We start from the raw sequence: 57,671 nt of genomic DNA on the forward strand, positions 1-57,671 counted from the left end.
GCACTCGCTATAACTGCGGGATTTGGTGACGCTCTGCGCATTGGGACGCAGGCCCGGCCAGAGATTTTTGCACGCCACATCATCCTGCCCGAACAGTTGCCAGAGACGGTCATTGAGATCGACGAGCGGGTAGATATCAACGGCAAGGTTCTGAAATCACTGGATGAAAGAGCCGTCACGCAGGCGTTTTCCAATGCCCGTGCAAAGGGCATTGAGGCAATCGCCATCATCCTGATGCATGGGTGGCAACATACTGCGCATGAGAGACGTCTGGCAAAGCTCGCTGAGCAAGCAGGGTTTACCCAGATCAGCGTCAGTCATGAAGTCGCCCCTCTGATCCGCCTCATCCCGCGAGGCGACACGAGCGTTGTGGATTCCTATCTCTCGCCGGTGCTGCGACGCTATGTCGATGGTTTGGAGGCTGAGCTACCACCGGTAGATCAACTGCGCTTCATGCAATCCAATGGCGGGCTCGCCGATGGGCATAATTTTCGAGGAAAAGATGCGATTTTGTCTGGCCCCGCTGGCGGTGTTGTTGGCATGGTCGCGGCGAGTAAACCGATTGGTTACAGCCACTTAATCGGATTTGATATGGGTGGCACCAGCACCGATGTCGCCCACTACGCTGGCGAATTTGAACTGACGGGCGACAGCAGTATCGCCGGTGTTCGCATTGCTGCCCCGATGATGCAGATACACACTGTTGCGGTACGGTGGCGGGTCGATTTGCAGTTTCGACGGCAGCCGGTTTCGCGTTGGACCGGAAAGCGCAGGAGCCAACCCTGGCCCCGCCTGTTATCGCAAGGGTGGTCCCCTGACCGTAACCGACTGTAATCTCGTGCTTGGGCGAATTGATCCGGCGTTCTTCCCACATGTCTTCGGCCCCGATGGCAACGCGCCATTATGTCGGGAAAGCGCGGTTCGCCGTGTTGTCGATGTTGTCCGCATGATTGAACATGTTAACCCCGTGAGCGACCCTCAAGCTTCTATAAGCGAGGTCGCGGAGGGCTTTCTCAACATCGCGGTCGACAACATGGCAAATGCAATCCGGAAAATCAGCGTGGCGCGCGGCCATGACGTGACCCGATATGCCCTTGCCTGTTTTGGCGGAGCTGGGGGCCAGCATGCTTGCCGCGTGGCCGATGCGCTGGGGATGGAGACGGTGCTGATACATCCGCTGGCCGGAATGCTGTCAGCCTATGGAATTGGGATCGCACCTGTCAAAACGATCCGCGAGAAAAGTCTGGTCCAGCCGCTGGGTCAGGATTTCTCCAGCGTGCTGGCGGACCTTGAAAATCAGGCACAGCAAGACCTGCTGGATCAGGAAATAGAACCGTCTGCGATCTCCCTATCGCCAAGAGCAAAGTTGCGTTTCGATGGCAGCGATAGCGTCATCACCCTGCCCTGCGACACGCCGGATGCGATGGCGCAAGATTTTCGTGAGCAGCATCGGCGGCAATTTGGATATTCGGATGACAGTGCCCCAATTATCGTTGAGACGCTGAGTGTTGAGGCAAGCGGCAGCAGCGGTTCTCTTAATGCAAAAACACTCAGCACCGACGGAGCATCACCAGAACCGAGCGGTCATTGGCCCGTAGTAATGCGTAGCGCACTTTTGCCGGACCAGTTCGTCAAAGGTCCGATGCTGATCATCGACACCGGCTCTACGACTGTGGTTGAGCCTGGGTGGCAGGCCAGTCTTGCTGCGGAAGGCAGTTTGATTCTCACACGGCACCAGGCCTTGGAACGCGCCGTCGCCGCGGGCACTGAGGTTGATCCCGTCCGCCTGGAAATTTTCAACAATCTGTTCATGGCAATTGCCGAGGAAATGGGCGTTGTACTGCAGTCCACCGCGACATCAGTGAATATCAAAGAGCGGCTCGACTTTTCCTGCGCGCTGTTCGACGGGGATGGCGCGCTGATTGCCAATGCGCCCCATATTCCAGTGCATTTGGGGTCTATGGGCGACAGCATTCGCCGGATTATTGAGGCGCGCGGGACTGACGCAAATGGCACACCGCGCGACGGTCGTGGCATCCTGCGCGGCGATGCCTATGTGCTGAACGATCCCTATCGCGGGGGCACACACCTGCCCGATGTGACCGTGATTGTGCCAGTATTCTATTCCGACGCATCCACTATGTCCGACGCCTCACCCGATGCATTCGTCGCGGCGCGCGGGCACCATTCCGACATCGGTGGTATCGCGCCCGGTTCGATGCCGCCCGACAGCCGCACGATTGAAGAAGAAGGCGTGCTGATCGATAACGCACTATTGGTCGATCAGGGCGAGTTTCAGGACAGCGCGATCCGCGATCTGCTCGCATCGGGCCCCTATCCCGGTCGCAATCCGGATCGCAACCTGTCTGACCTGCGCGCGCAATTGGCCGCATGCACGCGCGGCGCGGAATTGTTGACGGCTGCGACACGCGACAACGGCGCAGAGATCGTCAAAGCCTTTATGAATCACGTCCTTGCGAATGCAGAAGAGCAAGTGCGCCGCCTGCTTGATCGGCTGGATGATGGTGAATTCACATATGCAATGGACAGCGGGGCGCGGGTCTCGGTGGCCCTCACGATCGACCGGCAAAACCGATCCGCCACAATTGATTTCACCGGCACGAGCGACCAGCAGCCGGACAATTTCAACGCGCCGCGGTCAATCACCCGCGCCGCCACGCTGTATGTCCTGCGCACCTTGATCGACGACCTAATCCCGATGAATGACGGATGCCTGCGCCCGGTGGAGCTGATCGTTCCCCCCGGCTCCATGCTCGATCCGGAGCCGGGTGCCGCCGTGGTTGCTGGCAATGTAGAGACGAGCCAGGTCATCACCGATGCTCTGTTCGCAGCAACGGGCAGGCTTGCCCCTTCACAAGGGACGATGAACAACTTCACGTTCGGCAATGCGCATCATCAATATTACGAAACAATAGCAGGCGGTTCTGGCGCAGGGCCTGACCATGACGGGACCAGCGCAGTCCAGACTCATATGACCAATAGCCGCCTGACTGATCCGGAAATTCTTGAAACGCGTCTTCCCGTGCGGCTCGATCGGTTTGCAATCCGGCGCGGCTCGGGCGGCTCGGGCGCTCATCATGGCGGGGATGGTGTGGTCCGCGAAGTCACATTTCTCGAAAACATGCGAGCCAATATGCTTGCCAATAGGCGGGCCATTGCGCCAAGCGGCATAATGGGTGGCGGCGATGCGCAGCCGGGTAAAAACTGGGTCGAGCGCAGCGATGGAAGAACCGAGAATTTACCAGCAAGCGCCTCGGCAGATGTCGCCGTTGGGGACCGTTTGATAATCCACACGCCGGGTGGCGGCGGTTTCGGGGCGCCTGAACAGAGGCGGTCATAGGGGGAAGATAGATGAGTTACTGGCCATTGATTGGCATAGGTGTGGTGGTCGTAGGTTTTGCCCTGCGATTTAACCCCTTGATGGTTGTCGTTGTCGCGGCGATCACAACTGGGCTGTTGGGTGGTCTCGACTTTGTTGCGGTGATTGAGGCGCTTGGCAAAGCGTTCAATGACAACCGCTATATCAGCGTAACGTGGATCATCCTGCCCGTCATCGGCCTGCTCGAACGGCATGGGTTGCAACAACGCGCCAAGGCCTTGATCGAGGGTGTGCGCGGCGCAACGATGGGCCGCCTGCTGGTGCTGTATCTGGGTTTCCGCCAGGTGACTGCGGCGCTGGGCATGAAGGATATTGGCGGGCACCCACAGACCGTCCGCCCGCTGGTCGCTCCGATGGCAGAGGCGGCTGCGGAAAGCACACATGGCAAGCTCCCCGAAGAAGAGACCGAGAAGGTCAAGGCCATGTCCGCAGCGACGGATAATGTCGGTTTGTTCTTCGGCGAAGATATCTTTTTCGCCATTGCCTCTATCCTGTTGATCCAGGGTGTTTTCGAAAGCTCAGGCTATCCCTTAACGCCGCTGGAACTTTCGCTCTGGGCGATCCCAACCGCAATCTGCGCCTTCTTCATTCACGGTGGTCGTTTGATGGCATTTGAACGGCGATTGGGACGTTTAAAAACGAGCGGAGCATCTGAGGCAGGAGAGCGCGCATGATCACGCTTGAATGGCTTTATTTCCTCGCCGGGATCGTCTTCGCAATCTGGGCCGTGATGAGCGCGCGGGATGCGACTAACGGCAAACGCTGGGGCAACGCTGCGTTCTGGGGTTTGCTCGCGGTCAGCTTCTTCTTCGGCGGTCAGCTCAGCGATCTGTTAAATGGCGTGCTTGTGCTGGCACTGGTCGCGATTGCCGGGTTTGGCGGGATCGGGCGGAGCGATCCGCCCACCACCACGCTGGCTGAGCGACTGGAATTGTCAGAGCGGCTGGGCAACAAGCTGTTCCTGCCCGCACTGATTATCCCGATCACTGCCGTGGTCGGCACGCTGCTCTACAACTTCACACCCTTGAATGAGACAGGACTGTTCGAGGCGCGGCGCGAGACGCTGATCCTGTTTGGTGTCGGCGTTTTGCTCGCCCTCGCCTTCATCATGGCATGGTTAAAACCTCCGTTGCTCGCCCCGGTTGAGGAAGGACGCCGGTTGATGGATTCCATCGGTTGGGCTGCTGTTCTGCCGCAAATGCTCGCTGCGTTGGGTGGTGTCTTCGCGCTGGCCGGGGTCGGCGATATCATTGGCTCGCTAGCCGGTGAAGTCATACCCGATGGCAGCATCTTCCTGGCCGTGCTGATTTTCTGCCTCGGCATGGCGTTCTTCACAATCATCATGGGCAACGCCTTTGCTGCCTTTCCAGTTATGGCGGCAGCGATCGGCATTCCGGTTTTGGTTGAGCAATTTGACGGCAATCCGGCGGTAATTGGCGCGGTCGGTATGCTCGCCGGTTTCTGCGGCACGCTCTGCACACCGATGGCCGCGAATTTCAACATTGTTCCCGCCGCATTGCTTGAGCTGAAGGATCAGTATGGCGTCATCCGGCAACAGATCGGCACGGCCATCCCGCTATGGGTGTGTAACGTTCTGATCATCTATATCGCGGGGTTCTATCTATGGAGCTGACATCCGAAATCGCGGCGCATTTTGCGCGCACTGCATTGGGCCATGTGGAGCGGGAGTATCCGCATAAGCTTGATCATGTGATGGCCGGCGATCAGGACGTGTTGCCCCCGCGCGTGCTTCACCCAGTGTTTTTCGGCAGTTTCGACTGGCATAGCTGCGTGCATGGCTGGTGGACGCTGCTGACAATCCGGCGGTTGTATCCCGACATGCCGGAAGCGCAGGACATCACCGCCTTGGCGCAGCAGACGTTTACGCCGCACAAACTGGCGACCGAACTCGCCTATCTCGAACGGCCCGATAGTGGCGGGTTTGAGCGCCCATATGGCTGGGGATGGCTGCTTTATCTGCATTTGGAGGCGACACGGCATCCGGGCCAGAATTGGGGTGAAGGGCTGGAGCCGCTTGCGCGCGCTTTTGCCGCGCGGTTCAAGCATTATCTGCCGCTGCTGACCTATCCGATCCGCACCGGCACACATTACAACACGTCCTTCGCGCTAACCCTTGCGCTGGAATGGGCGGAGGCATTTGATGAAGAACTGGCCGCGCTGATCCGAGTACGCGCGATGGATTGGTTTGGCACGGATCAAAACTGTCAGGCGTGGGAGCCATGCGGCGATGAATTTCTGTCATCAGCGCTCTCAGAAGCTTTGCTGATGCGCGCCTGTTTACCCAATGAAGCGTTTCAGCCTTGGTTCGCGAACTTTCTGCCCGGCGCGGGCAGCGGCGAACCGGCCGCGCTGTTCAAGCCAGCAATCGTCAGCGACCGCAGCGACGGTAAAATCGCTCATCTGGACGGGCTGAACCTGTCACGCGCCTGGGCTTGGCGAAGACTTGGTCGGATCGATGCGGTACGCCAATCACCTCGATGCCTCACTGCCGCATATTGCAGGTGACTATGCCGGCGCGCACTGGCTGGCGAGCTTTGCGCTTCTGGCATTTCTGGCGGGCTAGTCTTCCTTGGTGGATTGACCCAAGACCGTTCCATTATGTTCACCCAGATGCGGTGCGCAGGAGCGCTGTGCCTGATATTTAGCGCCAAAGCGAACCGGTTGACGCATCTGGCGCAGCGCCCCTTCGGTGGGGTGTTCGACCTTCTCGAAAAAGCCAGTTGCAGCCAGGTGAGGATCGTCAAGGATATCATCGATGTCGCGCACCGCCTGCGCCGGGATTTGCGCATCGTGACATTTGCCTAACAGCTCTTGAGTGGCATAATTGCGCGTGCGCTCGGCCATCCTTCGATACAATTGTGCGGTATTTGACCACAGACCAACAGAGCCTGTGAACTTCTCATCGGAAAGATAATCCTCGTCATCCAATATCGCAAAGATGCGGTGCCACGCATCATCGGTGTATGCGACAATACTGATATAGCCATCTTTAGTAGGGAAAGGCTGTCGATCAGGCTCAAGCTGTCGCCGATATCCTGCCTTGCCAACGGGTGGATCAAACACAAGCCCGCCAAGATGCTCAGTCATCATGAAATGCGTGAATGCCTCAAACATCGGCACCTCAACGAACTGTCCATCGCCAGTCCGCAAGCGATGGGTAATCGCCGCCAATGCCGCATAGGCAGCGTGCAATCCGGCGACCTTGTCTGCAATCAGCGAAGGCAGATAACGCGCTCGTTCATTACGGTCGACCCGGGGTAACAAGCTGGCCGTACCCGATGCCGCCTGAATCACATCATCATATGCTTGCAGATCTGCATAGGGACCATCCTGACCAAACCCAACGCAATGAACATAGACGATCTCAGGGGCGATCTTCTGCACTGTGTCGTAATCGAGGCCCAAACGCCTTAACGCTTTGCCGCGGACATTGACGACAAACATGTCCGCCTGTGTCAGCAATTCTCGCATGGCAGCAAGATCATCTGCATTCTTCAGGTCAAGCTGGACTGATTTCTTGCGGGAGTTGAAATTGATGAAACCAGGTGAAAGGCTCGGCGTTTTGGCCGCCTTCGCTGACCAGCGAAAAGCATCCCCCAACCCCTTAGGTTCGATTTTGACCACTTCCGCACCCAAATCCGCAAGAATTTGCGTACAGTATGGGCCAAAAACAACGCTGGTCAGGTCTACAACCTTGACACCTTCCAGCATTGCCCGACCATCGCCGCTTTCAATCATTCCCCACGCTCCCAGATCGCCTTTCACGCTCTCCAGGGTACGCCTAGCATGAGGAATTGGTGCTGTTCCAGCGTTGGTTTACGCGTGTACGACCTTAACCATGCGCGCCAAAGATATTGGCAATCGCGGTCGAGACCCGCAGCGATAATTGATACGCGGAATCAATCGGTTCGATGTAATTCTCGTGGATCGAGCGATACCCTTGCGCACCCTGATCAGGGTAATCGCTTGGTTCCGCAACATGAAAATCACCAATAGATGGATAGCTTGTCGGGAAGGCTCGGCGCAGCTGAGCAAGCGCATCATCAATCCGCAATGTAAAAACCATCTCCAGCACGTCTTGGCGGCTAATGTCATTTGCTCGGCTGAACGGCGGAACAGACACAACCTTGATAAACATGTGCTGCAACAGGGCGAGACGCAGAGCCTGCAAGACCCCGATCGCGCGGCGCGTATGCTCGCGGTCATCCAGTGGTGCCTCATCGGGCAGATGCGCGAGCAAGCGGTGAAGTTTCATCGCATCAACGCGCAGACGCGATGCGAGACGCCTGAACACACCAGCACGATCATCCTTGGTCAAATACTCTGCCAGCGCGAGGCATGGGTCCTCAAGATGCTCTTCGGTCCCGCGATAGGGTCGGCTGGCCCAATAGGCCGAGTTAAATAGCTCACCATACGCAGCCACGGTCTTAATGCTGGCAAGCGCATTGGAGGCGCGCACAAGGCGGAAAATCTGTCGGCCACGCGGGCTCTCGGCGAGCAGTTCGGGCAGCTCTTCACTCGCCCCCTCTGCCGCTGTGCCAATGCCAGCGATGATGTTCACCGGATAGCCAAGCTGCTGCAACACCGCATTGTGCGGGATCGCGCGAATTTGCCTTAACGACATATCGCGATCTGCCGACAGATCAGACTGACGCCGCGAAACCCGACTGCCCGTTTGATTGAGCATACCAAGCCCAAATGCGGTTACCGCGCGGGAGTATGTCTTTGACCGCAAATGCCGCAACTGGTCACGGCGAATATCGCGATAGAAATCTAGCGTCAGATCAGTGCGGCGATAGAATTCATCAGTCGGCGCGTCCGGGTTTGTGCGATCCGGCCCCGCCTCTATCAGGCGCGTCAAAGTCGCCTGAGCAAGCGCATCGGTGCCAAAGAACAGGTAACCATCCCCGCCTTGAAACGTCATTTCCGGTTCGAGCCGGATGCCCGCGCGCACAAACCGCCGCCGCGCCCATGGCGACAACGCCCAATCCACACGGTCAGTAATGCTACTGGGGTGAGCGCCCCGCCCCATGCTTTCGCCATGTGTGTTGAAGATCAGCGCTGCAACGTCAGTGATGTCATTGGCGACCATCGCTTCGGCCAAACGCCCCTGCAAGCGCTCAATCGCCAGCGATGCCGGAACCTGTCCGACGAACCGCCCCGCGTCAGAGAAGCCGGTCTGGATGCACACCCGCCCTCGACGCCGTGCGTAGTCGCGATATATCTCTTCAGACAACAGCGCATCGAGGAACCGCCCGCCGTGCTCCAATGCCGCCTGCGTCTCGAACAGGGGCGAAACATCAACCAAGTCCTCAACACCAAACAGCTTAGCAAAATACAGCGCTGCGAGCACCGTTGATGGCTGCTCGCATTCCGCGATCAGCATGCGGATCGGACTGTCCGCATCGATATGCTCAACGATCTGCGCCATGGCCAAAAACTGGCGGATTGCTGTGCTGCTTTCGATAGCGAGCGCAGCAAAATTGGATCGCAGCGGTTTCGCCTCGGCAATGGCTTCGCGCAGTTGACCAATCGCAGCCTGGCTGGCGATATCGAGCCGACGTTCCGCGCCCAGGCGCTGACGGATTGCGTTGTGCAACTGGCTGGAGTTGACCCGGAAATGCACCCAGCCCATGCCCAGCCCGTCGGCACGCATGGCTCCGCTTGCCACAAGAAGTTCCGTCGCAGTTTCGTCGTCTGCATCCGCAGCCAGCGCTTCCAGCTCTGCGATCATCGGCTTAAGGCTAGTCAGCTTATGCGGATGATCCGCTGTTAGAGTATCCGCAGCATCAGACAGTGCATCTGGCTCGCTCAAATCCGCTGCGAAGATGGCGCTCATGCGCTCGGCCTGCTCCGCTGCCGCGGTAAGCTGCGTAGCATGATCGGGCGATGTCTTTTCGAGCATTGCCGCATAGCTTGCCAGACGCTGCGCTTTCTCGCTCAGACGGAACTGGATAGACGTCGACCATGAGATATCGGTGCGACCATCCATGTCATAGCCGACCCACGTCGCAAAGCGCGCAGGCAATGGGCGGAAATCGCGCCATTCGCCGGGCCATTTCTTGCGCGCCTCCGCAAACAGCGTGCCGTTCATCCGATCTCGCGCTACTTGTCCGCGCGCAATCGCTGACATCGCCTGCGTGTGTTCGCCTTGAAGGGTTACTGGCGCGCGCTCTAAAGCTGGGGCGTCAAAGTCACTTGCCTCAGTTTTTCCTTGCTCCACCGCATGCGCAACGGCGCGTGACTGCTGGTCAGTCAGCAGGAATGTCGGGTGCGCGGTAAAGACGATATGCGCGCTGGGCGTGGACCAGCGGTTTGCGAATTCCTCGAACGTGTCTTCCTCGACCAGACCACCAATCGCCGCATCGTTTTTGTCCGCCTGAACGGGCGTGAGAAGACGCGAGAGACGCGCTGACCGCGCCGCCAAGCCATCGCTTTCCAGTTCAGCCACCAGGCTTTCCAGATCAGCCAGCGACATTGACCCATTTTCCAGTTCGCGAGAAACCTCAAGGCCCAACTGAAACACCGGATTGAACAGCGGTGTCTCCGAGGTGCGTTGGTGTAGCTCGCGCAGGCGATCGATCAGGCTAGCGACTGTGTTCATTGTCCGTCTCATTTGTTGTGACCCTGCGGGACAAGGTCGAAGTCGTTTTGCGTTAACCGCGCGCTTTCGCAGCTATAGCTACGGCTTCCTCAGCAAGGCGGGTTATCGCGTCATAATCACCCTGTGCAATCGCATCTTTTGGGGTGAGCCAGCTGCCACCGCATGCGATCACGCTGTCCACGGACAAGAATTCGCCCAAATTCGCGGTACCGATACGCCGCCCGTTGGCATAAACTGCATCTCTCGGAACACAGAACCAAGCGCCTTGAGCATCGGGACGCCGCCAGCAAGGCTGGCCGGGAAGAACTTTACCGTGCGCAGGCCCAAGGCATAAGCACGCTGAACCTCACCCGCCGTCATTGTGCCGGGGTAAATTGGCAGACCTTCGCCCACGCAATATTCGGCGATCTCATCCACCAATCCGGGGCAGACGATAAACTGGGCGCCAGCCTTGTGAACCGCCTTTGCCTGATCGAGCGTAAGAACCGTGCCTGCACCGACCAGAGCGCCTTCAGTTTCGGCGAGGATTGCCTCCATCCCGGCCTGGGCATTGTCGCTGCGCAGAACCACCTCAATGACGCTCAAGCCGCCTTTGACCAGCGCATTGGCTGTCTTGACCGCCACGCCCGGATCATCGGTGCCCACAAGCGGCACGACCGGCGCATTCTTTAATCGCTTGGTCAGCTCATTACTCATGAGCCGCACATCCCATCCACTGTAATCATACTCAGCTCCCCAAAGCCGCGCTGCAATGCAGCAACCATTGGGCCGCAATGGCATGATTGGCCGTCAGCACAAACCTGTTTTGGCTACTGGCGCCCGAAATCGAACTATTGGTACCGCGCCGCGCGCCTCACCAGAGGATGACGTACAGACCAACGAGGATCGCGATCACGAGCGCCGACAGCGTATTGAACAGCGCACTGGTGGCGAAACCAATATCGCCGAGCTTCACCGCCTGCTCTTCGTCTGGCGGGCTGGTGAGGCGCGACACAATCGCGGCAACGACCAGTGACAGTACAAACACAATCCAGATACGGATGATGAACGGAACGTCCGGTGCGATAAATTTGAGCGCGACATTCACAACCACAGAACCGATCAGCGCGGTGAAAGCACCTGCGGTATTTGACCGCTTGTCAAAAAAGCCGAGCAGGAACACGACCACGACGCCCGGCGCGATAAAGCCGGTATATTCTTGCACAGTCTGGAACCCGCTTTCAAACCCGCCGATAAATGGCCGCGCCAGCACCAACGCAACGCCCATCGCGACGAACGCCGTGATCCGGCCCACAGTCACATAGTGCTGCTCAGGACGGTCGGGCTTCATGCTGCGATACAGATCCATCGTGAAGATGGTCGAGATCGAGTTCATCATTGATGCAAGAGAGCTGACTACTGCAGCGATCAAGGCCGCGAACACTAGGCCGCGCAGACCTGCGGGCGCCATGCCCATCAGCTCGCCATAGGTGCGGTCAGACCGCTCTGCCAATGCGCCGCCATCGACCAGCCCCTGCTGGGCCAGCATCACCGCCGCAATGCCCGGGATCACAACGATGAAGGGAACGAGCAGCTTCAGGAACGCCGCGAAGGCCAGTCCCTTCTGCGCTTCGCCCAAGCTCTCTGCACCCAGCGCACGCTGAATAATGTACTGGTTGAACCCCCAATAGCTGAAGTGGAGCACCCACAGCCCGCCAAGCAAGGTCCAGATACCCGGCAGATCTCCGTAGCTCGGGTGGCTGTCATCAAGGATCATCTCGAAATGGCCGGGCATCTCCTGCACCAACAATGATAGCCCACCCAGCGCGCCATCCGCAGGGAGCGCGTCCAGCGCGATCCAGGTGATGGCGAGGCCACCCAGAATCAGTATAACCACCTGAATGATGTCGGTGAGCGCGACTGCCTTCAGACCACCATAGAGAGAATAAAGCGCCGCAAATCCTGCGAGTGCGGCCATGGATCCCATCACACCCCAACCTGTGAGCGAGTCCACCGCAAGCCCGCCAAGCCACAGGACCGTGGTCAGGTTCACCGCTGTATACAACGCCACCCAGAACACGCTCATCAGCGTCTTCACACCCTCGCCATAACGCTGGGCGAGGAATTGCGGCATGGTGTAAATCTTGCGCTTCAGAAAGATCGGCAGGAAGTATTTCGCGACGATAATCAGGACCAGCGCGGCCTGCCATTCATAGGCCGCAATCGCCATGCCCACGACAAACCCCTGACCTGACTGGCCAATAATCTGTTCGGCGGAAATGTTTGACGCGATCAGCGATGCACCAATCGCCCACCAGGAAGCGCGCGCCCGGCGAGGAAGTAATCCTCTGTATTCTTGGAATGACCTGCCGGTTCGCGAGAGACCGCAAGAGCTATGCCCAGCAGCGCCAGCGCATAACCAATGATGATGACAATATCGATCGTCTCAAGCGTCATTTACGTACCCTCCCGAACGGGTTCAGTCTTAAGTCGCTTAGTCAGCTGGAACAATGGGGCCGCGTCAGCAATCCGCATCTTGCACCGCTGGAAAAGAGACACCCGGATGGCGCAATGGCCATCCGGGTGGGGAGAAGTGGGAGAGAGACACCCTCCCACGTAAGGATTTGCATCAGTAAGAAGCGCGAACGATGAAGCTGACGCGCCGGTCATTGCGGAAGAAGTTCCGCGGTGCGCGAAGTCCATCCTCATTGATTGTCTGCTCTGTGACCGTGATGTCATCGAGCAGGTTCACGCCCTGAACACCAATCTTCCAATTATCATTGATGTCGAGGAAGAACGACGCATCAAGCTGCCCCGTGCCGCGCTGATAAATCGAGGCAAACGGGAAGATCACATCACGCGGTGTCAGCTGGAAATCGCTGCGCCAGTTATAGGCGACACGAGCCTCAATAATGCCTTTCTCATAAAGGCCGGCGATGTTGAAATTGTGCTTGGAAATCCGCGGGAACACATCCGCATCGATATCAAATCGGGCAGTTGGCGGGTCATCGCTTGGAATACTGGGATCAAGCTGGTTAGCTACGCCCTCGGAGTCGATGTAGGTATATGTCGCCTGCAAACCCAAGCCACTCAAAGCACCCGGCAGGAAGTCGTAAAATTGCTGATAGGCAACCTCGAATCCTTTGACGCTTGCTGACTCGTCGGAATTTACTTCAGCGTTACGCAACAACGGGTTGAGCAGTGGGTTTGCCAAAAAGTCAGCAGGAACCTCCTCGGTTGGGATGGCGACCTGAACCGGAGCGAACGCGATAAAGTCATCGATCTCCTTGTAGAAAGCAGCGACGGTGATTGAACCGACCTCATCAAAGTACCATTCCCAAGAGACGTCAAAGTTGAGCGATGTTTGTGGGCCCAACTCTCCATTGCCCGTAGCGCTCCCAACAAAGCCGGCAAATGGCCGGAATGTGTTCGGGTTTCCATCAGCATCTAGAGTTCCGTCAGGTATTGGATCCCCGGTAATGGATTCGAGAACTACTCGCTCATTCAATTGATTAACGCCCGGGCGGGTCATCGTACGCGACGCGGCAGCACGTAGAACATGGCCACCCGGAAACTCAAGCTTGATATTCGCACTTGGTAGAAATTCGTCATACGAACGTTCAAGATTTCGCTGAACACCAAATCCTTCGTCGATCACACTTTCTAGGGCCGCGAGGTCAAGGTCACAGTAGGCCGGTCTCTGAAAACCACTACCTGGAGCTGGCACAAAACCAGCGTCACAGTAACTTAGCTGGAGTGGCGTGATATACCTGCTGAAATTTCGAGCGGTGAAAGATGTTTCGTTAGTGCGCTCCGTCCGCACATAGCGAAGGCCAACGTTACCAGTCAGGCGAACGCTATCTGAAAGATCGGAGTCGAAATCGAGGCGCAAATAGGCAGCAAGAGTGTCGCGCTCAATCTGGCCAATTTCGCTGGGCAGGAAGGGCGTTCCCTCTATTACGCCACCACGCTCAGTCAATGGTGTCCAGCCGCTGGCGCTCCCACCAATAACATTCACCACATTACTCAACGCGGCCTGCCATCCATCGAAGTCGTCGGCACCGGGGCCATTGAAGAACAGCAGCGGGCTTCCCAATCCGGTCCCCAACCCACGCTGGTAGTTGCCGAAGGCGTATGTGCCGAAGAGTGGCGCCACAGCAGCCTCGACCGCCGGGTCCGGGTTTCCGGTTAGCTGGACAAGCGGCATGTCCGGAACGCCATTCGGTGTTCGACCAGTCCAAACCTCCGAAATGTTACCCCAGTTAAAGTCTGATTCCCGGATAGTGCTTTCCTGCATCGAGTATCGCGCACCGGCGCGCACCGATTTGAGCCAGCCGCTATCAGAAAAGTCGTATTCCAAATCACCGCGGAAGGAGAGCGCATCCGCCTCATTCTGCGTGGTGTGATCCATCGCCGAACGCCAGAATTGGTTTGTCGCTTCAAATCCAACGAACGGCACGGAGCCAACGGAGGAGTCGATAGTCACTGGCGAGAAGAAGCTCGAATGCACGGTCAAATCGAAAACATTCGAGGTTGAATCGATGTATTGTGCATCAAAATTGAGACGCAGGCGATCAGTCGGTGAAAACTTCAGATTGAAGCCGAAGTCATTCGTGACATCGTCTTCCATACGCTCGCGGTACAGGGCAATTTGCTGCCCACCGGTCGATGGCAAGAATGCAGTAGAGCCGCTTGGACCGCGCCACTGGCTGTTATCAGTGATCGTACCGCCTGTGAATACACCATCATCATCGAACTCAAAACCGGTACGGTCCAAGCCTCCGCGCCCACCAGCAGCGTCCGCGCCAGTTTCAATGACATGTTCACCCCAAAGAAGTTGGGAGTCAGAGCGGAGAAACTGCGCAGTTGCCAACCAACGCCCATCGTTGCTCTCATATTGCGCAGCTGCCGCAACGGAAAACCGCTCACGATCAAATTCTTGGGTGCGGATGCTGCCACCCGACGGTATGTAAACGTCCTGACCATTGAGCTGAATGGAGTTGCCACCCCCATCCAGTGGAATGATGAAATCGGCTAGCCCCGTACCATCGCCGCGCGTTTTCAGACGGTTGTAAGACACGTTCGCAAGCAAGCCGAACCGGCCCGCGTCCGTGTCCCAATTGTTGGAATAGAGGAACGATGCGCCCGGAGTCACCTCGTCAGCGAAATCAGTGAGCTGTGCCTCAACGCTAGCAGCAATAACCTGACCGGTTTGGTCAAATGGCAAGCGGGTGCGCAGGTCAATCGTACCAGCGGCACCACCCTCGATTAGGTCAGCAGTAGAGTTCTTGAAGACAACGACGCTGCCGAGAAGTTCTGGCGAAACGTCTTCAAAGCCAAGCACGCCACCTGAGTTTGCGGCAAAAACATCACGGCCGTTCAATTCCGACCGCACAAAAGGCAGACCGCGAATAACAACGCCCGAACCTTCGACCGCAAAGTGGTCTGGGTCATTCGGACCCGCAAAACGAAGGACTGACACGCCCGGCACGCGCTGCAGCGCCTCAGACACCGAACGATCAGGCAAAGCCCCGATGTCCGACGCGGTAATAACATCGACAACCGTGTCCGCTTCCCGCTTCACATCTTGCGCGGTCGCAAGCGATTGACGGATCCCGCTAACAATGATCACATTTTCATCGTCCGGTTCCTCAGCACCAGCATCAGCATCCTGCGCAAATGCAGGAGCAGTGGCTAACAGCCCGAGTGTAGACGCGCTGACGAGCAGCGACTTGGCGATCTCGACGTGACGAAAATTCAGATCGCATGGCGATACTTCCCTCCCAGTTTGCGACTCTTCGTGGAGACGCATAATGTTTCCCAGAATTGGTTTGGCCAAATTTGGCAACGTTGTCAACATTGTCAGTCAACAGCCTTCCAGTTGATGCACAATTGTCACATTTGCCGGTTCAGGCAGGCGGTATCATGGCGCAGTTCTGCGCAATGAACTCCTCGTGTGTGGGCATATCATCAGCTGCATATTCAATGGTTTGTCCAACGCGCTGAACCAGCGAATCGACTTTTTCCATTGGCACCTTGGCAAGTAGTGGATTTGTCGATTTAGGTTCGACCCCCTGGCCATACATCACCGCAAGCCAGCTGGCAGTCCCAAAGATATCGCCAGTCTCCTCGAAAAGACGGCCAGACGCCTCAAATTGCGCAAGTCTGCGTTGCAAATCGTCGGATTGCGTGATCGTCTGGCAATGTCGCCAGAACGGCGTGTCATCCCGCTTCGTCGCGGTGTAGTGGAGCACGAGGAAGTCCCGCACTTTCTCATATTCGCGTAGCGTCCGCGCGTTGAACGCATCGATATCGCTCGGGTTCAGGCGTTTATCGGGAAAGTGCGTAAGCAGCCGCGCAAGGCTGGTCTGGACCAAGTGAATACTTGTCGATTCGAGCGGCTCCATGAACCCCGCCGCAAGCCCCAGGGCAAGCACATTACCACTCCAGAATTTCTTGCGATGGCCGGTCACAAACCGCAGCAGCTTCGGGTCTGCCAGCGGCTCCCCATCCAGGTTACTCAACAATGCATCCCGCGCAGCATCCTCGTCCAGAAATTCGCTGCAAAACACATAACCGTTTCCGGTGCGATGTTGCAGAGGAATGCGCCACTGCCACCCTGCATCACGGGCCGTTGCACGAGTGTAGGGGATTGGGAATTTGTCTCTCGTTGTCGGAACCGCCCAGGCGCGATCGCATGGTAGCCAGCTGCGCCAATCATCATAGCCCGTCTCGAGTGCTTGCTCGATCAGCAGACCGCGAAAGCCGGAACAGTCGACAAAGAAGTCGCCCGATAGCTCGCGCCCGTCTTCCAACCTGACCGCAGTGACATTCCCGCTTTCGGTATCCTGGACAACATCGGCGATCTTGCCTTCGACGCGTTTGACACTTTTACCCTCAGCATATTTACGGAGGAATTTGGCATAAAGCGCAGCATCGAACTGAAAGGCGTAATTGATCCCGGCAAGCGCGGATTTTGGCTGATTATGCAAGGGGCGCATGAACTTCTCTCGCCGACATGCCTGAACCATCAGCGAATAGGCGAACAGATCGTCCTTCTTGCCTGCAAGCGCGCGGTGGAACCAATATTGATAAAATGGGATCGCATCAAAGTCATGACCGAAATCGCCAAACGGGTGGATATAGCTGTGTCCTAGCTCCAGCCAGTCGACAAATTCGATGCCCAGCTTGAATGTCGCATTGGTCGCCCGAACGAACTCGTTCTCATCAATGCCGAGCATCTTGTTGAACGCGATAATCGGCGGGATCGTCGCTTCGCCCACTCCCACGGTGCCAATTTCTTCGGATTCGATCAGCGTAACTTTGGTTTGGGAACCCTCAAGCACAAAGCCGAGCGTTGCCGCTGCCATCCAACCGGCTGTGCCGCCGCCGACGATCACGATCTCTTCAAGCAGATGCTCATTCATGCGGTCTGTTTTTCCCAGCTAACGGGTTTCGCTTTGCCATAGCGGTCAATAAATGCCTGATGCGTTGGCATCGCATCGGCTGCCTTCGCCAAAACCTTGCGCATATTGGCGAGGCTCTGGATCAGGTCCTTTTCGGTCAACGCATCGGTACGCCGGGTTGTGGCCCGTTGGCCCCCAGCCCTGCCCCTCTGCCACGGCGAGCCAGCTAGTAAGATCGAACAGCTCAGCATCATATTTAAAGAACCGCCCGCTGCCGCGCAGCAAATCCATCTTGCGTTGCAGGCTATCGGGGATCGGCATTTCCCGCACATAGTCCCAGAACGGTTGGCCCTCACGCTTGGTCGCCTTGTAATGGAGGATCAGGAAATCGCGAATATGTGTAAAATCATCCTGCATCAGCCGGTTGTATTCGTCGCGCTCAACCGGACTTTCCCGTTCTTGTGGGAACAGCGAAATTAGCTTCGAAATGCCCGACTGAATTAGGTGAATGCTGGTCGACTCCAATGGCTCTAAAAAGCCCGATGACAGACCAATCGCAACGCAGTTTCCTTGCCAAAACTTGCGCCGATGTCCGGTCTGAAAGCGGAGATGGTTCGGCGATGTCAGCGCCTCCCCCTCGAGACTAGACAAGAGCTGCTCTTCCGCCTGATCAGCGCTCATATACGCATCGCAATAGACGTGCCCATTGCCAGTGCGATGCTGCAACGGAATGCGCCACTGCCACCCTGCCTCGCGCGCGGAGGAGCGGGTGTATGGCTCAGGCTCACCCTTTCTGCGGCATGCCACTGCAACAGCGCGATTGACCGGCAGCCAGTGGCTCCAATCCTCAAAACCTGCCGCGTAAACACCCTCAATCAATAGCCCGCGAAAGCCAGTGCAATCCACAAACAGATCGCCTTCGACAGTGCGCTCACCATCGAGCGAAAGCGCTGTGATCAGCCCACTCTCACCATCCTGCTGAACATTTTCAATCCGCCCTTCTACGCGCGTGACACCCCGGCTCTCAGCCAGTCTACGCAAGAATGCGGCGTAGAGGCTTGCATCGAAATGAAACGCATAGGCCAGCTTGTTGATGACGGGCCCATGATCCGGCTCTGGCCGCAGGAACTTGCCGCGATAGGCGCACAATGCGTTGAGCGAATAGTCGTCGAGCGATTTGCGATCGCCGATGGTCGCCGCACGCGCCCAATATTGGTGGAAATCGAGCCCCTCCAGATCGAACCCATAGGTGCCGAAAGGATGAAAATAGCGCTCGCCTTCCGCGCCCCATCCGACGAACTCGATACCAAGCTTATAGGTCGCTTGCGTTTCGCGAACAAAGTCATCTTCTTTGATGCCAAGGTGATCGTTGAACTTGCCGATGGGCGGAATTGTCGCCTCACCCACACCGACGGTGCCAATGGCCTCGGATTCGACCAGCGTGACACTAATCCCCGCACGACCACAGAATTTGGATAAGGCCGCTGCGGTCATCCATCCCGCCGTTCCGCCACCCGCGATAACAACGCGCTTGATTGGCTGGTCGCTCATGCTGCAACCCCTTGCCTGGCAAGACCTTGTATCTGAGCGTGCAACTGCTTCATCCATGCTAGCAATTGGTCCTGTGGCATACGCTCAGCCAGCCGTTCGTGACGCATCGGGCGTATTCCGCGCGACCAAAGCGCGGCGAGCCATTCATAAAGTGTGAAAACTTCATAGTCCTCGGTCGGAATTCGACCGCACGCCTCGAACACCTCGATCTTACGACGCAAGGCGGGTCGGTCGGTCTCGCGGGGGTCATCGGCTAGCAACAACTCGCGAAAATCACTAAAGCGCTCCGCCTCCGCAGCGCAAAGCCGGTTGAATTCGCGGCGTTCGGCATCGGCATTGTCTGGCGGAGCAAGCATCGCGACAAGCCGTTTCGCCACGTTGTAGAGTGCCTGCCATTCTTCGCCGGAAACCGCCGTGTGGCATCCAATGCTTACTTGGTCATTCTGCCAAATAGTCGCGCCCGGATCTTTAGCCGCACAGTTGATGGTCAGGTCAACTTCACCCATCTCCACAGGCTGTAAGATGGCAGCGCGGAGCGTTTTTGCATGCGCCAGCAACACCTCGGCATAGTCCTTGCGTGCGCACCATAGCCCTTGCGGCACATCAACGTTCGACGCAGGTGCAGAACTCGCGCGGTGGAGCGTGATCGCAGGGTTGAATTCCTCAAGCGGCGGCTGCTTCTGCAGTGCATTTGCACGCAACCAGTGCTGGTGAAACTCCGACCCGGCTGCTGCTGCCCCGAATGGCGCAAAGGGAATGCACATTTCTTTCCCGCCCACCTCATAAGCAGAAGCCGAACGAGCCGTGCTGGAAGAGCCCGTAAAACCAGGATCAAGCCGCATTTCCGCATGAAATCGCTGATGATCTGGGCGGAGCAAGATTTGTTCATCGGCTGCGGTACCAGACGGCGCAATCACGCAATTCTCTCCGCCGCAAAAGCGCGCAAGATATGCGCCCAGCATGGCCGCCTGCATTGGCTCGCCGACAATCGCGATGCGCATCGTCACGCCGCGCTCTCCATCATCCCATTGCTGGCGAGATAGTCCGCATGGTCCGCCATCGTCGCGGTGGCGCGCTGCATATGCTGCCGCAACCCGCCAAGGTGCTGCCGCATGTCCCGCTCATTCACACGGTCGGCGCGCCAATCGTACGCGCCGGGAACACGCCTCTGCCCGACCAATACCGCAATCCAGCTTGGCACCAGGAATAGCCCGTGATCGTACTTGGCAACGTGGCCGTGTGCCGCGAACAGCTCCATCTTCTCCTTAAGCGAGTCCGGCACATCCATTGTGCGCATGTGGTTCCAGAAATCGGAATCGTCGCGTTCGGTCGCGTGATAATGGAGGATCAGGAAATCACGGATCCGCTCAAACTCCAGATCCATTCGGCGGTTATACTCCGCGCGTTCAACGCCGCTTTGCGTTTCGGCAGGAAAGAGCTCGAGCAGCTTGGTGATACCTTCCTGAATCAGATAGATGCTCGTGGACTCCAGCGGCTCCAAAAACCCACCTGACAGGCCGATAGCCACGCAATTCTTGTTCCACAGCTTGCGTCGCTTTCCCGTGACAAAGCGCAGCATGCGTGGCTCAGCCAAAGCAGGTCCTTCGAGATTGTCGATCAGACTCTCGCACGCCTCATCATCGCCTATGAAACCGCTGGAATAGACATGCCCATTGCCCGTGCGATGCTGCAACGGAATGCGCCAGCGCCAGCCTGCCTTGTCCGCCGTCGCCCGCGTATACGGCAGCAACGGTCCAGCACTTTCACAGGGTGCAGCGACAGCGCGATCGCAGGGTAGCCATTCGCGCCAATCGTCATATCCAGTTTCCAGCGTTTTCTCGGTCAAAAGCCCAAAGAAACCCGTGCAATCGACAAACAGATCGCCAGCGATTTCCCGACCATCATCCAACTTTAGCGATGCGATATTACCTGTTTCAGCGTCCTGCCCAACCTCAACCACCTTGCCCTCTAACCGCTCAACACCGCGCGCCTCGGCATGGCGGCGCATGAAGGGGCCGTATTTGAGCGCGTCGAATTGATACGCATAGCGATAGGTCGAAAGGACTGATCGCGGATCGTCCGACGGTGGCTGAAATTTGCCCGCGCGGCAGGCGAGAACCGGTAGCGAATAATCCTCCAGCGCCCCGGCATCTCCACTCTCAGACAGCTTGCGCCAATAATGGTGGAATGCCACCCCTTCATTGGCGAGGCCGAACTCGCCGAACGGATGAATGTAGCTATCGCCCTTGCGCGCCCAATCAACGAATTCAATCCCGAGTTTAAAGGTGGCCGATGTGGCCGCCATAAACTCAGCCTCGTCAACGCCAATCGTTTCGTTGAACAAACGGATATGGGGCAGCGTTGCTTCGCCCACGCCGACCACGCCAATCGCCTCAGATTCGATAAGGGTAATCTTTAGCCCTGTTGACCCCAACATGCTGATCAGGCCAGCCGCCGTCATCCAGCCCGCCGTGCCGCCGCCAACAACAACCACATGATTCACAGATGTATGACCCGCCTGCTCAGGCACCCACTCTCTCCCTAAGCCTGCAGACTTTCCTCAGACTGACACGTTGTCAACTCAATCCGCAGTCTTACACGCTCTTTTTATTTTGGCAGCGCGCTTGACGGCTGCATCGCTAAGTAATACCCAATTGACAACGTAAGACAAGAAATGTCTTCGGTGGAGGGGAAATTGGCGAACTCAGGACCGGTCAGGTTCGGAATGATAGGCGGCGGGCCAGGCGCGTTCATAGGCGCTGTCCACCGTATTGCCGCGCGCCTTGATGGAGAAATGGAACTGGTTTGCGGCGCCTTCAGCCGCGATCTTGAAAAGTCTCGGGAAACTGGGGCGACGTTAGGGCTTGGCGCTGATCTTTGCCACGCAGACGTGTCGGAAATGCTCACCGATGAGCAAGGCTTTGATGCCGATGATTCGATGGAGTGCGTCTCCATCGTCACCCCCAATGACAGCCATGTACCAATTGCGACCGCCGCGCTTTCTGCCGGGCGTCATGTCATTTGCGACAAGCCAGCAGGCGTCAGCCTGGCCGAGGTAGAGCAATTGGCGCAGGTGCTCGAAAACAGCAAAGCACTCTATGCGCTGACGCACACCTATCTTGGGTATCCGATGGTGTGGCAGGCCCGGCACATAGCGGCGCAAAAGAGTTTTGGCCCCATCCGCCGGGTCATAGTTAAATATACACAAGGCTGGTTGGCCGCGCAGCTGGAAAAGGAAGGCAGCCGACAGGCGAGCTGGCGCACCGATCCGGCCATTTCAGGCCCAGCGGGTGCTTTTGGTGACATTGGGAGCCATGCCCACAGCCTGGTCGAGTTTATCGCAAATTCTCGCATGACGCGGCTCTCGGCGCAGCTACGCAGTTCATTCGATGACCGCGTGCTGGACGATGATGGCGAGGCGAGTTTTGAGCTGGAGAACGGTGCAACGGGCGTACTCATCGCCAGTCAGATATGCTCCGGCGACGAGAATGGCCTGACCATCAAAGTGCATGGCGACAACGCCGGCCTTGAATGGCATCAGATGGAGCCAAACACGCTGATTGAGCGTCGCCAAGGCGGAACCAGCACAACGTATCGCGCTGGCGTGGACATGCCGCTTTGTGATGAAGCTCTTGCACGCTGTCGCCTGCCCTCCGGCCATCCAGAGGGATACCTTGAGGCTTTTGCCAACATCTATCGCGACTTTGCACGCGCCATCCGCATTGGATCAAGCCCTGCCTCAATGGGCGTTCCGGGGATCGCGGAGGCTTTGCGCGGCATGGCTTTCCTGGAGGCATCAGTCGCGAGCAGCGCCAATGGCGGTGCATGGACAGACGTCACGGCTCCCTCAGTCGGACCCGATCTCAAAGGCCTGTTATCATGAAGGAAATCCGCGGACCTGCCATTTTTCTTGCGCAGTTTATGCGCGACGAGGCACCGTATAACAGTCTCGATTCCATCGCTGAATGGGTTGCGGGGCTCGGCTATAAAGGCATTCAGATTCCTTCAAATGATGCACGCTGCATTGATCTCGACCTCGCTGCTGAGAGCCAGGATTACTGCGATGATCTGGCTGGCCGAATGGCGGAACTTGGCCTGACGATCACAGAGCTGGCCACCCATTTGCAGGGCCAGCTTGTCGCCGTGCATCCCGCCTATGATGATCTGTTCGATGCGTTTGCCCCGCCAGAGGTGCATGGCAAGCCAGCCGAACGTCAAGCATGGGCCGTCGATCAAATGCGTAAGGTCGCGGTCGCCTCGCGCCGGTTGGGCTTGAAGAGTACGCCAAGCTTCCCCGGCGCACTCATGTGGCACCTTGTCTATCCATGGCCGCAGCGGCCCGCCGGTCTGGTTGATGCCGGATTTGAAGAACTGGCCAAGCGCTGGCGTCCGATCCTCGATTTCTATGATGAGAATGGCGTAGACGTAGCCTATGAAATCCATCCGGGCGAAGACTTACACGATGGCGCAAGCTTTGAAGTTTTCCTTGAAAAGGTCGATGGTCACCCGCGCTGTAACATTCTGTTCGACCCCAGCCACTTCGTGTTGCAACAGCTCGATTATCTCGCCTTTATCGACCGCTATCACGATCGGATCAAAGCCTTCCATGTGAAGGATGCCGAGTTCCGTCCTGATGGTCGCACCGGCGTTTATGGGGGGTATCAGGATTGGGGCGACCGTGCTGGGCGCTTCCGGTCGCTGGGCGATGGTCAGGTCGATTTCCGACAGATTTTCAGCAAGCTGACGCATTACGGCTTTGACGGATGGGCCGTTCTCGAATGGGAATGCTGCTTCAAACATCCCGAGCAAGGCGCCGCCGAGGGCGCGCCGTTTATCGCTGATCACCTGATCCGCCCGACAGACGTCGCGTTCGATGATTTTGCCGGAGGCGGCGTGGACTCAGAGAAAATTCAAAGAGCCCTTGGGATCGCACCCAGCACGGGCGGCACATCATGATCGGGACGAGAGGGGACACCATGGAAGCGCAAACCTATCAGCGAAGCCGATTGTTTTGGCTTAGCTGCATTTCGCTGATCGTAACGGCCATGACCTTCGCGATCCGCGCGGGCATTCTGACTCAGCTTTCCGATGAATTCGCTTTGAGCGACACACAGCTTGGCTGGGTCAACAGCATGGCCTTTTTGGGCTTTCCGCTGGCGATGGTTGTGTTTGGCTTTCTCTACAACAAGCTCGGCCCTCGACTGATCATGATCTTGGCGTTTGTCGGCCATCTGCTCGGCCTTGTCCTGACCATTTTTGCCGATGGATTTCTGGGCCTGCTGATCTCAACCTTCTTTATCGGTTTCGCCAACGGCTCGGTGGAGGCTGCGTGCAACCCGCTCGTTGCGGATCTTTATAAAGAGGAAAAGACGAAGTGGCTGAACCGCTTCCATGTCTGGTTCCCCGGCGGGATCGTGATCGGTGCAGTTGTTTCCTACGTCATGACCAATGCTGGCATTGGCTGGCAGCCGCAAATAGCGGTGATGCTGATCCCGACGGCAATTTACGGCTTCATGATTTTCACTACTCACTTCCCGGATGTTCCTGAAAGCGAGCGGATCGTTGATCTTGATGCCAAGGGCATAGTGCTGATGAGTGCGATCTTCGGCCTGTTGGTCCTGATCGGGACGCCTAACAATCTGATCGCTGGCCTGCCTGGCACGTTTATCCTCCCGCTGCTTCTGGTATTGGGGCTGACTTTCATGCTGATGCTGTTCCGCGCCGGGCGCACGCGCGACGCGGCGCTGTTGGTTGTACTGATGGCGATTATGAGCATCACAGCAACATCAGAACTCGGCACTCAGCAATGGGTTGATCGCATCCTTGGCGCGCAGCTCGGCAACCTACCAGGTCAGGCGATGATCGTGTTGGGTATGGTGACGGGCATTATGGCGGTCGGTCGCTATTTCGCCGGTCCGCTTATTCACGCACTGAACCCGCTCGGCGTGCTGTTGATGAGCGCCGTGCTCACGACGATCGGCCTTTTCATGATGGCATCTGCCAGCGGGGCGATGGTCTATGTATCGGCGATTATCTTCGCATTGGGCGTGTGCTATTTCTGGCCGACGATGATTGGCGTCACGGCGCAGTACGTGCCGCGCTCGGGCGCTCTTGGCATGAGCCTGGTCGGGGCCGCTGGAATGTTCGCGCTTACGATCTGGAACCCGATTATCGGAGGATGGATCGACAGTGCCAGAGCCAGCGCAGAGGCAAGCGGGCTCGAAGGGACAGCCGTTGAAGTTGCGGCAGGCCAGGGAGCGCTGTCGGAACTGGTCTACTTCCCGGCGGTGCTGATCGCCGTCTTCGCCATCCTTTATTTTGCTCGAAAACACCTCGAAAATTCTGCGGAGCAAGCACTTTCATGACAACAAACACACCCTCATTAGACCGGCGATCTGCGCTGCGCGGCATGGTGAGTGTTGCCGGTGCTGCGGTGGTCCTGCCGACATTCGGCGCGCTCGCCGGATGCAGTTCGACACCGGCCTCGCTGACCGAGCTCCAGCCCCTGATCCGCGCGCTGAGTGCCCGCGTAATTCCAGAAACGGATACGCCGGGCGCAATCGCCGCTGGCGTGCCGGAATACATCGCAGCCGTTTTTGATGCCCACTTCACAGACGATCAGAAAGCAGACTTCGTGAGCGGTCTTGAGGCCATCAACGCTTTGCACGAAGCTGGCTTTGCGCAGGCAGGCGAAGCGCAACAAGACGCCGCGCTGATGCAACTTTCCGATGCCTCTGACGGCACAGCGGGCAAAGCCACCTGGCAGCAATTGCGCGATATGGCGGTGTTCGGTTTCTACACCTCAGAGGCCGCATCTGAGCAGATGCCCTACGAAGAAATCCCTGGCCGATATGACGGCTGTGTCCCGCTCGCCGAAATTGGCGGCGCATGGCTTGATCGCGGAGTTTGAAAACAATGATGGCTCGCAAGGAATATTACTATGTCTAAAGACACAGCATTCGATGTCATCGTGGTCGGATCCGGCATGTCCGGCGGCATGGCGGCGAAAGAGTTTTGCGAGCGCGGCATGAAGACGGTCGTGGTCGAACGCGGCAAGAAAACCGAGCGCGGCGTGGACTATGTGGGCGAGAATCAGGAACCGTGGGATATGCAGTTCCGCGACCGGGTAGATCCGCAATTGGTCGGCACGGATTATCCAACCCAAAGCCAGTGCTATGCCTTCCGCGAGAGCACGCGCAACTTCTTCATCAACGATCGGGAGAACCCTTACTCGCACGAGGAAGGTGCCCCGTTCAATTGGATCCGCGGTGATCAGGTTGGCGGCAAATCGTTGATGTGGGCGCGCCAAAGCTATCGTTGGAGCGATACCGATTTTGGCGCGAATAAAGCCGATGGATATGGCTCTGACTGGCCTATTCGATACGCCGATGTCGCGCCATGGTATGATCATGTTGAGCGGTTTGTTGGGATCAGCGGATCTTACGAAAATTTGCCGCAGCTACCGGACAGTGTATTTCAACCGCCGATGGATTTCACCTGTGTCGAGAAGGCAGCAAAGACCGCGATTGAATCGGAGTTTCCCGACCGCAAGCTGATCATCGGGCGTGCTGCGCATATTACAGAACCTACTGAGGAACAGCTCGCACTTGGCCGAGGCAGCTGCCAGTTCCGCAACCAATGCGAACGCGGGTGTTCCTATGGCGCCTATTATTCCAGCGTTGCGGGCAGCCTGCCCGCCGCAGAAAATACTGGCAATCTGACGATCCTTACCGACAGCATCGTCGAGCAGATCAACTACGACCCGGAAACCAGACAAGCCACCGGGGTACGGATTGTCAACCGCAAGACCGGTGACCGCGAAGACATCACGGCGAAAGTTGTATTCTTATGCGCATCAACGTTGGGCACGCTGCAAGTGATGCTCAACTCGCGATCAGACACGTTCCAAAATGGGTTTGCCAATTCCAGCGGAACGCTCGGCAAATACATCATGGATCATCACCACCGGATCGGCGCGAGCGGGCAGATGCCGGGTTTCGAAGATCAGTATTATGCGGGCCGTCGTCCAAACGGCACATATGTACCGCGCTGGACCAATCTCGATAACCGCACCGATCGGGAGTTTTTGCGAGGCTATGCCTATCAGGGCAGCAGCGGTACGGTCAGGTTGGACAAGAGCGCTGGGCGGCAAAGGCTTTGGCTCAGATCTCAAAGAAGAACTTAAGCAACCCGGTGGTTGGTATCTGACATTGCATGCTTTTGGCGAGCAGTTGCCGGTGGCCGAAAACCAGATCACCTTGCACGACAACAAAACCGATGCATTTGGCATTCCACAAATCCACGCGAGTGTTCGGGTCGGTGAAAACGAGCGAAAAATGCGGGTCGCGATGAAACGCGATGCGATCGCGATGCTGGAGGCTGCTGGAGCGACCAATATTGAACCCTTTGAGAATGAACCGATTCCGGGACACTGTATCCATGAGATGGGCGGAGCGCGGATGGGCCGTGATCCGAAAACGTCAGTGCTCAATGGCTTCAATCAATGCCATGACGTTTCCAATGTCTTCGCAACGGACGGTTCATCATTCGCCTCGATTGCCTGCCAGAATCCGTCTTTGACCTTTATGGCATTGACCGCACGCGCGGTCGATTATGCCGCGCAGAAAATGAAAGAAGGAACACTATGATCCGTTTGCCAGAACCCGATCGTCGTAGCTTTCTAGCAGGTGCAACAGCGTGTGCCGGCATGTTCGGCTTAGCCGGTTGCACATCCGCTGACGAAGGGGGCGCGGACACCGCTGCTACCGCCAGACCGTATGAGGGCAAACTCGGCCTGCAGTTATACACGGTGCGCGATCTGTTCGAGGCTGACTATCTCACGACGCTGACCGCCTTGGCCGACATCGGGTACAAGGATTGCGAAACGGCCGGTTTCTTCGATCACAACCCGGCTGATGTGAAAGCGGCGATGAATGATCTCGGGCTGGAGAGCAATTCTGGCCACGTCCGTATCGAGCAATTCCAAGACAGCTTCGCAGAAGCCTTGGAAGTCGCTGAGACTATGGGTCAGACGCTCATGATTCTGCCCTGGATCGAAGAGAGTTTGCGCACGCCGGACAGCTATCGCGAGATCGCCGACTTACTCAACCAGCGTGGCGAGGAGGCCAAGGCAGCAGGCAAACAGGTCGCCTATCACAATCATGAGTTCGAGTTCTTCGAGGTCGATGGAGAGCGTGGCTACGATATCCTGCTCGAACGGGCGGATCCCGAACTCGTGAAGATGGAACTGGATTTCTTCTGGGTCGCCGAAGCCGGAGAGGACGCGATAGAGGTCCTCAATCGTGCACCAGGTCGTTTTGTCGCGTCTCATGTGAAAGACCGCGCAACTGATGGATCAATGGTCGCCGTTGGTGATGGGGTGATCGACTTCGCCGCAATACTGCCAAAGGCTGCGGAAATGGGCATGCAGCATTTCTATGTCGAACATGACAATCCGGAAGATGCTTTGGTGTCGCTAGGACGCAGCTACAGCCACTTGATGAGCTGATCTGAAATCAGGCCGGCGGCGCAGTTGTGTCGCGCAAGATGAATTCGTAATCGAGCACGATGCGGCTCGGCTCTGATGTTCTTTTGCCGGTCAGGCTGGCGATCAACTCTTTCGCGGCCATTGATCCCAGGTCACCCAGAGGCTGATGGACAGTCGTTAAAAGTGGCCGCATGCGCGTTGCCACATCCGCATCGTCAAACCCGACAACTGACATCGCGCCTGGTACCGCGACGCCATGCGATGCGCAGGCCGAAACCATCCCAGCAGCCATATCATCGTTTGAGCAGAAAACCGCCGTTGGAGGGTTCTCGAGCGCCAGAAAATGTTCCCCCGCAGCGAAACCCGATTCGAAATCGAATTTGCCCGGTCTGACAAGCTCGTCATCAATCGCGAGACCAGCTGCGTCCAGCGCCACACAAAAGCCTGAGTAACGCACGTGAGTTGATCGTTGATCTTCAAGCCCGCGCACAAAGCCAATCCGTTTGTGGCCCAGATCAATCAAATGGCTGGTCAGTTCGATTGCGGCCTTATAGTCATCAATCTCAACCAGAATTCCCTGGTTTGGCAAATCAACCGGGCCAACACGCACCACAGGCAAATCCATTTCCTGAAGTACAAACCCGATTTTCTCATCATTCGCATATGGGGCGACAAGGATAACACCGTCAGGTCTGTGACGATTTATCATCGCCTCAACCGCTGCCCTGATTTCCGAGATTGATCCTGAGCCCAGCCCTTCGCTGAAGCTGACAGACAAGCGGTAGCCCAGCTCTTGACAGGCAATCACCGCACCAAACTGAATTGCGCTGATATACGAACTGTTGCCGGAGTGGCAGATAAGCATAATGTCATAGGATTTGCTGCCGCGCAGCGAACGGGCCGACTGGCTCGGCACATAGTCCAGCTTGCTGACCGCGTCACGCACCTTGCGGCGCAGTTTTTCCTGAACATGCGGTTCGTCATTCAACACGCGCGAAACGGTTTTGATGGAGACGCCGGCCAGTTCGGCAACATCTTTCATCTTGGCCGATCGACCTGATTTCGGCTGTGCCAAACTACCCCTCCCTAACCAGACAGCTCATTCACGATACGCGCATGAAAATCTCGGCTTAGCGGCATCCGATACAACAAGACAGCCGCAAAAAGCAAAAAGCCGGCAGGCATAATCGCGATGAAATTTTCAAGCATTCCAACCGTTTCCACCGATTGCCGATCACGGTCAGCATCATAACCAATGCCGGACAGTACATATCCGACCAACAGACCTGTCAACGCACCTGACGCTTTTTGGAAAAACAAGCTGGCGCCAAAAACTGGGCCTTCATCGCGCCGGCCATATTTATACTGCCCGTACTCCACCGTATCCGGGATCAAAGCCCAGATAATAACGGCAAATGCAGAGCCCGCGAAACCGAACAGCACGATCTGGACAGGGATACCGGCCATGACAAAGGCACCGGTGCTGGCGAGCCATAGCCCGACTACCACCATCCACACGGTTGCTGCATACCATACCCGCTTCTTACCGAAAGTACGCACGCTCCATGTCCAGACTGGTGTTCCTGCCAGCGAAGCAAGGGCATAGCCGGTCAGCACCATTTCCTTAGGCGCGAACACATCAGCATTGGCCTCCAGATAAAACGCCAACGGTATGAGCAAACTAGCCCCAGCCGCCGCATTGACGAACAGGACCAGTAACAGCATCCGCAACGCACCGTTTTTCACAAACGCTTCGGCAAATGCCCGAAGGCTCACCTTGGGTTGCGATTGCTCACCGCCCAGGGGCGCCCGTTCTCGTGTCGAAGCGAAGCACAATACCAAGGCAACTGTTGCGATGCATGAGCCAATGGCAGCTGCATAAAAATAGCCATCCGCCTCTGCATTGGCGCCCTCGCCCAGATAGCGGGTCAATGGAAAGAAGAAACTGAAGACGCACAATTGGCCGCAGAACGCGAAGAACATCCGAACGCCGGAAAGTTCGGCCCTCTCATCACTGTCGAAAGTCAGGCGAGACGATAAAGCGGAATAGGGAACAGCCACAATTGTATAGCATGTTCGAAAGACAATTGCCGCTGCCAGCAACGCGAAAAACTGCGTTGATCCCTCAAAGGGAGGTACCCAAAAAAGTAGGCAGAATGCCAATCCTAAGCTGAAGCTACCGATCAGCAGAAATGGGCGGTACGATCCCCAGCGGCTCCTGTTTGCCGCAGAAATTGACGCAACTAGCGGGTCAGAAATCGCGTCCCATAACAGGCCAAGCGCCCAGATCCAGCCCGCGAGCTTTGGGTCGAGCCCGACCACTTCTGTGTACCAGAACACCAGAATGAGCGAAAGGCTATGCCAATATATGTTGAGGCCAAAATCACCGACCCCATAGCCGCCGAGTGTGCGCCACTTTGCTTCATTCTGCTCTTGGGCGAGCTGATTATCCAGAGAATTGCCCCATTCCAGTGACTGCTGTTCGAACAGCCAATAGCCTATCTTTGGCAGTGATGAACAGGGTACGTCCATCTTCGCCAAAGGCGCAGTTTGCAGTGGCACGACCGGTTGCGATACGACCAAGGCAGCTACCGCTGTGATCGATCACCAAAACGCCTCCAGGCCCGGCGAGAAATACATGACCATCTGTTGTGACCGCCATGCCGTCTGGCAGGCCTTCATGACCATCCATGAACGGGCGGGCATCAAACCACAGCTCACCATTCGCGGATTCCTGTGTCTCGCTGCCATCCAAAGTCATCCGGCGGATTAGCGGAGCCTGTGGATCGGATTGGCTGATGAACAAAGTCTTCTCGTCCGGAGACAGTGCCACACCATTGGGAAACGTCATATCAGAAATGATCCGCGTGATGATGCCAGATCGATCAATGCGATACACACCATTGACCTGCATTTCCTTCATGGGAGACGCATCCAAGCCCTCCAGCCCATAAGGGGGATCAGTAAAGTAGAGCGTGCTATCACGCGCCTCGACTATGTCGTTTGGGCTGTTGAACCGCTTGCCCTTGAAACGATCAGCAACGGTGATCCTTTTACCGTTCTCCAGATCCATCCGTTCGACTGCGCGCTGGCCATGATTGCAGATCAACAGATCGCCATTGCGCGCTTGCAACAATCCGTTCGCGCCCGGCTCTCGCATGCCCTGTGCGTTTTCCGGCGCGACACCTGAGGGATCAAGAAATGTTTCGACAGCCTGCCCCTCTCGCCAGCGAAAGGCGCGATTTTGCGGGACGTCGGTAAAATAAAGCTGCTGACGTTTACGGTCCCAGGCCGGCCCCTCCGCCCACCAATACCCCTCTCCCAGCAAGCGCGGTTGAGAGCCACGGTCTATCATCCGGTCAAAAGCGGGATCAAAAGTCTCGAAACTTACAAGCGATGGAGTGTCGCTTACTTGCGTATATCGAGCACCAACACAACCCGAAGCAAAGGCAAAGACGCTGCCTGACAAAACTGTTCTACGTGTCAAATTCATTGCCATGACACTCCCCTCTAACTACAGATAAACATAGGTTGACAACCTTGTCAAAAATCGCTGCTGTAGAGGCGGAAAGTAGGCGGTAACAGATGATTCTGTTACCGGTCTGGCTGAAATGAAGAGAGAGGGGATTGATCGATATGAGCAGGGTTTTGGGGCGTTCAGTGAGCAGTCTCGCAATGGCCGTGGCCGTTATCGGTTGTTCTCCCGATACACAGGTGCAGAGCGCTTCGGCAGCGCCCGTCTCAGCATCTACCGCACCCCGGATCAATCCTGAAATATGGCCTCAACTACAGCCTGCGCCGCTCAATCCCGCCATTGAGGCGCGCATTGATGCGATCATGGCCCAGATGAGCGTTGAGCAGAAAGTCGGCCAGACCATTCAGGCGGACTCCGCGTCCATTACGCCAGCAGAGGTGAAGCAATATCGTCTCGGCTCAATTCTGAGCGGCGGAAACTCAGCCCCGGGGCCCCTGCCCTATGCAGACACTGCCACTTGGCTGGCGGCGGCAGATGAATACTGGAACGCCTCTGTCGATAGCGAGGGCGTAGACATCGCCATCCCGATCATTTGGGGCATCGATGCCGTGCATGGGCACACTAACCTGCTTGGCGCGACAGTATTCCCGCACAATGTTGGCCTGGGTGCAATGCGCGATCCCGATCTGATTGAACGGATCATGAGCGCCACTGCCAAAGAGCTCATTGTATCAGGCCATGACTGGACTTTTGCGCCGACCCTGGCGGTTCCACGCGACGACCGATGGGGCCGCGGATACGAAGGGTTTTCAGAGACACCAGAAGTTGTGATCGCGTATTCAGACCGGATTGTTGAGGGCCTCCAAGGGGAATTCGGCACAGACGACTTCATGGCATCCGGCAAGGTTCTGTCCGCGGCCAAGCACTTCATCGCCGATGGCGGAACCGACGGTGGCCGCGACCAAGGCGACGCGAGCATCAGTGAAGAAGAACTGCGCGACATCCATGCGATGGGCTACCTTCCCGCGCTGGACGCCCAGGTGCAGACTGTAATGGTATCCTTCTCCAGTTGGCAGGGCATCAAGATGACTGGCAACAAACAGCTGATCACTGATGTGCTGAAAGATCGGATGGGCTTCACCGGCTTTGTCGTCAGCGACTGGAACGCGCATGGCCAAATCCCCGGTTGCAGTAACACCGATTGCCCAGAAGCATTCAATGCCGGCATCGACATGTTCATGGCGCCCGATAGCTGGCGCGGCCTGTATGAGAGCACGCTTGCCGCCGTTAAATCAGGCGAAATCTCGCAAGAGCGTCTGGACGATGCAGTGCGCCGGATTCTGCGCGTGAAGCTTAATTACGGTATTTTTGACAAAGGCGCGCCGAGCACTCGTGCCGGTGCAGGCAACACCGCGCTGCTGTCGAGCGATGCACACCGTAGCTTGGCCCGTGAAGCCGTGCGTAAGTCACTTGTCCTGCTGAAAAATGAAGGCGGCGTCTTGCCACTCGAAGGCGGCCAGCGCGTTCTTGTTGTTGGGGATGGTGCAAACAATATCGCCAAGGCATCGGGTGGCTGGACCTTGTCATGGCAGGGCGGCGCGCACACGAATGAAGAGTTTCCTGGCGGCACCTCCATTCTTGATGGAATTCGCGAGGTTGTTGAAGGAAGCGGCGGGACCGTTATCTTTGACGAGGCGGGCAGTGGCGATCATCAGGCTGATGTCGTCATCGCGGTCTATGGCGAGGATGCCTATGCCGAATTCCAGGGTGATCGGCCCCATCTGGACTTTCAGGATGGCGAATTCGATACCGGATTGCTGCAATCCTATCGCGCGAAAGGCATGCCTGTCGTATCCGTGTTCCTTTCCGGTCGGCCAATGTGGGTCAATCCAGAGATAAACGCATCCGACGCCTTCGTTGCCGCATGGTTGCCCGGAAGCGAAGGCGCGGGCGTTTCAGATATTCTGTTCAAGACCGAAGCGCAGTATGATTTCTCGGGCAAACTCAGTTTCTCTTGGCCAAAAACCGCAGACCAAGCGACGATCAATTACGGTGATGCCAATTACGACCCGCTCTTTTCCTATGGTTATGGCCTAAGCTACGCGGATACTGGCGCTCTGCCTGCGCTGAGCGAAGTGTCAGGCGTCGATGCTAACGGCGGATCAGGCGAAGTCTTTTTCAGCGCAGGCCAAGTCGCCACACCTTGGTCGCTTTACGGCGAAGTAAACGGTGCCCAGACACGCATGAACGACACAAACTGGGATGGAGGTGCACTGAAAATCAGCGGCACTGACCGGCTCGCGCAAGAGGATTCTGCTGCGCATCGATTGGGAATCACGCGGATCGTTAGTGCGGTTCGCAACGCACGATCCGGTGGACTTGTCCCGGCAAGCCAACGGCGCGATGGAATTGGGTTTCTTCGTCAAGAACTTCGGCGATGAACCGGCTCAGATCGCATTCGCTATGGGTTGCGGGGGGCAGAGAATTGCTCGCCCATTGGCATTGAGGTCACGTCACCCGAATGGCAGGAAGTACGCATCAGCCTGTCATGCTTCACCGATCAGGGCGTGGACCTCAGTCAACTCAGCGCGGGCCTGACCATTCTCAGCGATGGTGACGCGTCGATTGGTCTGTCTGACATTCGACTACAGTCAGACACGGACGCGACAAAAACCTGCGGGATGTAACTGATGGAGGAGCGGCAGCCACTCGCGGTTGTGCTCATGGGGGCGAGCGGTTGCGGAAAATCCACACTGGCGATGTCGCTGGCCCGGAAGACCGGCGGCGCGATGATCGAGGGCGACGACTATCACTCGCTGGAAGCGCGCACCAAAATGGCGGGCGGTACGCCGCTTACTGATGCTGATCGCGTGGGATGGATCGGTCGGCTTACTGGTGCGATCCAGAGATCGGGCAACACGCTGGTGTGGCTCGCCTGCTCGGCGCTGACACCGTATGTTCAGGGGCGCCTGCGCGAAGAAAGTGGTCGCGCCGTAAAGTTCATTCTGCTTGATGTGCCGGCATCGGTACTTCGAGCCCGAATTGACAATCGAACAGATCACTTCATGCCCAGCTCCCTCATCGACAGCCAGCTAGCTGCCCTGAGCGAACCAGAAGATGCGATCCGCATTGATGCCGACCGATCTTTGAGTGCGGTGCGTGCGGACGTCCTGTCGGCGCTAGGCTTCGCCTCAAACGAATAGGCTCACCAAAACAACGACCACAAACCCGGTCAGACCCACTAACGTCGATGCAATCGTCCAGCTACGCAACGTCTCGCCCGCTGACAATTCGAAATAGCGTGACACAAGCCAGAACCCAGAATCGTTGACGTGGCTCGCCATGCTCGCACCAGAAGCGATTGCAATTGTCAGCAGAGCGAGATCTATCGCCCCCAATCCCGCAGCAGCGGCGACGGGCGCGATCAAGCCAGCAGCGGTCAGCATCGCCACCGTGGCTGAGCCTTGAGCAACGCGCACCATCAGGGCGAGCAGGAAACCGGCAAATAGCGGCGCAATGCCCATGCTGAGCATGTTTTCAGCCATCATCGCCCCCGCCCCGGTATCCACCAGCACTTGCTTGAATGCCCCGCCTGCGCCGGTAACCAGCAGGATCACAGCGGTCGGCTCAAACGCTCGTCCTAATGTGTCTTTCACGCGCGCTTTCCCGGCATCGTCGCGCGCGCCGAGAATGAAAGACGCGCAGATACAGGCGATTATGAGAGCCACGAAGGGGTGCCCGACTAAGCTGAGAATTTGAGACGCAGCCCCCTCCCACGCCAGCATCTTCGCAAGTGCGGCCATGACAATCAGGACGATCGGTATGATAATGGCCAACGCGGCCTTCGCAGCCAGCCCTTCGTCAAGCATGACCTGCGCTGGCGCCTCTCTTTCGGCGAAGAACGCCGAACCGTCCGGAATGAATCCCCGCGCTTCTGCAACGCGGACATATAGCGGCCCGGCCACAATCATCGCCGGGATCCCAGCCATTAATCCGCATAGGATCACAAGGCCAATATCGGCGCTCAAAATGTCGGCCACCGCGACTGGGCCGGGTGTTGGCGGGATAAATGCATGTGCCACCGCCAAACCCGCCAAAAGGGGCAAGCCAAAGTAAAGCGGATGCTTCTTAGCCTTCTGAGCTAGCGAGAGAACCAGCGGAAACAACAACACCAACCCGACATCGAAAAACACCGGGATTGCGATGATCAAGCCAACCACACCCATCGCCCATGTTGCCGGCCCTGCATCACGCCGTCCGATAATCGCGCTTGCCAGGGCCCGTGCACCGCCTGATGCTTCGAGATAGGCACCCAGAATGGCGCCCAACCCAACGATCACCGCAATAAAGCCGAGTGTGCCGCCAAAGCCGTTTGCAATCGATTCGAGCACCGCCTCGGGCGCAAGGCCCGCTGCGAGGCCCGTTGCCAATGCTGCACCGAGCAGCGCGGCAAAGGCGTTCACCTGTCGCTTGATGATGAAGAACAGCAAGCCAGCAACACCGGCGAGCGTTGCCAATAAAGGGCGCGATGCGCCCATCCATTCGATAAGGTCTGCCATCACTTCTCCACCTCAGCCCGCTCAAGCAAGACAACCCAATCCTTAGATTCCGGCTGCGCTGTAAGCTGAGGCGGTAGTCGATCAGCGGACACGGAGAGCTGCCCCGTTCCCTCCTGAAATTTGCCGCTGAGTGGATCGAACCAACGAGCGTCGTATACTCCCGGCGCAATATCGCCAGGCGCAAGCTTGGGCGTCTCACCACTAACATAGGCCGCGTAAATCAGCCCCTGTTTGCCGAGGCAATATGCCTTGCTCTGGCACGGTTCCATTTCCACAAACGGTAGCTCGTCGCGAAAAAGACTCAGCGCAATGCGCGTCTGCCGCCACAGCTCAGCGCGACTTCGCCAGTCCTCGGTGGTGAGATCGTTGCCCTTCTGATGCGCGCCGAAATACCATTCAACGCCAGAGCCCCCGGCAAGCAATGCCCCCCACAAGGCGTGACGACGCAGGCTGTCGTGTGTCGCATCATCCTCGTCTGCACGCGCGCCCACTTGCCACATGCCAATCTCATCCATTCCGATAACCCAACGCCGCCCCGCATCGCGCGACAGGCCATGCCATTTGCGAATCTCAGCATTCACAGTGGTGCGATCGGCGACCTGAAAAGAGAGACCGTCAAGGCCCGGATACCCAAGCAGCGGCGTAAGGATCGCATCCTTGTCAGCCGCCTCCGAATGGGTGTGAAGCAGAACGGGATGGCGATAGGGATCGTGCCGCGCAAAGAAATCGATCATCGCCTTGCGCTGCGCGTCATTCTGTCCTTCCGGACGCCAGTGAACGGGGCCATTCTCCTCGCCGAGATTCCAGAACAGCAGCGGGTGATGGCCAAAACGCGCGATCAGTTCGTGGAAATAGAGTTGGCGCACACGCTCGGTGTCTCCACTGTCCAAAAGCAATTCATTTTCAGTTTCTTGCAAGACAATGTGGAGGGCGATTCCATGTTTCTGCATTTGTGAGAAGACGATGTCCCATTGCGCCAGCTTACTGACGTCAAACCGGGTTGGGTCCTCTGGATCGCGCCATGGCCAGACATCCCGGCCATCTCCATCAACGTTGAACGTCAGAAAATAGGCGGCATTCATGCCCTCAGCCGCAAGATAATTGACGGCCCCAATCAACCCCTTACCTTTGCCGCCCTGCCAGGTCGGGTCGCCAGGCCGCCAATCGCGGACATGCGGGGCGAAAGTATGCAATTCCCCGTCGACTGCCGCCTCTCCTTCACGATTGGCGGCGGCCACGCGGTAAGTCCCATCGAAATCGACGTAGCCAAGAAGGTTCTCCGGGCTGTTTGCCCCGCCCTTGAGCCAAGGTGTACCGTCGGAATGCACCAGCTGATGGCTCGAACGGCGGACAATCCCATGCCTATACGCACCGCCTGCCAAATCGGCAGGAGTATCAACTCGAAATGCTCCCTCATCACTCGATATGGGAACCCCTACGCCCACGAGAGCATCATCGCTAAGCGCTACGCCCACACCGCGACGCAATTCCGCTTGGTATGACCAATCACCTGCGAGGTTCGGTGTGAAGCGGACGCGCCAAATAGAGCCACTCTCTGCGCCCGTCTCTGCCGCATTGCCATCGGCGGCGTAAAAGCCCCGAACGCGAATTATCTCGCCGTCAGGGCCATGAAAATTCACGAAAAGTCTGAAGTCTGTGAATGGGTTGGCCGCGTCAGTTTCGCTCGTTTGCGGGCCTGTGAAGTCGAGTTCGAGCGCCTGCCACTGATCCACCTGCATGGCGCGCTGCGTCGCTGGAGATAAAACCTCAGCCCCCGCTCGTGTGGACTGAGGAGAGTGACAGCCCCCAAGGATGCCAGCAGCAACAATACAGTGCATATCGAACTGCGGCCCCGGGTCACTCTATCAACCATCCGAACTCCCCATACTGATCACCGTCAGCCTCATCCCCGAGCTTTGATAACGTTGTCATAGAGGAATGCAAGCTCCGAGAGAGTGACGTCACTCAGGCAGAACGCCGCGATTCTCATCACCGCGAATTGAACGGAGATTTGCAAATATTTCTTACACCTCAGATGATTTCGAGGTCAAATTACAAATTCAGATAACTTATAGATTATCGTTTTATCTTTATGATCTGTATGCTTTTTAATGTCGAAAAAGTGAGAATTTAAACTCACGTTAAGTGATATTGGAAACCCATTCTTTGCTTAGTCCGAGAGGGAACTCGCAACACCTTACCGTCCATAGAGACCGTGGGATTGACCACCTTATTGGATTGAATCATGCGTAAGCAAAACATTGGACACACCGCGCGACTAAGCGCCTCTGCCTTGATCGTAGGAGCCATGCTGGCGACTTCGAGCATTGTGGCAGCGCAGGACAACGGTGGCGGGGATAACGGCCAGAACTCGGAGCAGAGCGCAGAAGCCGACGCTGCTGCTGAAGAGATCGCGCCGCTATATGGCAACATCAATCCTTTCTACGGGAATATCAGCCCGTTCTGGGGGAACATCAGTCCTTTCTATGGGAACATCACGCCGTTCTGGGGCAATATCAGCCCCTTTTACGGTAATATCAGCCCGTTCTGGGGCAATATCGATCCTTTCACTGAGTCGAATAACAGCGCCGCACCACAATGGGGCAATATCCAGCCGTTTTGGGAAAGCGCCGGCGCACAGTGGGAGTCCACCAATTACGCATGGAGCAAAGGTTGGTACAATAGCGCCTCTAACAGACTAAAGGCGCTCGCGTCCCAATCAAAAGTGACTTGGGCCGCCGCCGTCACTGAGGCAACGGGTCAGTCATTTGAAGCAGGCTTCCTGAATCCGCTCTATGCCAAATATGGCATTGATCCGAACGACCCCTCGAGCCTGGCCAAGCTGGACGCGCCCAAGCGCGCGCAATTCTTCTTGGATTGGTATGATGGTCTGATGGATTTCTCTGGCCTCGACCGGGTCGATCACTGGATGCAGACTGCCAACTGGACACCTGCCGTGACTCAGCAACAGGGTTCTGGCGAGCACACCGTGGTCGGCATCCTCGATGGCGCCGTTACCGGTGACATCGATCTGGAAGATAACATCATCTCAGCCACAGGCTTCAAGCATGGTGTTGAAGGTCACGGCATTGGCGTTGCCAGCCTGATCGTTGCTGCGCATGATGGCGCAGGCGTTATGGGTATCGCACCAAACGCCAAGGTGGCACTGCACAACCCGTTCAACCAAAACAACAGCGCAGGTTGGAACGACATTCGCAACGGCATCCAGCAGCTGAAACTGCGCAATGCCACCGTCGTCAACGCGTCGCTTGGCGTACCGGGCAAGACACTTTCGTCGGCCTGGAACGAGGTGTTCGGCCATGTTTCTGTGAAGCCGCACAATCACGACACGCTGTATGTTCTGGCGGTCGGTAATGACGGTTTGACCCAGACCAGCGACGTTGAGTGGGGTAACTCGCTCGACACCAGTTTCCTGGTCGTCGGCTCAGTTGACCCATCAGGCAACATCTCAACCTTTTCCAACCGTCCCGGTGACGCATGCTTGCTGAACAAGGGTGTTTGCGACGGTTCAGGCGGCATGCTGAAGGATCGCTTCCTTGTGGCACCTGGCGAGCTGTTGCTCGTGTCAGATGGCCAGGGCGGCACTGTGCGCCGCACCGGAACATCTTTTGCGGCACCGCTGGTATCAGGCGCAGTTGCGCTGCTTCATGATCGTTGGCCTTGGCTGGCGCAGAACCCAAAGGCGAGCGCGCACATCATCCTGAACTCTGCTCGCGATCTGGGCGAAGAAGGCGTCGATAGCGTTTATGGCCATGGCCTGCTCGATGTGACTGCATCGCAATCGCCGCTGGACTACAACAACCTGCGCTTCTTCGAAGAGCAGAACGGTCGCTATATCGAGCACAGCCGCGCTGCGCTTCAGGCCGCCGGCGTACAATCAACATGGGAAGCCGACGGCGTTCACTTCGTTCTGTACGAATATGTCGCAGGCACCGCACGCGACTTTGCCGTGCCGCTGTCTACTCAGCTTAGCGGCTCGATGGTTACCTATTACGGTGCCCCTCAGCAGTATCAGAATTTCCTGACACAGGGTCTGACCGACTTCGTGAGCGGCAACGGCTTTACTGACGTTGCTCAGTTCACCACGCCAGACCGCGGCGGTTGGCAGATGTCAGTCGCGGCGGCCAGCCCGGTCGCTTACCTGTCAGACCGCAGTTCCAGCCCCATTCCACACTCGGCCATCCGTGCAATGGCACCAGGCGACAAGGTCGGCTTCACCGCTGGTCATGGTTATGGTGCGATGGCTCTGGGTACCGAGGCTGGCTTCGGCCTGAGCAGTGACTATGCCAGCGATGGCGGCGTCAACCCGCTGCTGGGTCTTGCATCAGGCGGTAGCTTCTTTGCTGCTGACATGGCTGTCGCGAAGGACACGAAAGTGACCTTTGGCTTCACCAGCCGCGAAGAATCTGCCCTCGACAGTCTGTCACTGCGCGATGTGCAGCAAGCAGCTCTGCTGGGGCGTGAAGACTACACAGCGAACGCAATGAACGTCCGTGTGACACACAAGGCGAGCAAGAATGTCAGCCTGTCTGTAAATTACACCAATCTGCGTGAGGACAATGCGTTGCTGGCCGTGCAGGCGGAAAACAACCTGCTGCGTGATGGTTCTCAAAGTGAGACTCTGACGCTTTCAGGTACTGCTGAATTGCCAGGCAAAATAACATTGTCCGCCTCAGCAACGGGTGGTCGCAGTGAGACCGTAGACAATACGCAGCAACTGACCACGGCCAATGGCGGCGTGTTGACTTCGGCATTCGCTCTGTCAGCCACCAAAAACGGCGTGCTCGGCAAGAATGACCGCCTGCGCCTGTCGGTGTCGCAACCGATGCACATTGAGCGCGGTGAGCTAAACTTCGCATCTGTCGAAGTCACTGACCGCACCTCCGGTGAATTCGACCGCGTTGACCGCCAGTTCGACATTGGCACGTCAAAGCGCCTTGTCAGCGGCGAGATGATCTATGCGACTCCTCTGTCGGGCACGAATGGTGAATTCAGCTTCTTTGGCCGCGCCACCATGGGTGACGAAACCGATGATCGCACGGGCGTCACCGCAGGAGCGCGCTTCCAACTCAAGTTCTAAAAGGGCCGTTTACCAATCCCTCAGAATTTGTCGCTAGGGCAAGTCATTGGATTTTTTGGGGGTAGGAATGTCCGTTCCACTGAGAGGCATAGGATTGGTTATAGCGCTCGGGCTCGCAAGCCCGGCGCTCGCCAGCCACCCCGCGCACAGCGACGACGCCCAAGATGGCTTCAGTCCGGCAGCTACTGAAACGCCGCGAAACTTTGCCGCTGCTGTTGATGCTGCCAAGGCGGCAATGGTTTCCCAACCCGCCGACGCTTTGATCGAAGCCCGCAATGCGCGCACACTCGCAGTTCATTTCGAAGGTAACGAGCGCGAGCTTAAGATTGCGACTGCAAGCTGGCTCGAAGGCGAAGCTTTGGTTCGATTGAACCGGCCACAAGAAGCAGAGCCCATCCTTGCGCAAACACTCGCAACGATTGAACAGATTGATCCTGAGAGCAAACTCCATGCTGACTTGCTCAAGTCCAATGCCGGAATTGCAGGCCTGTCAGGCGATGTCGCAGGCGCTATGCAGTCTTTGCAAGAAGCCCACGCGATTTATCTCAAGTTAGATGATGGCCGCTCGCGCGCGATCGTTCTTCAGAATATCGGCTCAATTTATGCGAGCGCAAATGATCATGAGCAGGCCCTACGCTACTACGGTCTGGCACAAGAGGCCTATTCGCAAGATCCGATGCTGACACTTACTGCCAGCAACAATCGCGGAAATTCCCATAAAGAGCTCAAGAACTACGCGGCTGCAGAGGATGCCTATCAGGCTGCGCTAAAGTCTGCGTCTGAAATTGGCAGCCCGCTGCTCGAAGCGCGCATCCTGACTAACGTCGCGTCTGCGCAATACATGCAGGGGCAATTCGACCGGGCCGACGAAACCTTACGATCAGGGTTCGAGCGCGCACAGGGTGAAGCCGAAGATTGGCGCCCCTTCCTGTGGGGTGTGAGTGCGCAGGTCGCCCAAGCCCGCGGTCAGACGGAGCGCGCACGCGAGCTTTTTGCGAAAACCTTCGCTGGGCAGGACCTCAGCAGCACGACCGTGTTGTTCCGCGATTTTCATGCGACTGCGCATTCGCTCTATTCCGATATAGGTGAATATGAGACCGCCTTGGAGCATCTCGCAGCACAGAAGCGTTTGGATGACGAGGCACGCGAAGCCGCAGCCTCCACCAACTTTGCTTTGATGAATGCCAAGTTTGATGCCGCGAACCAGGAACTGCGGATCGCCCAGTCCGAGCAGGAACTGAGCTCGCTCAAGCAATTCATAACCGCCGCCGCCATTGCCGCTGCTATCGTCATTCTCGCCATTCTTTTCGCGCTGTTTTCAAACAAGCAGGCCAAGCGACGCGTTGACGAAGCCAATGAGCGGCTCACATACGCATCGCGCCATGACGCGCTGACCGGTCTGGTCAATCGCGCCTATTCCCGCGAATTGCTGGACATCGCTATCCAAGGGCGTCCGCAAGCTGACTCCGACTATGGCTTGCTGCTGGTCGACCTTGATCGCTTCAAGCAAGTGAACGACACGCATGGTCACGCAGGTGGTGACCAATTGCTGGAACAGGTAGGGGAACGGCTGACCAAGATAGCCGGTGATCGCGGTGTCGCGGCACGTTTGGGCGGCGATGAGTTTGCGGTCATCGTGCAATCCGGCGCATCAACCGAAATGCTCTGCGAGTTGGGAGAGGCAATCGTCGAAGGCCTGGACGAGGCTTTCGAAGTCCTCGGCTCTTCCGTTATGATCGGTGGCTCTGTGGGCTTTGCCATTGGTCCGGCCAATGGGGATAGCGTCGACAAGCTTGTCCGCAATGCCGACCTCGCGCTGTACCAGGCGAAGAGTCAGGGGCGCGGCTGTGCCATTGAATTTGAAGACTGGATGGCACGACTCGCTGGCGAAGCTGGCCTGCTGGAACAGGATTTGCGCAAGGCAATTTGCGACGGCGAACTCTCACTCGCCTTTCAGCCCATTTTCAACGCCGCAACTGGCGATGTTCGTGGCCGAGAGGCGCTGTTGCGGTGGCACCACCCTACCCGCGGCACTGTCGCTCCATCGACCTTCGTGGCCGTTGCCGAGCATGCTGGCCTGATCGAACCGATTGGCAGTTGGGTGCTGCGCGAGGCATGCCGCACTGCGCGCGATTGGCCAGCGGAGCAGAAGGTCGCGATCAACGTATCCGTCGCACAGCTTAAAACCGGCAATTTCGTCGACACGGTCGTCAACGCTCTGGCGTGGAGCGGGCTTGATCCGCAGCGGCTCGAGCTTGAGATTACCGAGAGCATTTTCCTCAGCGAAGACATTGACCCGAAAGCCATTCTCGCGGGTCTGCGCAGCCTCGGCGTCACGCTGTCGCTCGACGATTTCGGCACGGGCTATTCCTCACTCAGCTATCTTCAGCGCGAGGTGTTCTCGACGCTCAAGATCGACCAGTCCTTTGTCGCGCGCGCCGTCGCGGATGACGGGGACAGCGTGGCCATCGTTCAGGCGATGCTGGATCTGGCCAAGAACTTCCGCATGGAAACCGTCGCGGAAGGCGTTGAGACCGAGGCGCATGCTGAGCTGATGCGCGAGCTTGGCTGCACGTATCTTCAGGGCTTCCACTTCGGCCAACCCGAAGAGATCGCACTGAAAGGCGATGGCGAGCTGGTGACCATGAGCGAGACAACACCCCTGCGCCGCGACGCTGCGTAGTTTGTTTGCGCACGGCGTCCGCTGTGCGATATCCTCGGCCCTAACGGGCCTGCGGACGCCCTTTGGGCTTGCGGTCACCTAGTCGGTGACCGTGCTCCGCCAACAAGCCTCATGTCTCTGGCTTGAACAAGTCCGGCGAGCTACAAGCGAGCCGCAGGCGCGACTGCCCGTCCGCAACGGCGTGGACTTGTCCGTAAGCCGCGAGGATATCGCAGCACGGAGGTGCTGCGGACAACAGGAACCCAGCACGATGTAGGGCTCCCCCTCGTCGCATCCCTACTGGATGGAACACATGGAACACGGTCCTGAGGCCAAAACTTCTGGCTTTGAAAGTTGGGGTTGATGGCGGTCTCCTGTGACGGCGAAAAAGGACCAGCCGCTTACCACCAAGCCGATATGTAGGAAAATGCAACGCCGCCGCGTTGTGTCACATGGTGACGTAGGCCCGGTTGGACGAAGCGGGCGAGGCGGCTCATCGCGCTTGGCTATATCGCAGCGCGACGAACGTCAATCAAGTGCACTATCACCATAATCGTAATCACGTAATCTGGAATTAAGCAATGTCCCCTGAGTTACCGACCAATCAGACTGTTGGCTCTAGTCTCGCCATAAGTTTCGACAAATCCTCGTTAGTTGGATCATTTGCTAAGAGACGATCCTTAGATATCACAGAATAGAGTGGACGCAGATCGTACCCGTGATCCAATAGCAAGTTCAATTTTGCAAACTTCTTCGCATTCAAAAGCCCAATGACGACGCCTGGACTAGAAGATGCCTCCTCTAAATCAAGGGTCGCACCTCGTTTCGCCAACAAATCAAACATGGCCCAATCCCCTGATTCGAGATAGTAATACCAAGAAGCGAGCATGGGCACCAAACTTTCTCCTTGATGGACATCTTCGGGATTTGCGCCTGCTTTCAATATAGTGATGACTAGCCGTGTATCACCAGTCAAGACCGCAATGGCCAAAACTGAAAACCCGTTCACAACTGCATTGGGATCTGCTCCTTCAGCCAAAAGTTTATTGATCAGGTCTTTGTCTTCACATGCTACAGCGTATGCTAGTCTGTGATCTAGAGCATCGTGATCTGCAATAAGTGGCGGCTGCGAACTTCCACCGAAAACACGAATTGGCTCGCGTTTTTGGCACGCAACTTTGAAATTTGAGTTCATCTGCATGTCGTCGGTCTCCGCTCGGCTGCTCAGTCGCTGATCTTGGTTACCACACGCTGCTGCAAAGAAGAGAGGTAAAAGGCTCATCTTTGCAAGCTCTTCAATCATCTTCACAACCTTTCAGATCGCTTTACTTACCTTGAGCGATTTGCATACCTACTGGCAAAGATAATGTCGAGCAGATGTGAACCAACGGTGCCCTGATGTCCCGCTTGGAAATCAATCTGACTTGCACCCACATCATAGCCGTAAGGTGCGAGTTCCCGTACATTTCCCGGGTAGGCACCGCAAGTTCCGGGGACGGTATACTTAATTGCAATGCAGTTAATCCTCCCTTGCCTTCGGCCCTCGCTTCATCGGACGCAGACGTCTCCCAATAGCGTCCTCTTGCTCAGCAAGCCATTCCTCCACCGCGAGCGGCCTGCCCGTGCGCAATCCCAGCGCTTTTCATCACAGAAGGACACGGGCAGGCTCCCATGCCGCACTAAATCATTCGGCGAGCTATGCCCGGCAGGACGCGTCAATTAAGTATACCGTCCCCGGAACTCTGGAACTCTGAAAAAGAACCAGCCGCTTACCACCACGCCGCAATGTAGGAAAATGCAACGCCGCCGCGTTGTGTCACGTGATGAGGGGTGCCGGGTAGGACGAAGCGGGCAAGACGGGCCATTGGGTTTGGTTATGTCGTTTGCGAGAACACGTCAATTACGTATACCGTCCCCGGAACTTGCGGAACTTGCGAAAACGCGTCAAAATTTATATCGTCCCCAGACCTCCAGCGAACTCTTACTGTTTTATCGCAAAGCGCGTGCCGGAGGACGCCGATTTAGCTTTCTCAATCATCTGTCCGCTCAACTCCCAATAAACCTCGACATCCCATATCTCCAGGTTTTGAATCTCGTCTTGACCACCGAGAAAGAGCGGGATCTTGTAACCAATGCACTTATCATAGTCTGGGGCCGGTCCACCAGCACAAAGCCAGCTCGAGTAGAACTCAATAGCCAAAGCTGCTTCACTAAACGAGATCAGCTCTTCGGTATGGAACGTGGCCAGATTGCAGGGGATCTCCAAAGCTTCGCCCGTCCCTGGTTCAAACATCAATACGGCTGGAGAACCACTTTCACTTCGATGCTTGTCGGTTGCAAACATGCGGCCCAGCCAATCAAAAGCGAATGGAATTGCGCGATCGCTATAGGAAGGAAAAGCATGATGAATTCGACTATTCCAGTGATCAACGTCGGTCCTGCCTATTGTTCTGTAAGCTGCATTGCCAAAAGACATACCTCCATAGACAGATAGGAACTCGTCTACCTTGGGCACAATTGCCGCACCAAACGGACTGCTCACCAACTCTGCAGTTCCATCGTCCGCAGGAAACTTGGCCAAAAATTCGTCAAACATCCTAATCTCCGATACTTATGGTGCCGATCCTCGTACCGTAAGGAAGATCTTTGGTTTGATGATATATCTGGGATCCCAGACTTCGATTCACACTCAAATCCAATTGCCACAAATTGTCAATTGTATCTAACCCACCAAGTTGCAAATCCTGCAGGGAATTCCGGGGACGGTATACTTAATTGCGATTGCAGTTAAGCCTCCTTCGGTTTTGGCCCGCGCTTCATCGGACGCAGGCGCCGGCCAATAGCATCCTCCTGCTCGGCAATCCACTCCGCCGCCGCGAGAGGCCTGCCCGTGCTCAGCCGCGCTTCAATAGCCTCAGCCACCTCCTCACCCGCTGCATCTACACCGCCCGCCTCCAAACCATAGCGCAACATCGCCCGCCAGCTTGGGACGGCTCCGCGCAGTGCCTCCATATCGGTCAGCGGATCGAGCCGTGTCCGCCTCCCTTGCGCATGGCTTTTCGCGCTAGACCATGGCCAGTCCTCGGCGCGGTCCACCATTCTCGCCGCAACGGGATTATTCTCGACATAGCGCACCGCGACCATCATATGCGCGTCATCCATCGGGTAGCTGGCGAAGCGCCCCTGGAACAAATGCCCCCGCCAGCCCTCACGAAAGTTGATCATCCGTGTGTAACGCCGATGCGCCTCGCCCAGCGTCGCGCGCAGACCATCTTCATGCGTGGGGACCAGGATCAGGTGGACGTGGTTGTCCATCAGGCACCAGGCGAGGCAACGGGTATTACTCGCTTTTGCAGCGTCAGCGACCAAAGCGAGATAGTCGATCCGATCATCGTCGGAGAAAAACACCGGCAGGCGCCGGTTGCCGCGCTGCGTCACATGATGGTGAACGTTGGGAATGACGATACGAGCAAGGCGGGCCATTGCCTATGGATAAGCCGCTCACAAAGGCGCGTCAATTATGTATACCGTCCCCGGAACTGCCCCCGGAACTGCCCGGAACTGCCCGTCCCCGGAACTGCCACGCGAGATGATCAGATTACCGGTCGCAGCATTGACCGAAATACCTTCGCTACCTCGTCCGGTCGCCGCGCTGCCTAACGTTCCCGCTGAGCCCAGAGTTGTTGCTGAACTCCTCGCAAAACCTGATCCCAGGCCAGTAAAAATCGCTGTCATTTTGGTCCCTGCCGGATTGTCAAAGGCGCGACTGAAATGCGCACTCATTATTCAATCCGCTGATCTCGGAGTAAGTTTAGGAAAAAAATTTAAGTGATCGGAACGTCAGTTTAGATTTCGAATTGAATACCTATCTCAGCGAGATTTACTGAGTCGCAGGCATGACATGAGACACCTATTCAGTGAGTCGTTTTTAACGAATGTCGCACAGCTACAAATTTTATGTCGCGCGATTACAGTGCGATTCCTGCGTAATGCACCATATACACCTTATCCACAGGGTCATGCACATGGCAAACTCGATTACGACGGGTGAGTTGTGCAGCGCATCAATCGCAACTTTTTCTCTCGGCAATTTGTACGGGGACGACAAAAATCTCAGAATGTCAGGGATACCTGACATCACCCCAAATACTCACAAATGAAACGGGTCGGTGAATTTTTTTGAATAGGTCAGTTGACCAAAATCCTGTGATCAGTTCTTTTAATGACATCTTAATTACGATGTGAATTGAGGGACGGGGTATGGGGTTGCTAGAGACCGCTGCCGCCACTTTATTGAGTGGCGAGCGGCGAACAGAGATTGCTGCGCGTAATGTAACTAACGCGAATACTCCGGGATATAAGCGTGAAATCGCGTATTCTGAAGTAACAGAAGCCGCTTCTACACAAGCTCTGAGTAAAGCTGGCCTCGTAGAACAAGCCCCAACCACTGCGTCGGTTATACAATCGAGCCAAGGGACTTTATTAGAGACGGGGAACCCTCTCGATCTTGCGATCAACGGCAGCGGATACCTGTTGGTACGCGATGGGGAGCAGTTTGCGCTATCGCGTGGGGGTAACTTCGCTATCGGATCGGCAGGCGCTTTAATCGACCCGCTCGGGCGAATTGTTCAGGGCGCAGATGGCGGTGATATTGACCTTTCCAATACAGCCTCGCTCGAAATTCTGGCTGACGGAACGATTCTCGATGGCGAGGTTCCCATCGGTGCCGTCGGCCTGTTTGAGCCAGGCGAACTCACGCCTTCTCAGACGCTGACCGAAGCGCAAATTCCCATTCTTGAAATTTCGGGGACGAGCGAACTCAAACAGGGAATGATCGAGCGATCCAACGTGACCCTGTCCGACGAGATGGTCGAGCTCATGCGCAATCAACGGCAGGTTGAGAGCGGCGCGCAACTGGTCCGCGCATACGATCAATTGATAAGCCAGGCGATTTCCACATTCAGCAGGAGCGGGTCATGAACGGGGCATTCGAAGTCGGGGCAGTTTCATTGAAGGCGCAGCAGCGCGCGCTGGAAACGATCGCCAACAACATCGCTAACATTAACACACCGGCATTTAAGCGCGCCGAAGTGCAGTTTGCCGAGATCGTTACAAATAGCCTGGATCCCACGACAGAGACCGAGCGGCTCGCTCGTGAGAACACAGCGCTGAGCGGCGGCGTCCGCATGGCGACACGATCGATGATCTCGGAGATTGGCGAGCTGCGCACAACCGGATCGGCGATGGACATAGCGATTGATGGTCAAGGTTTCATCGAACTGATGGGACCGAATGGCGAGACGCTGCTGTGGCGTGGAGGTCGCCTGGATGTTGACCGCGACGGTTACTTGTCAGCGGCTGGCGGCACGGCGCTGCGTGCGCTGATTGCGGTTCCCGACGACGTTACGGAACTGACGATTGACCGGGATGGTGTAGTCCGCGGCGCTGGCAATGATGGCGAAGCGCTCGAGCTTGGCCAGATCATGCTGGTCCAACCGGAAAGCGAAGCTGACTTGGAACCGCTTGGAGGAGGCCTTTTCCGCCTTTCCGAAGGCACCAGGGCACTCGATGCAATGCCGGGCGAGGACGGCGTCGGGATCATCCAGCAAGGCATGATTGAGGGGTCTAATGTTGAGATGACAGCGGCCATGGTCGAAATGCTTGTGCTGCAGCGAGCTTACGCAGCCAGCGCGCAGGTGGTGCAGGCAGCAGACCAGATCTCCTCCATCACGAATAATCTGAAACGGTAGCGCTGCAGACATGACTATTGCCCTCGCCCTCTTGGCCGCGAGCACCGGATCGGCTGCTCCACCGCCGCAGATATTGCTCTCTGATCGCACGATCATGGCGAGCGATCTGGCGATCATAAGCCGCGGAAAAGAAGCGATTATTGGGTCACTACCGCGCGATACGAACAGCGTTGAGATAACGCCGGAAAAGGCCATGGAGCTGCTTTCAAAACGGCTCCCAGCGAGCAAATTCACACTGCGTTACCGCAGCGTGATACAACTTAATGCTCCGGCAAGATCGCTCAATCGTGGCGCATGTTTTGCAGCCGCTTCAGACATTGCGCGTGGTCAGATCATCGCGCGCGATCACGTTGAGGAAACACGTTGCAGCGACGATCACAAAAGCACCGCACTCACTTATGATCGGGAGCGTAAAGCGCCCGTCGCCAGATACTCCATTGACGCTGGCGAATATCTGGGATCGGTCAAGCCAGCTGCCGAAACCCGTATCGGCAAAGGCGAACGACTGACTTTTCGCACCGGTGCAGGTCCGGTGCTGATCGAGCGGCAGGTCGAAGCGCTGCAATCGGGCCGAGCTGGCGGGCGAATTTTTGCGCGAACCGACGACGGCGAAGTTATCTCGGCGCCGCTGCTCCACAGCCAAGATACCGACAATAAGGGGCCCGGCGAATGAAGCTGAAACGTGCCATTTTGTCGCTGCCGCTTCTCGCGGTGGCATTTTCCGGATCCGCCACCGCAGACCAGCTTTACAACGGTGATCGCTGGGCCGGTGTCGCAAGCGACAACAAGGCCGGGCAGATCGGCGATATTGTCACCATCATTATTTTTGAAAGCGCCAGCGCAACCAATCGCGTCGGCACGCGGTCGGGCAAGGATACTTCATTAGGCGGCGGTTTCTCCGGAGCCGGTGTCGATGAAACCATCAGTCTTGGCCTCGACAGCACATATCGCGGCATCGGGGAAACAGAGCGGTCTGACCGCTTTGTCGCCAGCATGGCCGCACAAGTCGTTGAGGTGATGCCCAACGGTGATCTGGTCGTGGTCGGCAGGCAGAACATGCTCGTGAATGGCGAGAAACGCGACATTGAGGTTCGCGGGCAAGTGCGCGCGGTGGACATCACCCCAAATAACACGGTCGCCTCCAGCCGCCTCGCCAATGCGCAGATCAATTATGACGGCAAGGGCTATGTCACGCGCAGCGCGAAGCCGGGTCTGATCAATCGTATTTTCAGCTTCTTGGGGATCGGGTGATGCGGATACTCTCGGCAATTCTGCTTGCCCTCGCGACGCTGGTGCCCGGCACCGCCGCGCTCGCTCAAGAGGTGCCACTTAAAGGGCTTGGTCGCTTCGACGGTTGGCGCGAAAACTCGCTGATCGGATACGGTCTGGTCACAGGTCTCGCCGGTACAGGCGACACACGGCGCAGCGAAGTCACGCGCCAGGCGCTTCGCAATGTCCTGTCGCGCCTAGGCACAACGGTCAGCGAAGATCAGATTAACAGCCGTAATGTCGCGGTCGTGATCGTTACCGCCACCCTCCCCCTTCGGCCAATCCGGGTGATCGGATTGATGCGGTGGTTTCTTCGGTCGGTGATGCGCGGTCGCTTGCTGGCGGCACGTTGTTGATGACCCCGCTGCTTGGACCAAATCAGCAGCCCTATGCGCTCGCGCAAGGCTCCCTGACAGTAGGTGGCTATGCGTTTGAGGCAGAGCTTGAACGTCAACAGCGCAACTTCCCAACCACCGCTGTTCTGCCCGATGGCGCGACAGTTGAATTCCCGGTCGATGCGCAAATCCTGAAAGACAATGGCGAGCTGTCCTTTTTGCTGAGCGAGGCGAGTTTCACCACGGCGGAGCGGATTTCCAACGCCATCAACGCATCGCAGGGGCGCGGTGTCGCTTACGTCAAAAACGCCGATGAAGTGATAATCCGCTATCCCGGTTCGCCCGCGCTTTTGTCAGCTTTCGTTTCGCGGCTCGAAAACCTGCGGGTCAATCCAGACATCAATCCGCGCATCGTCATTAACGAGCGGACCGGCACTATCGTCGCAGGGTCCGACGTGCGCATTTCCAGCGTGGTAGTGAGCCAGGGCGACATCAAAGTCACCGTGCAAAGCGACAGCTATGCAAGCCAGCCAAGCTTTATTTCCGGCTTCGCCAATGACGTATCAAGCCTGGTTGTCACTAACGTCGATCTCGATGTGCAGGAGGGGCAGAACGACACTGTCGCGACCTTCCCCAACACGACCGTTGGCTCACTGGTCGAAGGCCTCGCCCGATCACGCGTCGGCACTCGGCGGATCATTTCCATTCTTCAAGCGGTGAAAGCGGCGGGCGCCCTGCACGCTGAAATCATCGTTCAGTAACCCGGTATCGGAGGGGGTACATATGTCAGAAGTTTCGCAGATACTGACAATCAAGGCGATGGATGCGCTTGCATTGCGGCAGACCGCAATTGCCGAGAATATCGCCAACTCCGGCTCAGAGGCCTATGCGCTGAAATCGGTCGATTTTGAGGCGGAGCTGGGCAAAGCCGCCGAGGCCGGTCCAGAAGCGATCCGCGAATTTGTCGCCAAGATCGAACAATCCGGCCCGCAAATCTCTGGCGATGACATCCGCCTGGACCTGGAGATGCAGAGCGCGTCCTCTACCGCGATGAAATACGCTGCGCTGAGCGATCTGTTGGGTCGTCAAATGCAGATTGCCCGCACCGCCGTTCGTGGGGGGCAGTAATCATGGAAGCCATGGAAATTAGCCGCAGCGGCCTCGACGTTGAGTGGCAACGCCTGCAAATCATTGCGACCAACATCGCCAATATGAACACTACCCGCACCGCCAATGGCGGGGCCTATGTGGCGCAGCGATTGGTCAGCGGTCCGGTGCAGGACTTTCAGCAGATGGTCCAGAACCCGGATGGCTCGGGAAATGCGAACCAGCCCGACAAAGGCGTGATGGTTTATCAGATCGCCACCGCCAATGCGGGCACCAAGCAGGTCTATGACCCCAATCATCCGCATGCTGATGAGACCGGCTTGGTAACGGTTCCCGCGATCAGCCAGGCCGAGGAAATGTCCCTGATGATCAAGACGCAGCGATCATACGAAGCGAACCTCGTGGCCATGTCTGCCGCCCGTCAAATGTACTCCGCCGCTCTGCAAGTAGGACGCCAGTCATGAACGAGATTTCCGCAATCACCGCTGTGAGCGAAACCAGCGCAGCGGCTGCTGCGCCGACGCCATTCGATCCGGTCATGCAACTGCGCGAGGCGGCGCCCAATGCGCTCTCTACCGTGCCGCAGCCAGTCGAGGCGGACTTTTCCAACATGATCGCGGACAGTCTGGCCAAGATGGATTCCAAAGTCGCGCACGCTGACAAGATGGTCACGCAATTTGTCGTCGATGACAGCACGCCAATCCACCATGTGACGATTGCGCTGGAAGAAGCGCGTTTGTCCGTCGAGCTCGCCATGCAAGTGCGTCAGCGCTTCGTGGAAGGGTATCGCCAGCTCATGAATATGCAGCTGTGACGGGAAAGCACTGAGCCATGCCAACCGATACCCGACAACTGCGCCCGATATTGCTGATTTTCGCAGCCGTGGTCGCGATCCTCGCAATATTGTGGTTCGCATTTCTGCGCACCGAATATGTGCCAGCCTATCAGAACATCCGTGAAGCCGACGCCTCTGCCATCGTGACAGAGCTGGAGGATGCGGGGATTCCCTATCGGCTGGCCAATGAAGGGCATGATATTCTGGTGCCTGACGAACAGGCTGCACAAGCGCGCGTGGTTGTAGCTGGATCCAATGTTTCGATGGGCGGCACGGTTGGTTTCGAGCTGTTCAATGACAGCGATATGGGCCTCACTGAATTTGCTCAGAAGATCAATTTCCAGCGCGCCATGCAGGGGGAATTGTCGCGCACCATCATGATGATGGGCGGTATTGAGTTTGCCCGGGTCCACCTCGCCATTCCCGAACGCAGTGTGTTTCGTGCCGCGCAGGGCACGCCGACTGCGGCTGTCACCATCGAGATGGTCCCGGGCTTCCAGCTTTCCCCGCAAAGGGTTGGCGGGATCCGCCAGCTGGTGGCGTCCTCTGTACCGGGCCTCGCCACTTTTGACGTCGCAATTCTGGATGAGAATGGCGATCTGGTGAGTGCAGCCGCTCCCGTGTCTACCGAGGGCAATACGGCTCTGACTAGCGAGCGTGGAGCACTCGAAAATCTTTACACAATCAAGGCCCGCAAGGCGATTGAGGACGTGCTGCCAGGCATGCAGTTTGACCTGACTGTCGCAGCGCGTCCACGTGCCCCGGCACCCTCCCCTCAACCAGCCGACGAAGACGGCGAAGAAAACGCGGCTACAGCGCCGGTCCGCGCTGCGCCCGACCGCGAAACCACTGCTTTGCGAGTGCAGGTCCGCACGCCCCAATCACTGGGTGAAGAGGAGCAGGACGTCATCAAATCCGCGTTGGTTGATGCGTTGGAATTGGCTGAGCGTCGCGGTGACGTTCTGACATATACGACCGGCGCACTGACCGGCTCTTTACCGATCGGAGCACCAGTTCTTTCCGAAGCATCAAGCGCGATACCCGCGAGCAGCGAAGACGCTAGTGGCAGCTGGGCAATATCCGATGACTTCCTTGGCATGCTTCTGTCGCGCTGGACTATCATCATGCTGATTCTGCTGGGACTGGCCGCATTCGTAATCTGGCCCCGCCGCCGCCTCGCACAAGAGGAAGCAAGTGGCTTTGCTGAATTGCTGAAGAATGCCTCCGCTGAACGTCCCGGAGCGTCGCATGGCTGACCGCAATGACGCCCTCCCTGAATTGCTGGAGCGGTTCAGCAGCCTCGGCAAAGCCGACCGTAAGGCGGTTCTTGAAAGCTTTTCCGCAGAAGAGCGCGCAGCGTTTGAGAAAGCGGTTGCGGAGGAGGACGCCGAGCAGGCCGCAGAGGCAGAACGTCAACGGCGCGCGGATCGCCAGTTTCTTGGCTATTCTCCGTGGCTGGCCGACTTAGTTGAAGCGTCCGTTACAGGCGCAAATTCAACGCTCACACCCAAGACAGCGGATGTCCTGGCAAATGAACACCAAGCGATGATCAGCGCCCAGGGTGTAGAGCCTCGCAGCGGATGGCGCGGCGTGTTGAACCGTCTCTCTGAAATGCTCGGTCACTCGGGGGATGGCGCACGATGAACGTGTTGAAGCCCTCCTCTCACCAAACCCGCGCAGTACGGGCATTCCATTTCGCAGTGCCAAGTACCGAGAGCGTACCGGATGGTTCGGCACGTGATCGAACTCAGGAACCTCTCCAGCAGCATTCATCTGGCGACGGTCAATCTGCACCCACACGTGCAAGCGCAAGAGAAGATCGCTTGGCTCTATCCCGGCGTATATCGGAGCTGGAAGAGGCGCTGTCCAAGGCGACCTCCGCCGCGCAATCGGACGCCGATGATGCTCACAAGAAGGGTGTTGAGGAAGGGCGTAAACTTGGCCGCGAAGAGGCAGCCAAGAGCGATCGGGAACGCCTGGAACTTCTCGAAAAATCCATGAAGCAAGCCAGCGCCGACACACTCGCCGCATTAGATGCAAAGCTGGATTTTGCAGCGGATCTGGCGCGTGCGGCAATAGCGCGCATCCTCGGTGAAAGCAGCCAGTATGCCGGGATGGTCAATGAAACCATGATGCACTGGCAGGCCAATCTCGCAGGGTCCGACATCCTGAAGGTTCGCGTCAGTGAACAGGATTATGCAGATGGAATCCTGCTGCACGAGATGCGCCAGCATCTTGGCTCCGTCGAGGTGCAAACCGACGCTACATTAAAATCCGGCGCGTGCATCTTCGACCTGCAACTGGGTGCACTTGATGCCTCGATTCCGCTTCAAGCTAAACGAGCCGATGCGTTGCTGCGCGAACTGACAGCTGCGGAAGAACCGGCATGAGCAAACCGGCGCACCTGCTCGATATGCTTAAGGCGAGCGACTTTGCCGAGTTCTCCGGCAAGGTGTTAACGCTTGGGCAAAGCGGCATCACGGCTAGTGGGCCTTTATGTGCGGTCGGCGACATGTGCCTGATCGGAGACGACGACGATGCGCCTTTGGCCGAGGTTGTCGCGGTTGAGCAACGCCGCATCAGCCTCTTACCACTAGGGCCAATTGACGCGGTGTTGCCGGGTGCAAAAGTCCGTCGGTCGGAGGCGCATTCCGTGTTTCGCAGCGGTGATGCCTTCGCGGGCCGAGCCGTGAATGGATTTGGCGCCCCGATTGACGGCGAAGGGCCAGTTTTGGCGCGGCCTCATGTGGCTCAAGGCGACACAGCCGCGCTCGCGAAAACGATTGTCCCGGAACGCGTTGTTACAGGTCTGCGCGCGATTGACGGCTTGCTACCCATCGCGAAAGGGCAGCGCATTGGAATCTTTGCCGCGAGCGGTGTCGGCAAAACAACGCTCATTGAGCAGCTCTCAACCAGGATCGAATGCGATCATATCGTTGCCTGCCTGATCGGCGAGCGCGGGCGAGAAGTCGAACGCCTTTGGGCAATGCACCGCAAGAACGATCAGCGCGAAAAAACCACATTGGTTGCTGCCACGTCCGACGAAAGCGCCAGTGCGCGGGTTCGCGCCATGCATCAAGCGCTGGCGCTGTGCGAAGCATGGCGCGCGCGAGGCAAGCATGTAGTCCTTTTCGTAGACTCGATCACGCGGCTCGCGATGGCTCTGCGTGAGATTGGTCTCGCTGCGGGCGAACCGCCGTCCGTCCGCTCCTATACGCCCAATGTGTTCGCCGCCCTGCCCAGCTTCATTGAGCGTTGCGGCGCAATCAAAGAAAGCGGCTCCATCACCGGCATCTTTACCGTGCTGAGTGAAACGGATGACGTCGATGACCCAATAGTCGAAACGATGAAATCGATCCTGGACGGGCACATCATCCTGTCACGAAAATTGGCGGAAAAGGGACACTATCCCGCCATCGATATCGCGGCATCAGTCAGCCGAGTTTCGGATCAGGTTCTGGATGAGCGCACACAAGCAGCCGCGAACACCTTGAAGCGCAACTTTGCCGAGTACGAAGATGCGCGCGCGATGATCGAAAGCGGCATTTATCAATCGGGCTCGAACGCAGCGATTGATCGTGCGATCACTTTGCAACCAAAGATCACTGATTTTGTTCGCCAGAAAAGCCCGGACCGCAATGGGCTGAAAGATACCGATGCGAAACTGATGCAATGCGTTGCGCAAGGGGGCGCAGCATGACCACCTCGGCACATATCGCGGAGCTAGCCGCACTGCAGGCACTCAAAGAACAGCGGTGCCAAAGTGCCGTCAATGCGGCAAAAAATGACTGCACAAAGAAAGCGGAGACTGCGGCGGAGTTTGGAAGCAAAAAGGACGCTGCTGAAGCGCATCTTTCGCATATCTTTAGTTCACCGACTTTCTGCCCTGATCGCATGCTTCTCGCGACCGGATCACTCGCCAATGCAGAGTATAATCTGGACGTAAGCGAGCAGGCTCTGGCCGACGCTAAGGTCGAGGAAAAGGCCGCACGTAAAGGCTGGGCTGAGGCGCAATATCGTTCCGACCATCTTGCACACCAAGGCAAAGCTTTGCGGCGCTCTGAGGCGCAACGCCGTGATGATCGCGCTCAGTCGCAAGGCAACTCTTTACGCGCAGCGCTCAAGCGAGG

General features: G+C 57.1%; 47 protein-coding genes and 4 pseudogenes (2 of these 51 cut by a window edge). 31 read left to right on the plus strand and 20 right to left on the minus strand.

Going from position 1 to position 57,671, the window contains the following annotated elements:
* The 5 genes and pseudogenes from ACZ1GM_RS10470 to ACZ1GM_RS10490 form a co-directional block, all read left to right on the plus strand.
* Nucleotides 1-648, plus strand: a pseudogene (locus ACZ1GM_RS10470) (hydantoinase/oxoprolinase N-terminal domain-containing protein); its annotated part reaches 171 nt to the left of the window's first position; the annotation flags it as partial.
* 55 nt (nucleotides 649-703) lie between these two features.
* On the plus strand, nucleotides 704-3,361 hold the full coding sequence (locus ACZ1GM_RS10475; protein WP_472676406.1) for a hydantoinase B/oxoprolinase family protein: 2,658 nt from the start codon (nucleotides 704-706) through the stop codon (nucleotides 3,359-3,361).
* Between the two features lie 11 nt (nucleotides 3,362-3,372).
* Nucleotides 3,373-4,074, plus strand: coding sequence for a DUF969 domain-containing protein (locus ACZ1GM_RS10480; protein WP_472676407.1), 702 nt, complete (start codon nucleotides 3,373-3,375; stop codon nucleotides 4,072-4,074).
* Nucleotides 4,071-5,033 carry a DUF979 domain-containing protein gene (locus tag ACZ1GM_RS10485; RefSeq protein WP_472676408.1) on the plus strand — a complete coding sequence of 321 codons (963 nt, stop codon included), beginning with the start codon at nucleotides 4,071-4,073 and terminating at the stop codon, nucleotides 5,031-5,033. The genes ACZ1GM_RS10480 and ACZ1GM_RS10485 overlap by 4 nt, the downstream gene beginning before the upstream one ends.
* Nucleotides 5,024-5,984: pseudogene (locus tag ACZ1GM_RS10490) on the plus strand (DUF2891 domain-containing protein). Before ACZ1GM_RS10485 ends, ACZ1GM_RS10490 begins: the two are co-directional and overlap by 10 nt.
* On the opposite strand, the gene ACZ1GM_RS10495 reads toward ACZ1GM_RS10490, so the two are convergent.
* From ACZ1GM_RS10495 to ACZ1GM_RS10545, 11 genes are all read right to left on the minus strand, one after another.
* Entirely contained in the window at nucleotides 5,981-7,159 is a 1,179-nt protein-coding gene (locus tag ACZ1GM_RS10495; RefSeq protein ID WP_472676409.1) for a CaiB/BaiF CoA transferase family protein, read from the minus strand. The pseudogene ACZ1GM_RS10490 and the gene ACZ1GM_RS10495 overlap by 4 nt on opposite strands.
* A 94-nt stretch (nucleotides 7,160-7,253) precedes the next feature.
* Nucleotides 7,254-10,025 carry a phosphoenolpyruvate carboxylase gene (locus ACZ1GM_RS10500; RefSeq protein ID WP_472676410.1) on the minus strand — a complete coding sequence of 924 codons (2,772 nt, stop codon included), beginning with the start codon at nucleotides 10,023-10,025 and terminating at the stop codon, nucleotides 7,254-7,256.
* A gap of 52 nt (nucleotides 10,026-10,077) precedes the next feature.
* Nucleotides 10,078-10,206 (minus strand): hypothetical protein, encoded by a 129-nt coding sequence (locus tag ACZ1GM_RS10505; RefSeq protein WP_472676411.1) that lies wholly within the window; start codon nucleotides 10,204-10,206, stop codon nucleotides 10,078-10,080.
* Complete coding sequence (locus ACZ1GM_RS10510) at nucleotides 10,194-10,721, minus strand: bifunctional 4-hydroxy-2-oxoglutarate aldolase/2-dehydro-3-deoxy-phosphogluconate aldolase (RefSeq protein ID WP_472676412.1); 528 nt, start codon at nucleotides 10,719-10,721, stop codon at nucleotides 10,194-10,196. Before ACZ1GM_RS10510 ends, ACZ1GM_RS10505 begins: the two co-directional genes overlap by 13 nt.
* 157 nt (nucleotides 10,722-10,878) lie before the next feature.
* The gene (locus tag ACZ1GM_RS10515; protein WP_472678548.1) at nucleotides 10,879-12,312 is read right to left on the minus strand and encodes a sodium:solute symporter family transporter; all 1,434 of its coding nucleotides are present in this window, start codon (nucleotides 12,310-12,312) and stop codon (nucleotides 10,879-10,881) included.
* On the minus strand, nucleotides 12,297-12,461 hold the full coding sequence (locus tag ACZ1GM_RS10520) for a hypothetical protein (RefSeq protein ID WP_472676413.1): 165 nt from the start codon (nucleotides 12,459-12,461) through the stop codon (nucleotides 12,297-12,299). The genes ACZ1GM_RS10515 and ACZ1GM_RS10520 overlap by 16 nt, the downstream gene beginning before the upstream one ends.
* Nucleotides 12,462-12,633: 172 nt before the next feature.
* Entirely contained in the window at nucleotides 12,634-15,816 is a 3,183-nt protein-coding gene (locus ACZ1GM_RS10525) for a TonB-dependent receptor (RefSeq protein ID WP_472676414.1), read from the minus strand.
* Nucleotides 15,817-15,913: 97 nt separating this feature from the next.
* Nucleotides 15,914-17,431, minus strand: coding sequence for a tryptophan halogenase family protein (locus ACZ1GM_RS10530; RefSeq protein WP_472676415.1), 1,518 nt, complete (start codon nucleotides 17,429-17,431; stop codon nucleotides 15,914-15,916).
* A gap of 45 nt (nucleotides 17,432-17,476) precedes the next feature.
* The gene (locus ACZ1GM_RS10535; RefSeq protein ID WP_472676416.1) at nucleotides 17,477-18,961 is read right to left on the minus strand and encodes a tryptophan halogenase family protein; all 1,485 of its coding nucleotides are present in this window, start codon (nucleotides 18,959-18,961) and stop codon (nucleotides 17,477-17,479) included.
* Complete coding sequence (locus ACZ1GM_RS10540; RefSeq protein ID WP_472678549.1) at nucleotides 18,958-19,962, minus strand: tryptophan 7-halogenase; 1,005 nt, start codon at nucleotides 19,960-19,962, stop codon at nucleotides 18,958-18,960. Before ACZ1GM_RS10540 ends, ACZ1GM_RS10535 begins: the two co-directional genes overlap by 4 nt.
* A gap of 2 nt (nucleotides 19,963-19,964) precedes the next feature.
* The gene (locus tag ACZ1GM_RS10545; RefSeq protein ID WP_472676417.1) at nucleotides 19,965-21,491 is read right to left on the minus strand and encodes a tryptophan halogenase family protein; all 1,527 of its coding nucleotides are present in this window, start codon (nucleotides 21,489-21,491) and stop codon (nucleotides 19,965-19,967) included.
* 165 nt (nucleotides 21,492-21,656) lie between these two features.
* On the opposite strand from ACZ1GM_RS10545, the gene ACZ1GM_RS10550 reads away from it, so the two are divergent.
* From ACZ1GM_RS10550 to ACZ1GM_RS10580, 7 genes are read left to right on the plus strand one after another with little or no spacing between them, the layout of a single operon-like run.
* Nucleotides 21,657-22,844: a Gfo/Idh/MocA family protein gene (locus tag ACZ1GM_RS10550; RefSeq protein ID WP_472676418.1), complete on the plus strand. Its 1,188-nt coding sequence runs from the start codon at nucleotides 21,657-21,659 to the stop codon at nucleotides 22,842-22,844.
* Nucleotides 22,841-23,917: a sugar phosphate isomerase/epimerase family protein gene (locus ACZ1GM_RS10555; protein ID WP_472676419.1), complete on the plus strand. Its 1,077-nt coding sequence runs from the start codon at nucleotides 22,841-22,843 to the stop codon at nucleotides 23,915-23,917. Before ACZ1GM_RS10550 ends, ACZ1GM_RS10555 begins: the two co-directional genes overlap by 4 nt.
* Before the next feature lie 20 nt (nucleotides 23,918-23,937).
* A complete protein-coding gene (locus ACZ1GM_RS10560; RefSeq protein WP_472676420.1) occupies nucleotides 23,938-25,326 on the plus strand; it encodes an MFS transporter in 1,389 nt (462 codons plus the stop codon).
* A complete protein-coding gene (locus tag ACZ1GM_RS10565; protein ID WP_472676421.1) occupies nucleotides 25,323-25,871 on the plus strand; it encodes a gluconate 2-dehydrogenase subunit 3 family protein in 549 nt (182 codons plus the stop codon). Before ACZ1GM_RS10560 ends, ACZ1GM_RS10565 begins: the two co-directional genes overlap by 4 nt.
* Before the next feature lie 30 nt (nucleotides 25,872-25,901).
* Nucleotides 25,902-27,146, plus strand: coding sequence for a GMC family oxidoreductase N-terminal domain-containing protein (locus ACZ1GM_RS10570; RefSeq protein WP_472676422.1), 1,245 nt, complete (start codon nucleotides 25,902-25,904; stop codon nucleotides 27,144-27,146).
* Between the two features lie 52 nt (nucleotides 27,147-27,198).
* Nucleotides 27,199-27,609: a GMC family oxidoreductase gene (locus ACZ1GM_RS10575; RefSeq protein ID WP_472676423.1), complete on the plus strand. Its 411-nt coding sequence runs from the start codon at nucleotides 27,199-27,201 to the stop codon at nucleotides 27,607-27,609.
* A complete protein-coding gene (locus ACZ1GM_RS10580) occupies nucleotides 27,606-28,469 on the plus strand; it encodes a sugar phosphate isomerase/epimerase family protein (RefSeq protein WP_472676424.1) in 864 nt (287 codons plus the stop codon). The genes ACZ1GM_RS10575 and ACZ1GM_RS10580 overlap by 4 nt, the downstream gene beginning before the upstream one ends.
* A gap of 7 nt (nucleotides 28,470-28,476) precedes the next feature.
* Here the strand turns inward: ACZ1GM_RS10580 and ACZ1GM_RS10585 are convergent, their stop codons facing one another.
* The 3 genes from ACZ1GM_RS10585 to ACZ1GM_RS10595 are packed head-to-tail and all read right to left on the minus strand — an operon-like array spanning nucleotide 28,477 to nucleotide 31,947.
* Nucleotides 28,477-29,523, minus strand: a complete 1,047-nt coding sequence (locus ACZ1GM_RS10585) for a LacI family DNA-binding transcriptional regulator (RefSeq protein WP_472676425.1) — start codon at nucleotides 29,521-29,523, stop codon at nucleotides 28,477-28,479.
* An 11-nt stretch (nucleotides 29,524-29,534) separates the two neighbouring features.
* Nucleotides 29,535-31,010, minus strand: a complete 1,476-nt coding sequence (locus ACZ1GM_RS10590) for an MFS transporter (RefSeq protein WP_472676426.1) — start codon at nucleotides 31,008-31,010, stop codon at nucleotides 29,535-29,537.
* Nucleotides 30,895-31,947, minus strand: coding sequence for an SMP-30/gluconolactonase/LRE family protein (locus ACZ1GM_RS10595; RefSeq protein WP_472676427.1), 1,053 nt, complete (start codon nucleotides 31,945-31,947; stop codon nucleotides 30,895-30,897). The genes ACZ1GM_RS10590 and ACZ1GM_RS10595 overlap by 116 nt, the downstream gene beginning before the upstream one ends.
* Nucleotides 31,948-32,108: 161 nt before the next feature.
* Here ACZ1GM_RS10595 and ACZ1GM_RS10600 point away from each other — a divergent pair, with 161 nt between their 5' ends.
* The 4 genes and pseudogenes from ACZ1GM_RS10600 (at nucleotide 32,109) to ACZ1GM_RS10615 (ending at nucleotide 35,126) form a co-directional block, all read left to right on the plus strand.
* The gene (locus ACZ1GM_RS10600) at nucleotides 32,109-34,364 is read left to right on the plus strand and encodes a glycoside hydrolase family 3 protein (protein ID WP_472676428.1); all 2,256 of its coding nucleotides are present in this window, start codon (nucleotides 32,109-32,111) and stop codon (nucleotides 34,362-34,364) included.
* Nucleotides 34,297-34,521, plus strand: coding sequence for a hypothetical protein (locus ACZ1GM_RS10605; RefSeq protein ID WP_472676429.1), 225 nt, complete (start codon nucleotides 34,297-34,299; stop codon nucleotides 34,519-34,521). Before ACZ1GM_RS10600 ends, ACZ1GM_RS10605 begins: the two co-directional genes overlap by 68 nt.
* Nucleotides 34,443-34,610, plus strand: a pseudogene (locus ACZ1GM_RS10610) (putative glycoside hydrolase); the annotation flags it as partial. The gene ACZ1GM_RS10605 and the pseudogene ACZ1GM_RS10610, both read left to right, overlap by 79 nt.
* A 3-nt stretch (nucleotides 34,611-34,613) precedes the next feature.
* Entirely contained in the window at nucleotides 34,614-35,126 is a 513-nt protein-coding gene (locus ACZ1GM_RS10615; protein WP_472676430.1) for a gluconokinase, read from the plus strand.
* Here ACZ1GM_RS10615 and ACZ1GM_RS10620 read toward each other — a convergent pair.
* Both ACZ1GM_RS10620 and ACZ1GM_RS10625 read right to left on the minus strand, forming a co-directional pair.
* Complete coding sequence (locus tag ACZ1GM_RS10620; RefSeq protein ID WP_472676431.1) at nucleotides 35,115-36,482, minus strand: GntP family permease; 1,368 nt, start codon at nucleotides 36,480-36,482, stop codon at nucleotides 35,115-35,117. The genes ACZ1GM_RS10615 and ACZ1GM_RS10620 overlap by 12 nt on opposite strands.
* A complete protein-coding gene (locus ACZ1GM_RS10625) occupies nucleotides 36,482-38,221 on the minus strand; it encodes a DUF5060 domain-containing protein (protein WP_472676432.1) in 1,740 nt (579 codons plus the stop codon). The genes ACZ1GM_RS10620 and ACZ1GM_RS10625 overlap by 1 nt, the downstream gene beginning before the upstream one ends.
* Before the next feature lie 506 nt (nucleotides 38,222-38,727).
* Between ACZ1GM_RS10625 and ACZ1GM_RS10630 the strand changes: the two genes are divergently transcribed.
* Nucleotides 38,728-41,583 (plus strand): S8 family peptidase, encoded by a 2,856-nt coding sequence (locus tag ACZ1GM_RS10630; RefSeq protein WP_472676433.1) that lies wholly within the window; start codon nucleotides 38,728-38,730, stop codon nucleotides 41,581-41,583.
* A 67-nt stretch (nucleotides 41,584-41,650) separates the two neighbouring features.
* Entirely contained in the window at nucleotides 41,651-44,266 is a 2,616-nt protein-coding gene (locus ACZ1GM_RS10635) for an EAL domain-containing protein (protein WP_472676434.1), read from the plus strand.
* Between the two features lie 583 nt (nucleotides 44,267-44,849).
* On the opposite strand, the gene ACZ1GM_RS10640 is transcribed toward ACZ1GM_RS10635, so the two are convergent.
* From ACZ1GM_RS10640 to ACZ1GM_RS10655, 4 genes are all read right to left on the minus strand, one after another.
* Nucleotides 44,850-45,548, minus strand: coding sequence for a hypothetical protein (locus tag ACZ1GM_RS10640; RefSeq protein WP_472676435.1), 699 nt, complete (start codon nucleotides 45,546-45,548; stop codon nucleotides 44,850-44,852).
* Nucleotides 45,549-46,226: 678 nt separating this feature from the next.
* On the minus strand, nucleotides 46,227-46,841 hold the full coding sequence (locus tag ACZ1GM_RS10645; protein ID WP_472676436.1) for a T6SS immunity protein Tdi1 domain-containing protein: 615 nt from the start codon (nucleotides 46,839-46,841) through the stop codon (nucleotides 46,227-46,229).
* Between the two features lie 191 nt (nucleotides 46,842-47,032).
* Complete coding sequence (locus ACZ1GM_RS10650; protein ID WP_472676437.1) at nucleotides 47,033-47,728, minus strand: transposase; 696 nt, start codon at nucleotides 47,726-47,728, stop codon at nucleotides 47,033-47,035.
* Between the two features lie 18 nt (nucleotides 47,729-47,746).
* Nucleotides 47,747-48,028, minus strand: a complete 282-nt coding sequence (locus tag ACZ1GM_RS10655) for a hypothetical protein (RefSeq protein ID WP_472676438.1) — start codon at nucleotides 48,026-48,028, stop codon at nucleotides 47,747-47,749.
* A gap of 477 nt (nucleotides 48,029-48,505) precedes the next feature.
* On the opposite strand from ACZ1GM_RS10655, the gene ACZ1GM_RS10660 reads away from it, so the two are divergent.
* The 13 genes and pseudogenes from ACZ1GM_RS10660 to ACZ1GM_RS10720 all read left to right on the plus strand — a co-directional run.
* Nucleotides 48,506-49,225, plus strand: coding sequence for a flagellar hook-basal body complex protein (locus ACZ1GM_RS10660; protein WP_472676439.1), 720 nt, complete (start codon nucleotides 48,506-48,508; stop codon nucleotides 49,223-49,225).
* Entirely contained in the window at nucleotides 49,222-49,995 is a 774-nt protein-coding gene (locus ACZ1GM_RS10665) for a flagellar hook basal-body protein (protein WP_472676440.1), read from the plus strand. Before ACZ1GM_RS10660 ends, ACZ1GM_RS10665 begins: the two co-directional genes overlap by 4 nt.
* 10 nt (nucleotides 49,996-50,005) lie before the next feature.
* Nucleotides 50,006-50,668: a hypothetical protein gene (locus ACZ1GM_RS10670; RefSeq protein ID WP_472676441.1), complete on the plus strand. Its 663-nt coding sequence runs from the start codon at nucleotides 50,006-50,008 to the stop codon at nucleotides 50,666-50,668.
* Nucleotides 50,665-51,246 (plus strand): flagellar basal body L-ring protein FlgH, encoded by a 582-nt coding sequence (locus tag ACZ1GM_RS10675; RefSeq protein ID WP_472676442.1) that lies wholly within the window; start codon nucleotides 50,665-50,667, stop codon nucleotides 51,244-51,246. Before ACZ1GM_RS10670 ends, ACZ1GM_RS10675 begins: the two co-directional genes overlap by 4 nt.
* A pseudogene (gene flgI, locus ACZ1GM_RS10680) lies at nucleotides 51,246-52,360 on the plus strand (flagellar basal body P-ring protein FlgI). Before ACZ1GM_RS10675 ends, flgI begins: the two are co-directional and overlap by 1 nt.
* Nucleotides 52,361-52,382: 22 nt before the next feature.
* The gene (locus tag ACZ1GM_RS10685; RefSeq protein ID WP_472676443.1) at nucleotides 52,383-52,727 is read left to right on the plus strand and encodes a flagellar basal body rod protein FlgB; all 345 of its coding nucleotides are present in this window, start codon (nucleotides 52,383-52,385) and stop codon (nucleotides 52,725-52,727) included.
* 2 nt (nucleotides 52,728-52,729) lie between these two features.
* On the plus strand, nucleotides 52,730-53,170 hold the full coding sequence (flgC, locus tag ACZ1GM_RS10690; protein ID WP_472676444.1) for a flagellar basal body rod protein FlgC: 441 nt from the start codon (nucleotides 52,730-52,732) through the stop codon (nucleotides 53,168-53,170).
* A complete protein-coding gene (fliE, locus tag ACZ1GM_RS10695; RefSeq protein ID WP_472676445.1) occupies nucleotides 53,167-53,520 on the plus strand; it encodes a flagellar hook-basal body complex protein FliE in 354 nt (117 codons plus the stop codon). Before flgC ends, fliE begins: the two co-directional genes overlap by 4 nt.
* Nucleotides 53,521-53,537: 17 nt before the next feature.
* On the plus strand, nucleotides 53,538-54,797 hold the full coding sequence (gene fliF / locus ACZ1GM_RS10700) for a flagellar basal-body MS-ring/collar protein FliF (protein ID WP_472676446.1): 1,260 nt from the start codon (nucleotides 53,538-53,540) through the stop codon (nucleotides 54,795-54,797).
* On the plus strand, nucleotides 54,790-55,185 hold the full coding sequence (locus ACZ1GM_RS10705) for a hypothetical protein (RefSeq protein WP_472676447.1): 396 nt from the start codon (nucleotides 54,790-54,792) through the stop codon (nucleotides 55,183-55,185). The genes fliF and ACZ1GM_RS10705 overlap by 8 nt, the downstream gene beginning before the upstream one ends.
* Nucleotides 55,186-55,364: 179 nt before the next feature.
* Nucleotides 55,365-55,931 (plus strand): FliH/SctL family protein, encoded by a 567-nt coding sequence (locus ACZ1GM_RS10710; RefSeq protein WP_472676448.1) that lies wholly within the window; start codon nucleotides 55,365-55,367, stop codon nucleotides 55,929-55,931.
* Nucleotides 55,928-57,241, plus strand: coding sequence for a FliI/YscN family ATPase (locus tag ACZ1GM_RS10715; protein ID WP_472676449.1), 1,314 nt, complete (start codon nucleotides 55,928-55,930; stop codon nucleotides 57,239-57,241). The genes ACZ1GM_RS10710 and ACZ1GM_RS10715 overlap by 4 nt, the downstream gene beginning before the upstream one ends.
* Nucleotides 57,238-57,671, plus strand: partial view of a hypothetical protein gene (locus ACZ1GM_RS10720; protein ID WP_472676450.1) — the 5' portion only. Its footprint extends 13 nt past the window's final position; 434 of the gene's 447 nt are visible here — the first part of the coding sequence; its start codon is at nucleotides 57,238-57,240; the stop codon falls past the right edge of the window. The genes ACZ1GM_RS10715 and ACZ1GM_RS10720 overlap by 4 nt, the downstream gene beginning before the upstream one ends.

This window comes from Qipengyuania sp. JB2-7 (assembly GCF_055693485.1).

What these genes read in the sequence shown, in the direction of transcription:
- ACZ1GM_RS10480 (WP_472676407.1), top strand. Translation starts at nt 3,373, where the DNA reads ATGAGTTACTGGCCATTGATTGGCATAGGTGTGGTGGTCGTAGGTTTT.
- ACZ1GM_RS10485 (WP_472676408.1), top strand. Translation starts at nt 4,071, where the DNA reads ATGATCACGCTTGAATGGCTTTATTTCCTCGCCGGGATCGTCTTCGCA.
- ACZ1GM_RS10495 (WP_472676409.1), bottom strand. Translation starts at nt 7,159, where the DNA reads ATGATTGAAAGCGGCGATGGTCGGGCAATGCTGGAAGGTGTCAAGGTT.
- ACZ1GM_RS10500 (WP_472676410.1), bottom strand. Translation starts at nt 10,025, where the DNA reads ATGAACACAGTCGCTAGCCTGATCGATCGCCTGCGCGAGCTACACCAA.
- ACZ1GM_RS10510 (WP_472676412.1), bottom strand. Translation starts at nt 10,721, where the DNA reads ATGAGTAATGAGCTGACCAAGCGATTAAAGAATGCGCCGGTCGTGCCG.
- ACZ1GM_RS10520 (WP_472676413.1), bottom strand. Translation starts at nt 12,461, where the DNA reads ATGACGCTTGAGACGATCGATATTGTCATCATCATTGGTTATGCGCTG.
- ACZ1GM_RS10525 (WP_472676414.1), bottom strand. Translation starts at nt 15,816, where the DNA reads ATGCGTCTCCACGAAGAGTCGCAAACTGGGAGGGAAGTATCGCCATGC.
- ACZ1GM_RS10530 (WP_472676415.1), bottom strand. Translation starts at nt 17,431, where the DNA reads ATGAATGAGCATCTGCTTGAAGAGATCGTGATCGTCGGCGGCGGCACA.
- ACZ1GM_RS10535 (WP_472676416.1), bottom strand. Translation starts at nt 18,961, where the DNA reads ATGAGCGACCAGCCAATCAAGCGCGTTGTTATCGCGGGTGGCGGAACG.
- ACZ1GM_RS10540 (WP_472678549.1), bottom strand. Translation starts at nt 19,962, where the DNA reads ATGCGCATCGCGATTGTCGGCGAGCCAATGCAGGCGGCCATGCTGGGC.
- ACZ1GM_RS10555 (WP_472676419.1), top strand. Translation starts at nt 22,841, where the DNA reads ATGAAGGAAATCCGCGGACCTGCCATTTTTCTTGCGCAGTTTATGCGC.
- ACZ1GM_RS10560 (WP_472676420.1), top strand. Translation starts at nt 23,938, where the DNA reads ATGGAAGCGCAAACCTATCAGCGAAGCCGATTGTTTTGGCTTAGCTGC.
- ACZ1GM_RS10565 (WP_472676421.1), top strand. Translation starts at nt 25,323, where the DNA reads ATGACAACAAACACACCCTCATTAGACCGGCGATCTGCGCTGCGCGGC.
- ACZ1GM_RS10570 (WP_472676422.1), top strand. Translation starts at nt 25,902, where the DNA reads ATGTCTAAAGACACAGCATTCGATGTCATCGTGGTCGGATCCGGCATG.
- ACZ1GM_RS10580 (WP_472676424.1), top strand. Translation starts at nt 27,606, where the DNA reads ATGATCCGTTTGCCAGAACCCGATCGTCGTAGCTTTCTAGCAGGTGCA.
- ACZ1GM_RS10595 (WP_472676427.1), bottom strand. Translation starts at nt 31,947, where the DNA reads ATGGCAATGAATTTGACACGTAGAACAGTTTTGTCAGGCAGCGTCTTT.
- ACZ1GM_RS10615 (WP_472676430.1), top strand. Translation starts at nt 34,614, where the DNA reads ATGGAGGAGCGGCAGCCACTCGCGGTTGTGCTCATGGGGGCGAGCGGT.
- ACZ1GM_RS10620 (WP_472676431.1), bottom strand. Translation starts at nt 36,482, where the DNA reads ATGGCAGACCTTATCGAATGGATGGGCGCATCGCGCCCTTTATTGGCA.
- ACZ1GM_RS10625 (WP_472676432.1), bottom strand. Translation starts at nt 38,221, where the DNA reads ATGCAGGTGGATCAGTGGCAGGCGCTCGAACTCGACTTCACAGGCCCG.
- ACZ1GM_RS10630 (WP_472676433.1), top strand. Translation starts at nt 38,728, where the DNA reads ATGCGTAAGCAAAACATTGGACACACCGCGCGACTAAGCGCCTCTGCC.
- ACZ1GM_RS10635 (WP_472676434.1), top strand. Translation starts at nt 41,651, where the DNA reads ATGTCCGTTCCACTGAGAGGCATAGGATTGGTTATAGCGCTCGGGCTC.
- ACZ1GM_RS10640 (WP_472676435.1), bottom strand. Translation starts at nt 45,548, where the DNA reads ATGATTGAAGAGCTTGCAAAGATGAGCCTTTTACCTCTCTTCTTTGCA.
- ACZ1GM_RS10645 (WP_472676436.1), bottom strand. Translation starts at nt 46,841, where the DNA reads ATGTTTGACGAATTTTTGGCCAAGTTTCCTGCGGACGATGGAACTGCA.
- ACZ1GM_RS10650 (WP_472676437.1), bottom strand. Translation starts at nt 47,728, where the DNA reads ATGGCCCGCCTTGCTCGTATCGTCATTCCCAACGTTCACCATCATGTG.
- ACZ1GM_RS10655 (WP_472676438.1), bottom strand. Translation starts at nt 48,028, where the DNA reads ATGAGTGCGCATTTCAGTCGCGCCTTTGACAATCCGGCAGGGACCAAA.
- ACZ1GM_RS10660 (WP_472676439.1), top strand. Translation starts at nt 48,506, where the DNA reads ATGGGGTTGCTAGAGACCGCTGCCGCCACTTTATTGAGTGGCGAGCGG.
- ACZ1GM_RS10665 (WP_472676440.1), top strand. Translation starts at nt 49,222, where the DNA reads ATGAACGGGGCATTCGAAGTCGGGGCAGTTTCATTGAAGGCGCAGCAG.
- ACZ1GM_RS10670 (WP_472676441.1), top strand. Translation starts at nt 50,006, where the DNA reads ATGACTATTGCCCTCGCCCTCTTGGCCGCGAGCACCGGATCGGCTGCT.
- ACZ1GM_RS10675 (WP_472676442.1), top strand. Translation starts at nt 50,665, where the DNA reads ATGAAGCTGAAACGTGCCATTTTGTCGCTGCCGCTTCTCGCGGTGGCA.
- ACZ1GM_RS10685 (WP_472676443.1), top strand. Translation starts at nt 52,383, where the DNA reads ATGTCAGAAGTTTCGCAGATACTGACAATCAAGGCGATGGATGCGCTT.
- flgC (WP_472676444.1), top strand. Translation starts at nt 52,730, where the DNA reads ATGGAAGCCATGGAAATTAGCCGCAGCGGCCTCGACGTTGAGTGGCAA.
- fliE (WP_472676445.1), top strand. Translation starts at nt 53,167, where the DNA reads ATGAACGAGATTTCCGCAATCACCGCTGTGAGCGAAACCAGCGCAGCG.
- fliF (WP_472676446.1), top strand. Translation starts at nt 53,538, where the DNA reads ATGCCAACCGATACCCGACAACTGCGCCCGATATTGCTGATTTTCGCA.
- ACZ1GM_RS10705 (WP_472676447.1), top strand. Translation starts at nt 54,790, where the DNA reads ATGGCTGACCGCAATGACGCCCTCCCTGAATTGCTGGAGCGGTTCAGC.
- ACZ1GM_RS10715 (WP_472676449.1), top strand. Translation starts at nt 55,928, where the DNA reads ATGAGCAAACCGGCGCACCTGCTCGATATGCTTAAGGCGAGCGACTTT.